The 57,671-nt window shown below is 50.4% G+C and carries 45 protein-coding genes, 1 pseudogene and 1 other annotated feature (1 of these 47 running past the window's edge); of the genes and pseudogenes, 21 read left to right on the top strand and 25 right to left on the bottom strand.

What is annotated here, in order from left to right; translation table 11 throughout:
* The 3 genes from ABEB26_RS15690 to ABEB26_RS15680 form a co-directional block, all read left to right on the top strand.
* Positions 1-26 carry the 3' end of a DUF3090 domain-containing protein gene (locus ABEB26_RS15690; RefSeq protein ID WP_345722984.1) on the top strand. Its footprint begins 577 nt before the window's first position, so the window shows 26 of its 603 coding nt (coding positions 578-603); its start codon lies beyond the left edge, outside the window; its stop codon occupies positions 24-26.
* Positions 27-253: 227 nt separating this feature from the next.
* Positions 254-1,009 carry an SCO1664 family protein gene (locus ABEB26_RS15685; protein WP_345722983.1) on the top strand — a complete coding sequence of 252 codons (756 nt, stop codon included), beginning with the start codon at positions 254-256 and terminating at the stop codon, positions 1,007-1,009.
* 13 nt (positions 1,010-1,022) lie between these two features.
* Complete coding sequence (locus ABEB26_RS15680; RefSeq protein ID WP_345722982.1) at positions 1,023-1,820, top strand: nitroreductase family protein; 798 nt, start codon at positions 1,023-1,025, stop codon at positions 1,818-1,820.
* On the opposite strand, the gene ABEB26_RS15675 is transcribed toward ABEB26_RS15680, so the two are convergent.
* The 7 genes from ABEB26_RS15675 to ABEB26_RS15645 form a co-directional block, all read right to left on the bottom strand.
* On the bottom strand, positions 1,817-2,902 hold the full coding sequence (locus ABEB26_RS15675; protein WP_345722981.1) for an STAS domain-containing protein: 1,086 nt from the start codon (positions 2,900-2,902) through the stop codon (positions 1,817-1,819). The two genes, ABEB26_RS15680 and ABEB26_RS15675, sit on opposite strands and share 4 nt — an antisense overlap.
* A 215-nt stretch (positions 2,903-3,117) precedes the next feature.
* Positions 3,118-4,788, bottom strand: a complete 1,671-nt coding sequence (locus ABEB26_RS15670) for an acyl-CoA dehydrogenase family protein (RefSeq protein WP_345722980.1) — start codon at positions 4,786-4,788, stop codon at positions 3,118-3,120.
* 448 nt (positions 4,789-5,236) lie between these two features.
* Positions 5,237-7,918, bottom strand: coding sequence for a DUF5682 family protein (locus ABEB26_RS15665; RefSeq protein ID WP_345722979.1), 2,682 nt, complete (start codon positions 7,916-7,918; stop codon positions 5,237-5,239).
* Positions 7,919-7,922: 4 nt separating this feature from the next.
* Positions 7,923-9,041, bottom strand: coding sequence for an AAA family ATPase (locus tag ABEB26_RS15660; RefSeq protein ID WP_345722977.1), 1,119 nt, complete (start codon positions 9,039-9,041; stop codon positions 7,923-7,925).
* Positions 9,042-9,057: 16 nt separating this feature from the next.
* A complete protein-coding gene (locus ABEB26_RS15655; RefSeq protein WP_345722976.1) occupies positions 9,058-10,440 on the bottom strand; it encodes a VWA domain-containing protein in 1,383 nt (460 codons plus the stop codon).
* A complete protein-coding gene (locus ABEB26_RS15650) occupies positions 10,437-11,774 on the bottom strand; it encodes a hypothetical protein (RefSeq protein ID WP_345722975.1) in 1,338 nt (445 codons plus the stop codon). Before ABEB26_RS15650 ends, ABEB26_RS15655 begins: the two co-directional genes overlap by 4 nt.
* Positions 11,774-12,253 (bottom strand): hypothetical protein, encoded by a 480-nt coding sequence (locus tag ABEB26_RS15645; protein ID WP_345722974.1) that lies wholly within the window; start codon positions 12,251-12,253, stop codon positions 11,774-11,776. Before ABEB26_RS15645 ends, ABEB26_RS15650 begins: the two co-directional genes overlap by 1 nt.
* 228 nt (positions 12,254-12,481) lie before the next feature.
* Here ABEB26_RS15645 and ABEB26_RS15640 point away from each other — a divergent pair, with 228 nt between their 5' ends.
* Positions 12,482-15,124 carry a sigma factor-like helix-turn-helix DNA-binding protein gene (locus ABEB26_RS15640; protein ID WP_345722973.1) on the top strand — a complete coding sequence of 881 codons (2,643 nt, stop codon included), beginning with the start codon at positions 12,482-12,484 and terminating at the stop codon, positions 15,122-15,124.
* 54 nt (positions 15,125-15,178) lie between these two features.
* Here ABEB26_RS15640 and ABEB26_RS15635 read toward each other — a convergent pair whose 3' ends face one another.
* The 4 genes from ABEB26_RS15635 to ABEB26_RS15620 all read right to left on the bottom strand — a co-directional run bounded on the left by ABEB26_RS15635 (position 15,179) and on the right by ABEB26_RS15620 (position 19,701).
* A complete protein-coding gene (locus ABEB26_RS15635; protein WP_345722972.1) occupies positions 15,179-16,135 on the bottom strand; it encodes a transglutaminase family protein in 957 nt (318 codons plus the stop codon).
* Between the two features lie 27 nt (positions 16,136-16,162).
* Positions 16,163-17,083, bottom strand: a complete 921-nt coding sequence (locus ABEB26_RS15630; protein ID WP_345722971.1) for an ADP-ribosylglycohydrolase family protein — start codon at positions 17,081-17,083, stop codon at positions 16,163-16,165.
* Positions 17,084-17,091: 8 nt separating this feature from the next.
* Complete coding sequence (locus tag ABEB26_RS15625; protein WP_345722970.1) at positions 17,092-18,036, bottom strand: alpha-E domain-containing protein; 945 nt, start codon at positions 18,034-18,036, stop codon at positions 17,092-17,094.
* Positions 18,037-18,258: 222 nt separating this feature from the next.
* Complete coding sequence (locus ABEB26_RS15620) at positions 18,259-19,701, bottom strand: circularly permuted type 2 ATP-grasp protein (protein ID WP_345722969.1); 1,443 nt, start codon at positions 19,699-19,701, stop codon at positions 18,259-18,261.
* 255 nt (positions 19,702-19,956) lie between these two features.
* On the opposite strand from ABEB26_RS15620, the gene cdaA reads away from it, so the two are divergent.
* The 8 genes from cdaA to ABEB26_RS15580 all read left to right on the top strand — a co-directional run bounded on the left by cdaA (position 19,957) and on the right by ABEB26_RS15580 (position 27,574).
* On the top strand, positions 19,957-20,760 hold the full coding sequence (gene cdaA / locus ABEB26_RS15615; RefSeq protein WP_345722968.1) for a diadenylate cyclase CdaA: 804 nt from the start codon (positions 19,957-19,959) through the stop codon (positions 20,758-20,760).
* Positions 20,757-22,136 (top strand): CdaR family protein, encoded by a 1,380-nt coding sequence (locus ABEB26_RS15610; RefSeq protein WP_345722967.1) that lies wholly within the window; start codon positions 20,757-20,759, stop codon positions 22,134-22,136. Before cdaA ends, ABEB26_RS15610 begins: the two co-directional genes overlap by 4 nt.
* Positions 22,137-22,341: 205 nt before the next feature.
* The gene (gene rplS / locus ABEB26_RS15605; RefSeq protein WP_012187786.1) at positions 22,342-22,698 is read left to right on the top strand and encodes a 50S ribosomal protein L19; all 357 of its coding nucleotides are present in this window, start codon (positions 22,342-22,344) and stop codon (positions 22,696-22,698) included.
* 80 nt (positions 22,699-22,778) lie between these two features.
* Positions 22,779-23,429 (top strand): class I SAM-dependent methyltransferase, encoded by a 651-nt coding sequence (locus ABEB26_RS15600; protein WP_345722966.1) that lies wholly within the window; start codon positions 22,779-22,781, stop codon positions 23,427-23,429.
* A gap of 68 nt (positions 23,430-23,497) precedes the next feature.
* Positions 23,498-24,121 carry a ribonuclease HII gene (locus tag ABEB26_RS15595; protein WP_345722965.1) on the top strand — a complete coding sequence of 208 codons (624 nt, stop codon included), beginning with the start codon at positions 23,498-23,500 and terminating at the stop codon, positions 24,119-24,121.
* A 55-nt stretch (positions 24,122-24,176) separates the two neighbouring features.
* Positions 24,177-24,719 carry an SH3 domain-containing protein gene (locus tag ABEB26_RS15590; RefSeq protein ID WP_345722964.1) on the top strand — a complete coding sequence of 181 codons (543 nt, stop codon included), beginning with the start codon at positions 24,177-24,179 and terminating at the stop codon, positions 24,717-24,719.
* Between the two features lie 10 nt (positions 24,720-24,729).
* On the top strand, positions 24,730-25,929 hold the full coding sequence (trpB, locus tag ABEB26_RS15585; protein WP_345722963.1) for a tryptophan synthase subunit beta: 1,200 nt from the start codon (positions 24,730-24,732) through the stop codon (positions 25,927-25,929).
* A gap of 40 nt (positions 25,930-25,969) precedes the next feature.
* Positions 25,970-27,574 (top strand): hypothetical protein, encoded by a 1,605-nt coding sequence (locus tag ABEB26_RS15580; protein WP_345722962.1) that lies wholly within the window; start codon positions 25,970-25,972, stop codon positions 27,572-27,574.
* Positions 27,575-27,859: 285 nt separating this feature from the next.
* Here the strand turns inward: ABEB26_RS15580 and trpS are convergent, their stop codons facing one another.
* Positions 27,860-28,846 carry a tryptophan--tRNA ligase gene (gene trpS / locus ABEB26_RS15575; protein ID WP_345722961.1) on the bottom strand — a complete coding sequence of 329 codons (987 nt, stop codon included), beginning with the start codon at positions 28,844-28,846 and terminating at the stop codon, positions 27,860-27,862.
* Between the two features lie 47 nt (positions 28,847-28,893).
* Positions 28,894-29,137 (bottom strand) — a binding site (T-box leader).
* A gap of 349 nt (positions 29,138-29,486) precedes the next feature.
* On the opposite strand from trpS, the gene ABEB26_RS15570 reads away from it, so the two are divergent.
* From ABEB26_RS15570 to ABEB26_RS15560, 3 genes are all read left to right on the top strand, one after another.
* Positions 29,487-31,235, top strand: coding sequence for an ABC transporter ATP-binding protein (locus ABEB26_RS15570; RefSeq protein ID WP_345722960.1), 1,749 nt, complete (start codon positions 29,487-29,489; stop codon positions 31,233-31,235).
* A gap of 81 nt (positions 31,236-31,316) precedes the next feature.
* Entirely contained in the window at positions 31,317-33,128 is a 1,812-nt protein-coding gene (locus ABEB26_RS15565; protein WP_345722959.1) for an ABC transporter ATP-binding protein, read from the top strand.
* A gap of 74 nt (positions 33,129-33,202) precedes the next feature.
* Positions 33,203-34,276, top strand: a complete 1,074-nt coding sequence (locus tag ABEB26_RS15560) for an adenylate/guanylate cyclase domain-containing protein (RefSeq protein WP_345722958.1) — start codon at positions 33,203-33,205, stop codon at positions 34,274-34,276.
* A gap of 58 nt (positions 34,277-34,334) precedes the next feature.
* Here the strand turns inward: ABEB26_RS15560 and ABEB26_RS15555 are convergent, their stop codons facing one another.
* The 6 genes from ABEB26_RS15555 to ABEB26_RS15530 all read right to left on the bottom strand — a co-directional run bounded on the left by ABEB26_RS15555 (position 34,335) and on the right by ABEB26_RS15530 (position 39,642).
* Entirely contained in the window at positions 34,335-34,814 is a 480-nt protein-coding gene (locus tag ABEB26_RS15555) for a hypothetical protein (protein ID WP_345722957.1), read from the bottom strand.
* A 9-nt stretch (positions 34,815-34,823) separates the two neighbouring features.
* Positions 34,824-35,432 (bottom strand): hypothetical protein, encoded by a 609-nt coding sequence (locus ABEB26_RS15550; protein WP_345722956.1) that lies wholly within the window; start codon positions 35,430-35,432, stop codon positions 34,824-34,826.
* Between the two features lie 45 nt (positions 35,433-35,477).
* Positions 35,478-36,650, bottom strand: coding sequence for a DNA double-strand break repair nuclease NurA (locus tag ABEB26_RS15545; RefSeq protein ID WP_345722954.1), 1,173 nt, complete (start codon positions 36,648-36,650; stop codon positions 35,478-35,480).
* Between the two features lie 217 nt (positions 36,651-36,867).
* A complete protein-coding gene (locus tag ABEB26_RS15540) occupies positions 36,868-38,187 on the bottom strand; it encodes a gluconeogenesis factor YvcK family protein (RefSeq protein ID WP_345722953.1) in 1,320 nt (439 codons plus the stop codon).
* A gap of 29 nt (positions 38,188-38,216) precedes the next feature.
* The gene (locus tag ABEB26_RS15535; RefSeq protein ID WP_345722952.1) at positions 38,217-38,885 is read right to left on the bottom strand and encodes a hypothetical protein; all 669 of its coding nucleotides are present in this window, start codon (positions 38,883-38,885) and stop codon (positions 38,217-38,219) included.
* A gap of 10 nt (positions 38,886-38,895) precedes the next feature.
* Positions 38,896-39,642 carry a class F sortase gene (locus tag ABEB26_RS15530; RefSeq protein WP_345722950.1) on the bottom strand — a complete coding sequence of 249 codons (747 nt, stop codon included), beginning with the start codon at positions 39,640-39,642 and terminating at the stop codon, positions 38,896-38,898.
* Between the two features lie 137 nt (positions 39,643-39,779).
* On the opposite strand from ABEB26_RS15530, the gene ABEB26_RS15525 reads away from it, so the two are divergent.
* From ABEB26_RS15525 to ABEB26_RS15500, 6 genes are all read left to right on the top strand, one after another.
* Positions 39,780-41,033: a DUF3095 domain-containing protein gene (locus ABEB26_RS15525; protein WP_345722949.1), complete on the top strand. Its 1,254-nt coding sequence runs from the start codon at positions 39,780-39,782 to the stop codon at positions 41,031-41,033.
* Between the two features lie 34 nt (positions 41,034-41,067).
* Positions 41,068-41,439, top strand: coding sequence for a response regulator transcription factor (locus tag ABEB26_RS15520; protein ID WP_345722947.1), 372 nt, complete (start codon positions 41,068-41,070; stop codon positions 41,437-41,439).
* 153 nt (positions 41,440-41,592) lie between these two features.
* Entirely contained in the window at positions 41,593-42,915 is a 1,323-nt protein-coding gene (locus ABEB26_RS15515; protein ID WP_345722946.1) for an RtcB family protein, read from the top strand.
* A 505-nt stretch (positions 42,916-43,420) separates the two neighbouring features.
* Complete coding sequence (locus ABEB26_RS15510) at positions 43,421-43,897, top strand: hypothetical protein (protein WP_345722945.1); 477 nt, start codon at positions 43,421-43,423, stop codon at positions 43,895-43,897.
* A 77-nt stretch (positions 43,898-43,974) separates the two neighbouring features.
* Positions 43,975-44,136: a hypothetical protein gene (locus ABEB26_RS15505; RefSeq protein WP_345722944.1), complete on the top strand. Its 162-nt coding sequence runs from the start codon at positions 43,975-43,977 to the stop codon at positions 44,134-44,136.
* Positions 44,137-44,261: 125 nt separating this feature from the next.
* Positions 44,262-44,765, top strand: a complete 504-nt coding sequence (locus ABEB26_RS15500) for a DinB family protein (protein ID WP_345722943.1) — start codon at positions 44,262-44,264, stop codon at positions 44,763-44,765.
* 132 nt (positions 44,766-44,897) lie between these two features.
* Here the strand turns inward: ABEB26_RS15500 and ABEB26_RS15495 are convergent, their stop codons facing one another.
* From ABEB26_RS15495 to ABEB26_RS15465, 7 genes and pseudogenes are all read right to left on the bottom strand, one after another.
* Positions 44,898-46,313: an oligosaccharide flippase family protein gene (locus ABEB26_RS15495; RefSeq protein WP_345722942.1), complete on the bottom strand. Its 1,416-nt coding sequence runs from the start codon at positions 46,311-46,313 to the stop codon at positions 44,898-44,900.
* Positions 46,310-49,141 carry a DUF4012 domain-containing protein gene (locus tag ABEB26_RS15490; RefSeq protein WP_345722941.1) on the bottom strand — a complete coding sequence of 944 codons (2,832 nt, stop codon included), beginning with the start codon at positions 49,139-49,141 and terminating at the stop codon, positions 46,310-46,312. Before ABEB26_RS15490 ends, ABEB26_RS15495 begins: the two co-directional genes overlap by 4 nt.
* Positions 49,125-50,852 (bottom strand): tyrosine-protein kinase domain-containing protein, encoded by a 1,728-nt coding sequence (locus ABEB26_RS15485; protein ID WP_345722940.1) that lies wholly within the window; start codon positions 50,850-50,852, stop codon positions 49,125-49,127. Before ABEB26_RS15485 ends, ABEB26_RS15490 begins: the two co-directional genes overlap by 17 nt.
* Before the next feature lie 3 nt (positions 50,853-50,855).
* Complete coding sequence (locus ABEB26_RS15480) at positions 50,856-51,899, bottom strand: DUF11 domain-containing protein (protein WP_345722939.1); 1,044 nt, start codon at positions 51,897-51,899, stop codon at positions 50,856-50,858.
* A 257-nt stretch (positions 51,900-52,156) separates the two neighbouring features.
* A complete protein-coding gene (locus ABEB26_RS15475) occupies positions 52,157-54,334 on the bottom strand; it encodes a glutamate mutase L (RefSeq protein WP_345722938.1) in 2,178 nt (725 codons plus the stop codon).
* A 19-nt stretch (positions 54,335-54,353) separates the two neighbouring features.
* Entirely contained in the window at positions 54,354-55,019 is a 666-nt protein-coding gene (locus ABEB26_RS15470; RefSeq protein ID WP_345722936.1) for a hypothetical protein, read from the bottom strand.
* Positions 55,019-57,671, bottom strand: a pseudogene (locus ABEB26_RS15465) (hypothetical protein); the annotation flags it as partial. The pseudogene ABEB26_RS15465 and the gene ABEB26_RS15470, both read right to left, overlap by 1 nt.

Below are 57,671 nucleotides of genomic sequence, written 5' to 3'. Positions count from 1 at the left end.
GCAATAAAAAAGCCTCGGAAATGTAACAGTAGGGGTCGGGGCTAGGGAACAGGGGTCAGGTTTAAGCAAAGGGAGCAGGGGTCAGACGGATTTGGGTTAGGGGTAGGCCATGGAGGATCAGGGATCATCCTGCCCTCTGACCCCCAACCCCTCGCATTGATTTGGGTTAGGAGCAGACCATGGGGATTAGGCAACTTCCCGATCCCCGACCCCTGCCCTCCGACCCCTCATTTGCCCAACACTGAGGTAGCCCATGAGCGATCACGAATCAGAGCAACCCCAAGCGCTCGAATTGACAACGATCTTGCAAGTGCTGCGCGATGGCCGGATGGAATTGCAGGGATTATTGCCATGGAGCAGTAACTATACGTTTTTGGTTGAAGTGCATGCCGACGATCAGAGTGAGCTGGTGCTTGGGGCAGTCTATAAACCACAGCGTGGCGAAAACCCGCTCTGGGATTTTCCTCAGGGCACATTATACAAACGCGAGGCCGCCGCATTTTTGATTAGCCATGCCTTGGGTTGGCATTTAGTGCCACCAACCGTCACCCGCGAAGGCCCACACGGCGTTGGCTCAGTCCAATTGCTAATTCATGCCGATTACGAACAGCATTTTTTTACCTTGAAAGAAGGCCATGAACGCGAGTTTCAGCGCATGGCCCTGTTCGATATTGTGATCAACAATGCTGATCGCAAGGGGGGCCATGTGCTGGTTGACGATGACCAACGGATTTGGGCAATTGATCATGGCATCTGCTTTCACGATGAATATAAGTTGCGCACCGTCATTTGGGATTGGGTTGGTCAGGCGATAGATGAAGCCGATTTGGCCGATCTCAAGCAACTCGATCAAGATTTAGCGTCAGAAACCAGTCTGACCAACGCACTCAACAACATGCTCTACCCACGTGAAATCAAGGCGATGCGTCAACGAATCAACCGCCTGATCAGTAGCGCCAAATTTCCCGCCTCGTATGGGCAGCGCTCAATTCCATGGCCGCCCGTTTAGACAAGGAAGCCGCATGGATTTACTTGATGCAATTCGTTCGCGCCGCACCACCAACGGCCCATTTGAAGATCGCCCGCTCGACCCGGCCCATGTCCAAACTATTTTGGAGATGGCGGCTTGTGCTCCCTCGCACTTCAATTCGCAGCCCTGGCGTTTCGTTGTGATTCAAGATCAAACGACGCGCATGCAATTAGCCGAAATTGCAGGCGAATCGATGCAAAAATTAATGGCTGGGGGCCGCTTCTGGCAGCGCTATCGCAAATATTTTCGTTTCTCCAAGCAAGAAGTTGATCAACGAGGCGATGGGATTTTGATCGACAATATGCCAGCAATTTTAAAACCATTTGCCAAATATATTTTTACTGAGCGTGGCGGCGAGTTGATGGCCAAATTTCAAGTGCCCAAAGTGCTCGGCAAAGATGCGCGTAAATTGGTCGCTGGCTCGCCTTTGATTTTGGGGATTACGCTTGATAAAAGCGAATACAAACCTGATGATTTATCAGGCATGTACTCGCTACTTTCCTTGGGTGCGGTGATGCAAACAATTTGGCTGACTGCCACATCGTTGGGCATTGGTATGCAGTTTATCTCGACCCCAATGGAAGTTGAGGGGCAATGGGAGAAAATCACCAAACTGTTGCAAATACCCGATGAGCATAGCTTGATGGTGCTGTATCGCTTGGGCTATATTCCGCAGGCCGCCGACCGCCCAACGATCGATTGGACTTCATCGCAGCGCAAACGCACAGCGGCTTTAGCCTATGCCAATCGTTGGGACCAACCGTTTGAGCCAGCAGCCAAGCCCGATTAATTGTAGTTGGGGATACGTTGTAAGCCTTCTTGCAAGGTTGCCGAGGTGCTAATTGAATCCAATTCAAGCCCCAATGAAACCATGGCCTGAGCAACTTCAGGCCGAATCCCGACCAACATGGTTTCAGCACCAAGCAAACGTACTGAGCGCACCACGCTAATAAAGCCTTGGGCAACTTGGCTATCAACCACCACAACCCCGGTAATATCTAGCACCAAATGCTTGATCGACTGACGCTGCACCGCTTGTAAGGCATTCTCTTGCAGGCGGGTCAGGCGTTCGCTATCGAGCGCCCCGATCAATGGCATTACCAAGACTTTGGAAGCGACTGGCAAAACTGGCACGCTCATCTCGCGAATCACTTCACGCTGCTGCTCAATCTCATCAAGCAAGCGCTCTTGGGTGCTAGCCCGATCTTGCAATTTCATGAGAGCGTTTTCAAGGTCGGCAGTACGTTCATGGACTTGGGCTTCCAGCGAGGAGTTTAATTCGACTAATTGTTTGGCATTTTGCTCGATCGTGCGCTGGCCCTCGGAAACCGCATGAAAAGCCCCAACCGTAATTCGGCTATTCACAAAACTAATAATCGAACCAATCATGGTAATCAAGATCGCATGGGTAACCACCCCACCAGTTGTTGCCACTTGATCGGTTGTGGGATAGACAAACGCCAATGTGCCAATAATCACCCAAGCCCCAACGAGAACCGATAAAATTTGCCATGGCCGCAGCACAACCCCGGCAATCAGTACAGGAACCAGTAAATAGGCTAGGGTATAGCTGGTTTCGCCGCGCAACATCATCGGAATCGAGACAATCACGGCGGTCGTGATCACCACAATCCAGCCAGCAAACGTTACTTTGCCACGCCGCGCCAACGGAATGACCACCACCGCCAAGATGAAACCTAAACCTAAGGCAGAAGCTGATGTTAGTGGCCGAGGATTGAACAGCAAGGAAGGAATGGCAATCACAACAATAACGAGGAGCGCACACATCACGCTGATAATAATTTGGCCACGTCGCCGCACATCCTCAAGCGGATGATCAACCTGAGCTAACCACGCAAGTAGTGCTTTCATGAAAAAACCCTTTTTGGCTTAATGGGCTAAAACAACCAGTATTTGCATCGCCGCACATTGGGAGGAATAACAAGTTGCCCTACTATACCCTAGCCTGTGATTGCACGCAAACAGCCAACGGTACTAGGGCTAGCCTACTTTTTCATAGTACTATCGCCTTTTACCAAAATACGGTTGTTGTAGATTGTTAGGAATTATGCTTATAGCCATCGCCCTTAACTGAGCAAGATTTGGTTATCGTTGGCATCAATTGTGGCAATTAAATTAACTGCGCTACAACTAAACCGGCGTGCCGCTGCCGCTAACCAGCGATCATTTGCGTCAATCAAAGCTGCCTGAGCATGTTCGATTAACAACGCCAATTCAAGCGCTCGGCCAAGGGTTAATGCCCAACGCCGCGCCCCCATTTCAGCCAAACTGCGATCAAGGCTGCTTTCAGCAAACCATTGTTCACATCGATCAAGTGCGGTTTGGGCCACCACAATCGCTTGGCTCAGGCTTGGATCATGGGCGTTGCTCAGCCACAGATTAACTTGCTCTCTCAATACGGGCCAAATGCTGGGGTCTTCGCTGATCGCCCGTAGGCTGTCGAGCGCTAAAACATTGGTTGTACCTTCCCAAATCGAAAGCACTTGGGCATCACGCAGCAGGCTCGGCAAGCCGGTATCCTCAACGTAGCCCGCCCCACCAAAACTCTCAATAATCTCGCTGGTATGACTCACCGATTGGCGAGCAGTGGTCAATTTGGTAATAGATGTTAATAATCTTAATAATTGTCGCTGTTGAGGCGTGCTTTGGCCAACTTCATCGAAGCCCAATAATTCGATTAAATAGAAGGTCAGCAGGAATGCGCCAGCATACTCGGCCTGCAAGCCAGCCAAGCTATCGACATGCAGTGGTTTTTGATTGAGCAACGAACCAAAAGCCCAGCGTTTTTGGGCATAATCTTGGGCGAGAGCCATCCCACGCCGCATAAAGCCTACCGCCGAAACGCTGTTCCAGGTGCGGGTAATTTGCAACATCGGCACAATCGAGCGCACGCCATCACCCAAGCCTTGCACCGGAATTGCTGGCGTACCAAGCAGATTCAGTTCAGCCGTTGGCACTTTGCGTGTACCCAATTTATCTTTGAGTCGGTTGACTTCGATCTGATTGAGCCGCCCATGTTGATTGCGGGTTTCGACGTAGAACAAAGCCAAACCACGCCCGCCAGATGGATTGCCCTCAGGTCGCGCTAAGGTCAAGGCCATTTGCGAAGTTGTGGCCGAGCTAAACCACTTGCAACCATATAAACGCCAGCTACCATCCTCGGCTTGGCGGGCGATCGTTTCCGAGCGGCCAACATCTGAGCCACCAGTCGATTCGGTCATCCACTGGCCGCTCGTCCAAAATTGGCTGGGGTCACGGCTGGTTAAATGCGGAATGGCGCGTTCGATCAAGGCCTGATTACCCGCTTGGAGCAAAGTTCGGGCAGCACCGTCGGTCATCGCCAAGGGACAGCTATACACATCGCTCGATGGATGGAAAAGATAGGCTAAGGCAAATTGGCAGGTGCGCGAATATTCATGGAAGGTTTGCTCGTAGGCTGTGGCAATCAGGCCATAGCTGGCGGCGATCTGCTGGGCACGTTGCCAGAGCGGGGTTAGCACAATCTGATCAATCCGTTCGCCCCAGGCATCCCATTGAGTTAATTGCGGCTCGTTCAAACGGTCAGCCAATTGCGACTGATACAATTCGTTACCAGCTAAATCGCCCATTGCCTGCAATGCTGGTTCGATTTGGGCTAGGACATCTGCGGGTAAACGGCGGCGGAGATACAGTTGGAGCAGGCGATCACTGCTATATTGATTGCCAAGCTGTGGGGCTGGTTGATTAAAGGGTGGCATCGTTGCAACTCCCAAATATTAATAAAACCAACGAATGCCTGTATTATAGCGCTCAAAGTAGCCTTCACGAAGGGGCTAGGGATCAGGGATCAGGAGTTAGGGGTTAGTTTGGAACGATGAAAATTTGTTTTTAGCCCCAGATTTAGTTGATTAGAATCCTATGTCCATTACCTGATCCCTAGCGCCTGAACCCTCACTTACAAGGGTAGGTTTTAACGTTCCCTCACCCCCAACCCCTCTCCCACTACGGCGGGAGAGGGGTGTTCCAAGGCTCATGATGAACGGTTCCCCCTCGCCTCGCGGGCGGGCTAGGGGGCTAGGGAACGTTAATCGACGGTGAGTCACATCCAAATCATTATTAAAAACCTACCCTTGTAGGTTGAACCCTAACCCCTCACCTCTGCGTTAAATCCCAATCCCCGACCGCCAATGACTGATCCCCTAAAGCTTACCCAAGCTTCAATAGCGCTGCCAAGGCCTGCATTCCAGCTGGGTGCGCTAAAAGCAAATTATGGGCCAATTGATCATCGGGGCTTAGTTCTGCATCGATCGTCATTTCGCCCTCAGGCAAACGTTGTTGATCGTGCATCCAATTGGGTTGCCATGCGCCAAGGCCTGCCAAATCGCTTGGAAAAACTAGGGCGGCCTCTTTGATCAATGGCTCCAGAATTGTGGCGTTACGGCGTAATTGCAAAATAAAGCCTGGCAACCATGGAATTAATACTGAGTCGGGCACAATTCGGAAGATATGGCTCAAAAGTTCAACCACGAACAACGCAATCCGTGGGGCAAATTTCAAGGCCAAGATAAAGCCATTCAGGTAGGCGGGCAATCCTTGCAAACTCAGTGAATCTTCGGTGAGATGTTCGAAAAATTCGCGCATTGACTGAATACTACGCCGATTGAGCAGCCACTCGGCAACCCACAACAAGCCCAGTTTATCGGGGGCAACTTCGCCCTTGCCAGCCAGTTCAACGCTAATTAGCAATTCGCTGCGCTGACAGCCAACCGATAAGGCCAAACTCTCCAGCGAGAAGATAAAGCCCAACATGCCCGCCACCGCTTCGGGCGTAGTGCCGCGATCGGCGATGGCCTGCGGCAGCAACGAGGCATAATGGCTATAACCAGTTGCTACAAACGATTCGAGCCAAACCGCCAAGCCTTGAGGCGTGGTGCGATAATATTGCACCAAATGGCGAGCACGGTCGAAAATATCTGGCGCATCCTGCACGCCCGTTTCTTGAATTAACAAGGCGCGGCTGTGAAAACCAAGTTCCTCGGTAAAGCGTGGGCTATGCAAATACATCAAGCTGGCTTCGGCGGTATGCAGCGCTTTGGCCGCTGTTGCATCATCGCCAAAGGCCCGTTGACGCATGCGCTGCTCTAGCACTTGCTCCAGCGTAATGCCTTCGTAGCCTAGTTGAATCACATCGCGTTGGTATTTGCCAATCCGAATTTCCCACGATTCTTGCAATGGTTTGCTGCCAAGTTTGCGCTCACCAATGATTGGCTGCACCACATAATTACCCAGCAAATAATTCAAGCGCCAAAGTAACTCTGAACTGTCGAGTAAATCGGGACGTTGGCTAAAATCCATCAAAGCCCGTTGGTTGGTTTTGGCATACAGGTTGACATTCAACGGCGCTAATCGATCATAGATATTTTTAGCCAATGGCGGCAGCGATTCATAGCCGACCGTGCCAACCCGATCGCCGCCCAACAAGACCCGACACAATTGGCTGATATTGCGTTTGCGTGGCGTGCGATCTTTTTCCAAGCAGGTGATCGCCGCATCTTGAAAATCGTAGGGCGAGGGCTGGCGGCGATTACGAATATTAGCCAAAAGATACGATGTTTCATAAATTGCAATTGAATCGGCGGTGCTGGACAAATAGCCATTTTCCCGCGCCAAACCCACAATTCGCGCACACCAATCGATCAATTGCTCGTGATCGGCCTCGGCCACTTCGGGCGGCATGCCCAGAAAATTAGCCAAAGCCTGAGGATTGTTTGATTGTTGGCTGGCAACGGCTGGAGCTTTATTGCGACTGGCTTTGGCTGGTTTTTGCTCCTTGCCAAGCTGAAACGGCTTAATATCAACAGCTTTAAGGCTTTTGCGCCAGGTCGATTCAGCCAAAGCAATTGTGCCAGGTGGATGATTGAACTGCTGTTCAATTGCCACAAAACTCGATGGAATCAGCCCAAACAGCCATTGAGTATTGCTTTTAGCAGGCATTTCAGCCCATTGCTCGGCAGTATTAGTGCCAAATTCAGCTACATCGCTGGCCAAGTGCGCCGCCCCACAAATATACAAGGCCTCAGTTGGATCAATCGCATGCTCGGCTAAATGTTGCTTGATCCGCGTCCACATATAGCGTTCACGCAGACGATCAGTGATTACATCTTGGGGTTTGCGACCAAGTTGGTGAATTAAGCTGCCAACCAAGGTCATTACTTGGCGATAGATGGCATAATCGGCGTGCAAAATCACCCGCTCGACATATTGCTCCCACCATTCGGTAAAATGGCGCGAGTTGGAGTTTTGCAGCAAATAATGCAGAAAATCGTCAAACGTCGGTTCTAACGAGCCAATCGTCACGCCAATCGATTTGCCATGGAGTTGGGCGGCCTCATCATCATCGTCGGCTGCATCCTCGTCGATTGTTGGCAAGGGTTGCCATTGAAACACATAATCAACTGGACGATCAACAAAAACCAATTGGGTTTCAGGGTGGGTCAGGGCATAGGCAATCGCTTGATATTCGGCTGACGATTCGGTCAAGGGCGCAACCACGCTAATTGGCAGCGCCTCTGGCGGAACCAACTCGCTATCGGCAGCAAATGCCTGAAACGCCACTGGCAATTTACAATCGCGCAAATGTCCCACCAACTCGAGCATATCCTCGCACAATTCGATGTAAATGACTTTTGGCTGCTTTTGGTGCAAGCGGCGCACCAGTTGCAAGGCCGAAGCAGGTGAATGATGCGCCACCGGAAACAGATCAAGCGGCTCGTGTTCAGCTCGCTCAACATCATGGGCCATGCGTTGGAGCAAGCGTTGCAGTGCCTCAGCATCTTCGCTGAAGGCTGCCGCTGTGACCTTTAATTGTTGGGTTAGTGAATCAAGCATGGGTTTATCCCTCGATGACCTTCATTGCATCCTGACCGCCAGCCATAAAATCGCGCCATTCGCCTTGATGTTTTTCGCTGTGTTTGGCCACCACGCTATGCCAGAATTTGTTCATTACGGCAATATCTTCGGGGCGACGACGAACCAGCGTGCCAACCAACGAGCGCCCAAGAATTTCGGGCGTGAGGCGTTGCTCGCCAAAGTAGGTCGAATAGAGCACGGCATCTTCCAACACGCCAATTTGTTCAGCGGTCGAGAGCGCTGATTCGAGCTTGGCATCGTCGGAGCTAGCACTAGCGCTAGCTTCGCGTAAATCAGCGAAGGTTTGCAGCAAGACATCGAGCAAGGTTGGGGCAACGTCGATTCGCACTTGTTGGCGCTCCAACAGCTCGGTCGTGCGAAACAGAATAATTTCGCGTTCTTGCTTTTTGTTGGTGACCACTGGAATATGCACAAAATTGAAACGCCGTTTGAGCGCCGACGAAAGATCGTTAACCCCACGGTCGCGGCTGTTGGCGGTAGCAATAATGTTGAAGCCCTGCTTAGCAAATACCACATTATCGTTGCGCAATTCAGGAATCGAAATGTATTTTTCACTCAAAATCGAAATCAGCGCATCTTGGACATCGCTGGTACAACGGGTTAATTCTTCAAACCGACCCATTGCACCAAGCTGCATGCTGGTCATAATGGGCGAAGGAATCATCGAATCACGCGATTGGCCAGCGGCAATTACCATGGCAATATTCCACGAATATTTAATTTGGTCTTCGGTTGTGCCTGCCGTGCCTTGCACCACATAGGTCGAATCGCCACAAATCGCTGCCGCCAGCAACTCGGCCATCCAGCTTTTGCCCGTGCCAGGATCGCCAATCAGCAACAAACCGCGATCTGAGGCCAAGGTGACAATCGCCCGCTCGGCAATACTGGGGTCGCCATACCATTTTTGGGCAATCTCGCGATCGAGCTTTTGAGCAGGCGTGCTACCAAGCACGAAGGTGCGCACCATCTGGGGCGAAAGTTGCCAGCGAGCAGGCCGTTGACCGCTATCACGTTCGGCCAAATAGCGCAATTCATCGGCATATTTGAGTTCGGCGGGCAAGCGCAAAACGGTATCAGACATTTTGACAACTCCTTCATTACAAGGTAATAAATTGCTTAATTTGTTCGATCAGCTTGCGAGGGCTGCCAGCAAAAATTGGCCGACCCATTTCTTTGAGCTTGGTGCGGAACCAATCGTTGACGCTGAAATAGCCTGAGCTAGTAACCGCCCCGACCGGAATAAAATGCACACCCGATTCGATCATGGCTTTGATTGTATCGAGCAGCACCTGCTGCGGGCCGCCTTCATAAAAATCGGTGATCAGTACCACGGCGGTTTTGCGTGGCTCTTGAATTTTTTCGCTAGCAAAGAGCAAGGCTTCGTTGATGCTTGTACCGCCGCCAAGCTGAGTGCGCAGCAACACCTCAAACGGGTCGTGTACCCACGGCGTGAGATCAAGCATGCGTGTGTCGAACGCGATCAAATGCATATCAACATGGGGCAAGCCGGCGAAAATCGAAGCCAGAATTGTGCATTGCACCATGGCATCAACCATCGAGCCAGATTGATCAACAACCACAATCATGCGCATTGGTGTGCGTTTTTTGGCAGTTTGGCGATAATACAAGCGATCAACATACAAGCGACCTTCATTGGAATTCCAATTGGTCAGATTGCGCCAAATTGTGCGTTTCAAATCAAGGTTGCGAAACACCCGCTTGGGCGGCACTGAACGGTCAATTTTGGCCGAAACCGCCTGCATCACCTGCAAACGCAACACATCGGCCAATTCATCGACATATTGTTTGATTAAACGTTTGGCGTTGATCAAAGCATTGCCCGAAAGATGGCTTTTATCGCGCAGCAATTGCTCAACCACCGCCATCGAAGGCGTAAGTTGGGCGGCGAGCCGATTATCTTGCAACACTTCGCGCAAGGCCATACGCTTAATCAAATCTTTTTCCAGCCCTTGGATGACTTGGCGCAACTCTTCTTCAGAGAGATTGAAGCCTGAGCCAATGCCCTGCCCACCTTGCAAACCACCAGGTTGGCTGGCTTGGCCTTGACCAGGTTGGCTTTGGCGCAACGCTCCAGGCTGAAAACCCAAACAACGTTCAAGATGGGCTACATCTTTGAGCCATTGGGCATACTCAGCAGCGCTGATCGAGCGTTTTTGGGTTTGGGGGCCAAAAACATTTAGCAACAACTTCGAGATAATCAATGAACGGCGCAAGATTGTAGGATCTTGACGATCGTCAAGCTCGGTCAGGTTGAACTCTGGTTCAAGCTCAGGATAACGCTGAAACAATTGATCCAGCGAGAGTGTTGGATGCAAAATCGACTCAGGCAACGCCAAATCTTGGGCAATTTCATGGCTCATATTGTCAAAGTTTTCGCCCTGCTGGTCGTAGCCAAACATGGTGCTGAGCATGCGCCAATAGAGCACTTGGCGACGATTTAATAGCTCGGATTGGTTCATGATTTCTCCCTGAGCAAGCGGCTAGCACGCTCTTTGAGAATGCCAACAGCATTATTTTTGGGCGCTTTTTTGAAAACTTTGCCATTCTCAAGCCCAATAAATAGCGGCTTGCCTTTTTTCAAGCTGGTTGACAAAGGCCGCAGCAGCCACTCGCCAGCATCGTAGCGCACCATGCCAAACAAACGATGAGCCGATTCAAGCACCGCCAAATCGATTTCAGTGCCGTTGATAAAGCCAAGATCGAGCTTGAAACTATGTTCAGCAGTAGTTATTGTGCAAGCTTCGGTACTTTGAGTAAGTTGATAGTTGCTCAAGACAACTGGCTCGGCCACATGGACTGGGTGGCGTTGTTCGGGGGCAAGTTGGGCTTGAGCAAGCGGTTGTTTGGGGTTTAGGCCAAAATGGCGCTCAGCAATATCTAATAATTCATATTTAGCGCCCAAGCTGGTGGTCTGCACATCCCACAGCAATTGACCAGTTGGCAAAACAGGCGCATCACGCAAAATCAAGGCTTTGGCGCTGCTCAGGCTATCAAAGAGCAGGCTCAACTCAGGAAACAACAACCACAATTGATCTTGCTGAATTGCCGCAACTTTATAGGCCGATTGGGTGATTGTGACCAAGCTAGCTTTGGAATCGGCCTCAAGCACAGCATAGACCACCAAACTAACCAATGTGGAATGTTGTCGCCATTCGATGCCCAAGGGGTACAGCGTGCCACTGACCGGTTGGGTTGGCGGGGTTGAACTAATGCTGAGGGTTGAAAGCATGGCTCGCATCCACAAATCACCCCATCGAAACAACGGCAATTGTTCGGGCTGAAGTTGCAATTCCTGCAGCCAGCCCGAAAGAATTGCTGAAGTACGCAGATAATCGGGGTTAGTTTGCAGTTGGGCGAGGGTTGGCGTAAAGGCGTTGATCATCGCTGGCTCCAGCCGCGAAAAGCCCATTACTGCCAAATCGGTCAGCCAATGCTGCAGGCTGCCCAACAAGGGCGGAGTTGCTGCAAGCGCCATGGCAGTCGATTTTGGTTGATCATTGATTGGGCGACCTAGTTGCAACCGAATTTGCGCTGAAAGTTGATCATGCTGGGCGGCTTGTAGCGCTGCCCGAGCTACTGCCAGCAACACAAACGCGGCTGGTTGAAACACCCCATTGCTTAAATCAGTTACTGTGCTGAGCATTGCAGCCTCAAACGGTGTACCCTGATAGACCTGCGTCAATCGTTGCAGGGTCGTTTGATGACTATGATTGAGATTAGTAAAGCCCGCCAACAAGAGTTGATCGATTGCTTGGATGAGGTCGTTGCTTGCACTAAATTCCGTTGATAGCATCACATGCCCCCTGCAAACCAATCCATCTCGGGCAGTGGCATTGGGCTAAGCGGAATTTCGAGCAACTGGAGTGCGCCAAGAAATCGGCTAAAAATTGCACCATGGGCTTGGTTGGTATTATGACCAACGATCCGCAAAAAATCACCTAAATGTTTAATTTGGGTTGGATCGTGAGCTGATTGCAGATATTTCAAAATGCCTTCAATGCCAAATTGCTTAATGCCTTCGCCCAGCAAATTGGTCAGATGTTTGCAAGGGCTGCCGCGCAAACCACCACAAGGCCGATTATTGTTGGTGCTACAGTAAAAATTGAGGCTCCGCGCCTCGAAATATGCCACATACACCCGCTGAATATCCGAGCCACTCGAAACCACGCCTTGCAACCGTCCATCGGCAAGCTCCACAAATGGCACTTCTTGGACATTGCGTTTATCGGTTTGGCGGAAGATTTGGGGCGGATTTAGTGATGAGGGAATCATCAAACCTCCTTTGCGCTATGCAACACTCGATTAATTCTGTATCAACTCTTGATTCCAGCGCAAACCTAGCATACCAAGCACATGAGACATTAGCAGTCACAGGATTTATGAGCCATCAATTTTTTCATTGGTTAAATGCTGAAGATCGATTATCATGAGGATGCAGCTAGCTAAAACCGAAAAAGAGATGTAAACTTATTCGATCAGAGTTATTAGAGGAAAGATTATATGCTGATAACAATCCCTGACCATCTCCACTCTATTACGATTCAACAATTACAGCTACCAAATAGAATTAGAAATATATTGTTAAGAGCAAATATCTGGAATCTTGGCGAATTAATTCCTTACTTAAATAATCTTTCAATAGTTCACGGACTTGGCGTATCAACAGTTCCTATTATCACTAGTTCTGTTGAAAATTTATGTAACTCTATAGATGAGAACCATAATATTGATTGGAATCGCTATTGGGTATTACAAAAAATAGATCCTGAAAATGTACAAGAAAGTAATCCTTTTTCAAGGGAGAGTAATATTCTCTCAAGAAAAATTACTATTAGTGAAAACTTCATACACATAACAATAGATGAATTACATTTACCAGAAATCATTTATAACAAACTTAATGATATGAATATCATCACATTACTCGATCTTTATAATGCTCAGGAGAATGGAACTCTTCGTGAAAATAAATTAGATAATAGATATATCAAGAAAATAAATGGAGTAATCGAAAATATCAAAAATTCAATTGATAAAGATAATAAAATTGATTGGAACAAGTATTTCAATAAACAAGGTCTTATCATAATACCTCAGCAATACAATCCAGTTAATACTAGTTTAAATATTTTCTACTTTCTTGAAGAAACTATCAAGTTTATCTTAAATATCTCTAATGATGAACGACATTGGGAAATTATTCAGCATAGATTTGGATTAAAAAAAACAAACAAATTTACACTTGAAGAATTAGGGTCATTTTTTGGGATTACACGCGAAAGAGTTCGACAAATTGAATTTAAGTGTTTAAAAAAATTACGTTTGGTATTAACAGAAAAAGAACATATTGAATATCCTTACATCATCCATCCAAACATCCTTTTTATGATAAGATCTATATTAAAGATTTTTAATAAAAGGGAAAATATGATTATAACAGAAAATGATCTGTTTAAAAAAATAGAATTTATTCTATCTTGTAGTAATGCAAATAATCCTATTATTCATCTATTACTTAAATTAGCAGAAATGAATCCTATTCATTTAATTAATACTGATTTAATTCCAGTATGGCAACACAGTTCATTAGCTAATCAAGATTTAACTCAAACTATTATTACTAATCTAGATATACTTTTAACACAAGATATAATAATTCCTATGGAAGACTTCGAGATCCTTTTAAAAATCAACCAAAAGTTACCTAAAAATCAAAAAATCAGTTTAGTAGAACTCCATCAATATATAAAGTTATGTAGCACTATTGAACAACGGGATGATGGCCTGTTTTGGGGGAAATTCGAATATTTAAAAAGCAGAGGAGATCAAGCCTACCGGATTTTAACCGAGGCAGGGAAACCCTTATCAATTGGATCAATGACGAGAACAATCAATAGTACACTGATACCACATGGACATCAAAAGCTCCAAGAACAAAATTTTGCTAATCAACTTATTAGCGATGCTCGATTTATACCAATTGGTCGAACAGGTCAGTGGGCTTTGAAGGCATGGAATCACATTGATACTAGTAGTATTTTAGAATTAATGGAAAAATTTTTACATATCCATAATAAACCAGCTACTGATCAAGAAATCTTTGATTATGTTCAGCAGCGAAGGCCTGTTGGTCGAGGATCAATTAATATCTACCTTACCAGTAATCCCAAAATCTTCCGTAAAACAAGCCGTAGCCATTGGGGTTTGGCAACATGGAAGGAGACAGAAAATGCCCATATTTGGAATCGCGAACAAATTGCAGATTTTATTGCAAACATTTTCAAGCAACATAAAACTCAAAAATTAGAGCTACGGATTATTCGTGAAGCCCTTATGCACGCTGCTAGAGTAACTTCACGCCAAGCAATTGGTATGGTTGCAAGGAATCCTGCCTTACGTATTTATCACGACCCAAACACTACTATACGATTTGCAACGTTTCAACCAAACTATAAAGCGGAAATAAACACAAAACAGTCGATAACTCGTAAGAAACAGACTATTCGTGATAGTATTCAGCAGGCAGTTCATTTGTTACTTGAACAGTCGCCCAATAAGCAGATGCCGTTATTTCAACTTATCAAGCAGTTAACTTCGGCTCCATATAACTTCCATGATAAGACTATGTATGCCTATATTCGTCAAATGTCATCAGTTGAAACAATAATTATCCCAGAAACAGGTACTAAAATGTGCCGATTAAAAGGTACAGATTCTATTACCTTTCCTCAAGTAAATCGGATTCAGGATTCACAATTAAGGGATAATATCAATCATGCATTAACGAATTTAAATGAAACTAATATTGATATAGCTTTATTTCAATTAGGACGTGAATTTGAGGCCACAATCAAAAATTGTTTAATTTCAGGAATCATCAGTGGAAGAATAAACGCAAGCCAAAGTTTGGGTAAAGACCCTAAAAAATGGAAATTGGTTGACATGGTAGATTATGCCAAAAACCAAAATCTTATTATAGATCTTGGGGCTGTAAATTTACTGTGCCAAGAAAGAAATAATCCCGCCCAAGGATTACGGCCTACATTGAGTGAGCGGCAAGCATTAATGAATAGTGCTCCATATCTTGCAGGCTTATACATTGATTATATTATTCATTTTTCTGAGCTTATGGATACATTTTAATAAAATTCAATAAAGCATGGGCAAGTAATTACCCATGCTTTGTTAGATTAAAGTTTATTGCTGTTGCTGCATTTGTTGTAACACCGCCGCCACATCGCCGCCCTCAACCACCGACCAGCCTTCTAGTTGCGATGGTTGATCGGCTTGTAACGGTTCGTCGGCGAGGCATACTTGCACCGCTACTTCGAGCGTGCTTTGGGTTTCGCCCTTGAAAATGCCATGAGTCGGCGGTACATCAGCGTAATCGCGGCCAAGCGCTACTCGAATATGCCGATCACTCACGGTCACATTGTTGGTTGGATCAAAGCCTACCCAGCCAAGGCTTGGCAACCACGCCTCAACCCATGCATGCGAGGCATCAGCCGCTGAACGCACAGTGTCGTCGGTACGATGAAACAGATAGCCACTTACATACCGCGCCGGAATTTGCAACCAGCGCAATAAACTGAGCATAATATGGGTGTAATCTTGGCAAACGCCCCGTCGGGTGGCCAAAGCTTCATCGATTGGCGAATCAGCGCGTGTACTCTGTGGAACATACTCAAATTTATCGTAGATTGCTTGATTAATCTGGCGAATCAACGAAAGTGGGTCGAGCTGTTTGCTCAGGCCAATTTCGGTAGCGAAGGCTTGCAGCAAATCGGTTGAGTGCACAAACTGGCTAGGGTTGAGATAATCCCAATCGTTGCCGTTGAGTGCATGATCTTCCAAAATTTGCCATGTGCTGAGATCAAGCATGAGATCATCGGCTGGAGCTTGAATCCGATTTTCGACATAGGCTTGGGTGATAATTTCAAGCTGAGTATGCGCCCGTGGAATCCCAAAATGATGCACCGTATTGCCCTGAGGATCATAATATACCAAGACTTTCGATTTTGGCTTGGTGGTTATGTCAAACGACAAACAGCGTTGATCGCCCTCGGTGCGCGGTTGTTTGCGAACTTCCATCATGCTTTCGCTAATTGGGTTGCTATAGCGAAAGCGAGTTACGTGGCGAATGGTGTAGTACATAGCACCTGCCAAACTTCAAGCGTGAAATCAAATGCTTTCGAGGCCAAGGCTGGCCAAAAACCAGCTTGGCAAGGGTTCGCGGGCGTTCAGCCATGGCGGTGGAATACAATCGCGGCCCAGTGTGCCCACCAACAATCCCCCAACAATTGCAGCCATTGAGGTAAAGTTGCCGCCAGCAGCACACACCTGCTCAATCGCGGCAGCATAATCATCGCGATAATGCACAGCACACCACAAGCACCACGGCACGGTAGCTTGGGCGCTATGCTGATAGCCATTGCTCAATCGTAAGGCAATGTGATGCCACATTTGGCGATCATTCATTGCGGAAGCCAAGACCAAACGATGTTCAAGGCTGCTGCTCGGCACATAGTGGCTAATTTCATCCAAGATTGCCGAGGGCTGGCGCAGCGGTTGATCACGTTCACGCCAGAGAATTGCGCCTGCTACCGCCACTGCCACTGCTCCCGCCACCGCCTCAGAATGGGTATGGGTGGTAAGCGCCGAAAGTTGGGCTTGTTGAGCAACTTCGTTCAGCGGAGCCTCAGCCAAAAATAAGCCTAACGGAGCCACACGCATGGCCGCGCCAACCCCAAACGAGCCTTGCCCATCGAATAAGTTTTGAGCATCGCTCATCACGGCTGCGCCATCACGCGGCTTAGCCAATAATTGATGCATCGACGTGCCATAATCACGGACTGGGGTGTAGCGCAAAGCCAAATCGGCAGCCAAAGCCGCACTATGCACCGCGCCATAATGCCATAATTGATCAACCAACGAACATGCCATCAAGGTTGCGTCTGTCCACAGCCATGGTGCTGGCAAAAGGCTGGGCTGGTCGGCAATTGCAAGCCCGGTTTGAACTTGCTGCCAAAGCTGTTGACCATAGGCCTCGCCCACCGATAAGCCCGTTAAGGCCGCCAACATGCGCTGTTGTGCTGCTGTCATGATCATCCTTATACCAATGCTGTCTCCACCGGATAACTAATAAAGGTCTGATAGACGTTGGTATGAATTTGTTGGCATTGCTGTTGAATCGTCGCTAAATAGCCGCTCAAGCCATCGGCCATAATCTCATCAACTTGACCATAATCTAGACTTGCTTGTAATCGTCCAGCCAAGCGTTTGACCCGATCGCCGCGTCGCCCAAGGGTATTCGAGGCGATCGCTTGAATCGAGGCCGCAACTTGGTCGGCGGCAAAGCGCACCGAACGCGGCGATTCAGCGTTCAACAACAAAAATTCAGCAATTCGTTCTGGCCGAATATCAGCAGTATATACATTACAATAGGCCTCGAACGATGTACAGGACTTTAGCAACCCAACCCAATCTAAATAATTGGTTTGATCATCGGGTGTGCTGCCAGTTTCGGCAAAATGCACATCGAGCAAAATCGCCGTGGCCATAGCTCGCTCCATAAATTGGCCTAAACGCAGCCAGTGCCAGCATTCACCATGGCTCAATGTGGCAGTTGTAATGCCTTGAAAGAGATGAATGCCCTCTTTCAACACATTATGCAGAAATTCATGCGGCTCGTGCCACATTTGATCCATCGTTGTGCGCTTGACCTGCAAATAGACCCGATTGAGTTGTTCCCACATTTCCGAGCTGATTTGTTCGCGCACTTGGCGGGCATTCTCACGAGCAGCGCCAATGCAACTTACCAACGAGCTGGCATTGCTCACATCAAAGGTCAAGGCTTGCACCAAAGCATAGGTTTGGGGCACACCCTCGTAATTCCATGCCAGGAATGTTTGCATGCGCTCCCAACGGCGCTCGGCAGCAGCAGGCGTTTGGTCAAGCATCAAGGCTAAATTCACGTCAAGCAAACGGGCAGTATGCTCGGTTCGCTCAAGGTAGCGGCCAATCCAATATAAACTATCAGCAACCCGCGATAACATCAGCAGCCCCCGATTTTTAATGATGATCCATGGATGCCCTCACCCCCAGCCCCTCTCCCACTGTGGCGGGCGAGGGGAGCACTGCTAGAGCGGTTCCCCTTCGCCTCGCGTGCGGGCGAGGGGGCAAGGGGGTGAGGGCATCGTGATCCCCGATCTCCAACTCCCCAACTCCTATGTTCTATGCTCTTACTCTCCTAGCCCCTGATCCCTAATCCCTAGCCCCTAATAAAGAACCCACGTATCTTTACTGCCACCGCCTTGCGATGAATTGACTACCAACGAGCCACGCCGCAAGGCTACCCGCGTCAGGCCGCCAGGCACAATGCTAATTTGATCGCCAAATAAAATGTAGGGCCGCAAATCGACGTGGCGCGATTCGAGTTTGCCATCAATAAAACAGGGAGCTTTGGAAAGCGCAAGCGTTGGTTGGGCGATGTAGTTGCGTGGGTTGGCAATAATGCGGTCGCGAAACTGGGCGCGTTGCTCCAGCGTGCTATGCGGGCCAATCAGCATATCGTAGCCGCCCGATTCGCCAACCGCCTTTACCACCAACGAATCCAAATTATTCAACACATGCTGGCGTTGACGATCATCGCTGAGCAAAAAGGTTTCAACATTGGGCAAAATCGGGTCTTCATCAAGATAAAACTTGATCATCGCTGGCACATAGGCATAAATCGCTTTATCATCGGCTACGCCTGTGCCCAAGGCATTGGCCAAAGCCACATTGCCAGCGCGATAGGCATTCAACAAGCCTGCCACGCCCAACACCGAATCAGGCCGAAATGCCAAAGGATCGATAAATTCATCATCGACTCGCCGATAAATCACATCAACGCGGCGCAAACCAGCAGTCGTGCGCATATACACCACATTATCGTGAACAATTAAATCGCGGCCTTCGACCAGTTCAACCCCCATCTGGCGAGCCAAAAAGGTGTGTTCGTAGTAGGCCGAATTAAACACCCCAGGCGTAAGCAGCACAATCGTTGGGTCGCTGCGACCTTGTGGAGCCAACGAGCGCAAGGTTGCTAACAAGGCTTGGCCATAATGATCGATCGAGCGCACCCCATAGCTCGAAAACAACTGCGGGAACACCCGTTTCATCACCAACCGATTGGCCAGCATATACGACACGCCGCTAGGAACCCGCAAATTATCTTCCAACACCGCAAATTGGCCACTTGGCAACCGGATCAAATCGGTGCCAACGATCGAAACATAGCGATCGCGTGGCACGCTAACCCCCCGCATTTGGCGCGAAAAATGGCGACAGCTATAGACCAATTCACGCGGCACAACCCCCGCCCTTAAAATTGTTTCCTCGTGATAAATATCGCGCAAAAACAAATTTAATGCAGTAACCCGCTGCGCCAATCCACGCTCAATCGTATCCCACTCTTTGGCGGTCAATAGTCGTGGCAGCAAATCATAGGGAAAAATGCGCTCAGTACCTTCATCGCGACCATAGACTGTAAAGGTGATTCCTTGATTGAGAAAAGCCAAATCAGCAGCTTGCTGGCGACGAGCCAACTCATCAGGTGGCAACTCGCGCAGCCGTTCCGAGAGCAGCCGATAATGTGGACGAGGCGTGTTTGGGCCAAGAAACAACTCATCGTAAGCGGTTTCGAGTTGATACTGACGAAAAGGGGCTACATCGGGCATAGCGTGCTCCTTGCAGTCTGTTCAGCATTGAAGGGATTTGAGGCAACATCGCCGCGTTGGGGGGAAAGAAGATGGCCTATAGTACCGATCTCCACAGATTTCGTCAAGCACCTAGCTACGTACTAGGCTCGTTGAGTGGCTTGGCTAGCCCAAAATCGCTCAGATTAAAACTTGCATAGATAGCCTGATCAGTGTAAGGTACAGGCGCGATGTCCAGCACAGGTGGGTTGGCTGGCGGTGTCGAGGGTTTGAATTGTGCCAAGCTTCCAGCAGATTTGGGAACGAGTTTCTTTCTTAGCAGCCCTAGATATTCTGCTTGTTGCTGCCTTGATTTTTTGGCTGCTCGGGGTCATTCGGGGCACTCGCGCAGTTCAATTATTACGCGGGGTCGGCATTTTAGTGGTTGTGGCGCTGCTAGCTGGCTCAACCTTGCCACTCACCACGTTGCGCTGGATCATTCGCGAAGCCCTTAGCCCAGCCCTATTTGTCGCAATTCCAATTCTCTTCCAGCCTGAATTACGCCGTGCGCTCGAATCGTTGGGCCGTACTGGCGAATGGTTTAATCGCTTTGGCAGCACCAATCGCTCCGATGTTGAAGAGATGATCAACACCATTTCGCGGGCAGCTAAACAATTATCACAACAAGGTATCGGCGCATTGATGGTGATCGAGCGCGACACTGGCTTGCAAGAATACGCCGACCGTGGCGTAATCGTCGATTCGCGCATCTCCGTGCCCTTGTTGGTTAATATTTTTTTCCCCAACGCGCCACTCCACGATATGGCGGTGATTTTTCGGCGCAACCGCATTTTGGCCGCCAACTGTGTGCTACCACTGAGTGAAAATGTGGTTGGCAGTACACGCTATGGCACACGCCACCGCGCCGCCTTGGGCATCAGCGAACAATCCGATGCGATTTCGGTGATCGTTTCCGAGGAAACTGGCAGTATTTCGATTACCCACGATGGCCGCATGGTGCGCCATTTAACCGAAGGTCGTTTACGCAAACTGCTGGCTGGCTTATTGCGCGTCGAACTAAGCGAAGAGGAAGAAGCATGAATAAGCTTGCAGGTAGCCCGTTACGCGCCTTTGTTGCCGCAGTGTTGGCGAGCATCATTTGGGTGTTTGTTAGTTTCACCGAAAATCCGCAGCAAGTTACGCCATTTACCAATTTGCCAATTCGTGCCGAAGGGCTAAGTAGCAATTTAACCTTAGTTGATAGCGAAGGTCGGCCAATTCCCGTTCCCGATGCGGTTGTTAACTTAAATGTTTCTGGCCCTCAAGATACAATCACCCGCATTACCAAGCAAAATGTCCAACCATTTATTAATATCGCAGGGCTAGAGCCTGGCTCACATGAAGTTGCGGTGCAAGCTCGCAGCATTCCCAGTCGCTCTGATCTCGATTTTCAGAGCTTTCAGCCCGCTACAGTTTTGGTGCAGATCGAGCAAATTATTACCGCCTCGCTGCCATTAACCATCACCACGGTTGGCCAGCCACCAACTAGTTATGAAGCCAGTTTGCCGATCGCCAGCGTCAATGGCGAGATGATTAAGCAGGTGACAATAACTGGGCCAGCTAGCCAAGTTAATAAGGTAGTTGGTGGCGAAATTACACTCGATCTTTCATCGCAAACCAGTAATTTGCGTACCCGCCGCAATATTATCGCAGTCGATATTGCTGGGCGCGATGTTGAAGGCGTGACGGTCAGCCCTGAATTGGCCGATATCGAAGTGCGAATTTTATCCAGCAGCGGCATTAAGCGCGTGCCAATTATCTACACCACTCTCAACAGTCCGCCAGCGGGCTATCGAGCTGAGGTGGTGCTTGAGCCAGCCTTTGTTACCTTAATTGGTAGTGCTCAGCGCTTAACCGAAGTTGAATTTGTTGAAACCCAACCGCTCAATCTGCCAAATAGCACCCAAAGTTACACCGCAACGATTAAATTACGTTTTCCGATTGGGGTGACTCCGCGTGATGCCCAAGCCGCCGATAGCACGATCGCCACGATTCGTTTTGTGCCAATTAGCACCGAAATTGTGCTCAACCTGCCGTTAGTACCACGTAATTTGCCTGCTGGCCTAGAATTGAGCTACCAGCCCAAACAGCTTGAAGTAAGCTTGCGCGGTAACGCTCAAAATTTGCAAAATCTCAATAATTTGGCCTTGGTGTTGGATCTAGCTGGACGCAATGCAGGCAGTTATAGCATTCAGCCCAGCCTTAATCTGCCAACCGGCATCACGTTGGCCAAGCCATTAGCTGCGGTTCAAGTAAATCTTAGTGCAATTATCATCCCGACAGCTGAGCCAACCAGCCCGATTGAACCAACCGAGCCAACAACCACGCCGATTGCCACCCCAACTGCGACTGAGCCAATTAGCCCAACCGAGCCAATTAGCCCGACCGAACCAATCTCGCCAACATTAACGCCCTAGCGGGTTAAGCGATGATCATAGTTGCCATAAGGGTTCAGCTATGCTATAATCGCGCGGTCAATTGATTGGCACGAAAAGAAACGGCGTGTGAAATTCACACGCTTGTTGTTTGTCCAGCGACCGTATCCGCTGTATGCCAATGAACTTTAGCGATTAACCAGCGCCGAGAGATACGGCTCTACGCACTAGAAATAAAGGCAGAGCAATGCAACAGGCTCCCGTTATTCACGAAATTGAAAACGAATATCTGCGCAAAGATGTGCCAGAATTCCGCGTTGGCGACACGGTTCGCGTTAGCGTCAAAGTTGTTGAAGGTACTCGCGAACGGATTCAAGACTTTGAAGGTGTCGTGATTCGCCGCCGCCGCATGGGTGTCAACGAAAACTTCACCGTGCGTCGGATTGCCTCACACGGTATTGGTGTTGAGCGGACGTTCTTGCTGCACTCACCCCGGATCGACGGCGTAAAATTGGTACGGACTGGTAAAGTTCGCCAAGCCAACCTGTACTACTTGCGCGGTCGCACTGGTAAGGCCGCTCGGATCAAAGAACGCCGCGGTTAATCGTTTCGTTATAGCTGCAAAACCCTGCGCGGGTGTGGGCCAAGCCTGCACTCGCGTTTGTATTTTTGGGAGCATTGGCGATGCTGCAACGAATGCAAGCGTTGGTTATTTGGGCCTTTGAGTGTTTTTATCACGAAGCGGCCTTTACCTACGATTTGGTCGCTTGGCTCATGTCGCAAGGCTATTGGAGCCAATGGGTACTGGCAGCCTTGCCTGAAATCGCCGATCAAGCATTGCTTGAGCTTGGCTGTGGCACGGGCTATGTCCAACAAGCTCGCCAAGATCAACCAAGCCTCACAATTGGCCTTGATGAATCGCGCCAAATGTTGAGTTTAAGCCGTCGTCGAGCGCCGCAAGCCACGCTGGTTCGGGCGGTTGCCCAAGCCTTGCCTTACGCTGATGCCAGTTGGTCGGCGGTGCTTTCGACCTTTCCAGCGCCCTATTTATTCGATCGGCGCACTTTGGCCGAATTGCAACGGGTGCTCACCAACGATGGCAAATTGTATATCGTCGATGGCGGCAGCATTCCCAATGGCTTGTATGCACTGATCATCGGGTTAATCTATCGGCTGGTGTTTGGGCGACATAGCAACCCTGAAGCGCCAACCAGCCAACTTGACCCACGCATCCAGCGTTTGCACGAAGCGGGCTTTCGCGTCAGCAACCAAATCAAACAGGTTGGCAAGTCGCAAGTCCAAATCTTCATCGCCGAAAAAGCCAACCAGCCTTAATTGATAGTAGCTTGGATTAGGGTCTGACTCAACCCAGCCCCCGATCCCCAGCCCCCAACAACCAACCTATGACAATTGGAATTCACGAAGAACAACAACTTTGGCGCAAGGGAGCGCAAATCGTCGCCGGAGTCGATGAAGTTGGCCGAGGCTGCTGGGCTGGCCCAGTTGTCGCCGCTGCCGTCTGCTTCCCAACCCATTTGCTCAACGATCCTCTGGCCTTGGCAGGCATCAACGACTCAAAAACCTTGAGTGCCGAAGCCCGTCAGGCAATGGCCCAACAGATTCGCCAATTGGCCAGCGGGATTGGCCTCGGCGTGGTTTCGGCCCATCTGATCGATTTATTTGGAATTGCCGAAACCACCAAATGGGCCATGATGCACGCCGTTTTGAGCTTGCCAAATTTGCCCGATGGTTTGGTGATCGATTGGGTCAAATTGCCCGAACTGCCATTATTGCAACGCTCGCTGCCCAAAGGCGATGCGATCAGCATTTCGGTGGCAGCGGCCTCGATTATTGCCAAAGTCTATCGCGACAACCTGATGCACGAGTATGATCAACGTGACCCGCGTTATGGCTGGGCTGCCCATAAAGGCTATGGCACGGCCCAACATCAACGGGCCTTGGCAGCCCACGGCCCATCAGGCTTGCATCGACGCTCGTTCAAGCCACTAGCCGCCTTCGTTGATTGACAAAATCGCCAGAGAATGATACTAAGGTCAAACATGGCTTTTATGGAGTGTTGATATGCCTTCGCCATATTATGATCAGGGGCGGCGTGATGCGGAAAATGGCACGCTGAATCAATTGTTTTATCACACCTACCACGATTATAAACGTGGCTATGATGAAATTGTGAATGGCCCACCCAAACCAAAGCCAAATTTCCTCTTTTTCTTGATTCCGGCGCTATTGCTGGTGGGGCTAGCTGGGGGTTGGTTTCTGCGCGATCGCGGCGTTTTGAGTACCCCCCCAACTCCCGTAGTTGTCATGGTGACGGTAACCCCCGTGACTGCTTCGCCGACCTTTCCGCCCTTTGCGATTGCCACTCCCGCCCCGCCAACTCCAACTCAACTGGTGATTGAAATTGGCGGTGAGGCAATCACCCTCGAACAAGTGCGCATTCGGCCTGATCCCAGCATTCAAGGTGAGCCGATTGGGGCGCTTGATCCAGGCGAAATTATCACGATCGTCGATGGGCCACGCCAAGGCGACGATTATACGTGGTGGCTGATCGAATCGGCAATTGGCCAAGGTTGGGTTGCTGAAGATTTTATTCAAGCACGCTAAAGGAACAATTATGACCGATCACGCTGTTCTTGATGAATTAAATGGCCGCTATGGAGATTTCGGTGGGCGCTATGTGCCTGAAACCTTGATGGCCGCGATCGAAGAATTAACCGAAGCCTTTTTTCGGATTCGCACTGACCCTGAGTTTCAGGCCGAACTCCAACATTTGCACCGCACCTACACAGGCCGGCCAACCGCATTAACCTATGCTCGTCGCTTGACCGAGGAGCTTGGCGGAGCACAAATTTGGCTCAAACGCGAAGATCTGACCCACACTGGTGCACATAAAATCAATAATGCCTTGGGTCAAGGCCTATTAGCCAAACGCATGGGCAAACAGCGAATCATCGCCGAAACTGGCGCAGGCCAGCATGGCGTTGCCACCGCCGCCGTTTGTGCCCTGCTTGGGCTACAATGTGTGGTCTATATGGGCACTGAAGATATGGAGCGCCAAAAGCCCAATGTTTTTCGCATGCGCCTGTTGGGAGCCGATGTACATGGAGTCAGCACTGGCTCGAAAACCCTCAAAGATGCAGTCAACGAAGCCATGCGCGATTGGGTCAGCAACCCTGATTCATATTATTTGCTTGGCTCGGCGCTTGGGCCACACCCCTACCCGCTGATGGTACGCGAATTTCAAAGCATTATTGGAATCGAAGCCCGCGAGCAAATTTTAGCGGCAACTGGCAAATTGCCCAACACGATTATTGCCTGTGTTGGCGGCGGCTCAAACGCCATCGGCATGTTCCACGCCTTTATCAACGATGAACATGTTGATCTGCGGGGGGTTGAAGCAGGTGGCCATGGGATTGAGCTTGGTCGCCATGCGGCACGGTTTGCAGGTGGGCGTTTGGGCGTTTTCCAAGGCACCCGTTCGTATGTGCTGCAAAATAGCGATGGTCAAATTGCCAATACCCATAGCATTTCTGCTGGCCTCGATTATGCTGCTGTAGGCCCAGAGCATGCGTGGCTTCACGATGAAGAACGGGCTTTCTATACCTATGCAACCGACGAAGAAGCTTTGAATGGCTTTCAGCTGCTCTGTCGAACCGAAGGCATTATCCCAGCCTTGGAATCGTCGCATGCGATTGCCGAAGCTGTGCGTTTAGCCCCCACCATGAGCAAAGAAAGCATTATTTTGGTCAATCTGTCGGGGCGGGGCGATAAAGATATTTTCACCGTTGCAGATGTATTGGGAGTGCAAATGTAGCGGAGCGGCTTCGAGCGAAGCCAATGTGTAAGGAGTAGTTATGGCTCAATCGTGTGTAGTTTGTCGAGCCGCGCTTGCCGATGGCTCGGTCTATTGTTCTGAATGTGGCTCGCGGCAGCCTGCCGCAGGTCAATCAACCCAAGTGCTAGGCAGCGGGGTTTTTGGTTCGCAGCCCTTGCCAAGTGGCAGCGATCATGATGATTCGCCGTATGCGCCACGGCGGAGCGGCACGCAACCACTGAATGATCCACCAACCCAAGTTGTTAACAACTACCAAAGCCCTACTAGCTCAACCAGTTATGGGCAGGGGCCATCAACCCAGCCCAATTTTCCGCTGCCTCAATATACTCCGCCTGCACAACCCAACTATGCCCAACCTTCGGCAAAATCGAATAACCTTGGGCGTTGGTTAATTGGCGGTGGCTTGGCCTTGCTGTTGGTTGGGGGCGGTGCTGGGGCGTATTATTTCCTCGGCAACAATGATTCAAACAACGGCGAAAGTGGCAATGTTGCGACTGGCCCAACCTGGACACCGATTCCAACTAAAATCGCCGAACCAACCGAACAAGTCGCTGGCGATCCACTGGTCGAACCAACCAATGAGCCAACTGTCGAGCCAACCCAAGGCCAAAGTGATCCAGTCGATCAGCCAACGCCAACCAATGAATCCAATGATTTGCCAACTCAAGCGGCTGGTGGTAGCGCCCCAACTGATCTCTCTGGCGAGCTGATTTATCTTGATGATAGCTTTGAATTGGTGCGCCAAACCATGAGCACTGGCTCAGTCAGCCCGCTTGATCTTGGCGGACAGGCCTATTACAACGATTTATTGAGTTGGTCGCCTGATGGCCAAAGCATGGCCTTTTTTGTACGCGACGGCGCAAAAACTAGCATTTATTTAGCTGATGGTGATGGCACGAATATCCGTAGCGTGATTGAATTGCAGGATCTCGCACCCCAAAGCTTGAGCTGGTCGCCTGATAGCAGCAAGTTTGCCTTTGTTACCAGTGACATCGATTTTGAAACCAAGGAAGATCAAAATCTGTATGTTTTTGATCTGGCCAGCAATAGCGAAAAACAACTGACAACCACTGGCTTGATTGATTTCGATCCCTTGAGTTGGTCGCCTGATAATCAAACAATTTTGTTTGCTGCAGGCCAGGATGGCATCGAATTCAATGTGATTAATGCTGATGGCAGTAATCAGACCAAACTCGCCGATGTGTTTACTTCTGATGCGTGGTGGACCAAAGATAGCAAAATTATCTATGACGATTTTTGCGATCGTTCAAACTTTGATCGTGGGGTTTGTTTGCTCGACCCAGCCACGGGCGAGGTTGAAACCCTGCAAAAAATTGGCGATTTTTACCTGAGCGGAATTTCGCCCGATGCCAATTGGTATATGCTCGATAATTATAACGATGGCTCGTTGCTGCTGATCAATGCCGACACTGGCGATAAGGAGTTGGTAGCTCCACCCAGCAGCGGCGGCTCGTATGAAATTCGGGTTTGGGGCAAGTGGTCACCCGATCGCCGTTATGTCACCTACGAAACGATTGGCCAAGGCACATTTATCTATGAAATTGGCTCGGGCCAAGCCGCCGCGCCTTTCGTCAATGGCTCAATCATTGAATGGCTGCCGTAATTTGATCCACGAAGAGCACGAAGGACACGAAGTAAGGCTGGAGGCTATCGGAACATTTTGAGACATTGCAATGATGACAATCCCTCACCCCTAGCCCCCTCTCCCGCACGCGAGGCGAGGGGGAATTGCTCTCGGAGTGCTCCCCTCGCCCGCCGCAGTGGGAGAGGGGCTGGGGGTGAGGGCATGCTGATCGCTCTTAATGATATAAATCATTCTAAAAGCCTATAGCCCACCCGCTTTGTGCTCTTCGTGTCCTTCGTGGATCAAAAACTAAACCCTTAAAAATTAGCGCAGCCCAAGTTGTTGATAGGCCCGCAACAAGGTAGCATTGGCAACTTCGGCAGCCCGTTCAGCGCCGCGTTTGAGAATCCCATCGAGTTCAGCTGGATCAGCGGTGAGCTGGTTGTAGCGTTGTTGCAATGGCTCCAAGGTTGCAATCACCACATCGGCAACCGCACCCTTGAGCTTACCATAACCTTGGCCTTCAAATTCAGCCTCAATCGTGGCTTTATCCTTACCAGTCAAGGCTTGGTAAATCCCCAAAAGATTGTTGACCCCAGGTCGGGTTTCGTCGAATTTGATCTCGCTGCCCGAATCGGTGACCGCCCGCATAATTGCTTTACGGGTTGCCTTCAAATCGCTCAACAAAGGAATCGAATGATTGGCTGCTTTATTGCTCTTGCTCATCTTTTGGGTTGGGTCATCCAAGCCCATCACCCGCGCCGCCACAGGCCGAATCAAGGCCTCGGGAATCACAAAGGTTTCGCCATAGAGATGATTAAAGCGCTCGGCAATATCGCGGGTTAGCTCAATATGCTGCCGTTGATCATCGCCAACGGGCACAACTTGGGTATCGTAGAGCAAAATATCGGCAGCCATCAAGGTAGGATAATTCATCAAGCCAGCCGCTACGGTTTCTTGCTTTTGCGATTTATCCTTAAATTGGGTCATACGATTCAACCAGCCCAAGGGTGTTTGGCAATTTAAAATCCAACCTAACTCAACATGAGCTGGCACATGCGATTGAACAAAAATTGTGGCATGCTCAAGGCTAATGCCTGCCGCCAAATACAACGCCGCTAAATCGCGCACATTTTTGCGCAACTCGGCTGGATCTTGCGGAACGGTGATCGCATGGAGATCGACGATACAGAAGAAATTATCGTATTGATTTTGCTCTTGCACCCAGGTATGAATCGCCCCCAAATAGTTGCCAAGGTGTAAGTTGCCTGATGGTTGAATGCCCGAAAAAACTCGTGGTAACGAACTCATAATGCTGTACTCCGTCTAACTAAAACAAGGCCGTCTCTCGAATCCACATACGGGACGAGAGACGGCTTGATTCTCGCGGTACCACCCGAATTCGCAACCATCATAATAGTTACGCGCTCGTAGCCCGCTAACGGAGGCAATCACGGCTCAGCCTACTACCAGGTAGCAACCCAGATTTGGTGAGCAACTCAGCGGGCCATTCAGCAAAGACAGCTTGATTATCCTCGCAGCCAAGGGATAACTCTCTGGACAAGTGCGCTTTTGCTTACTCTTCCGCGTCAACGTCGTTTTCAATTGTTGGCTATTCTATTCAGCCTGTGCTTGCTTGTCAATCCGCCGAAATACCGATCCACGAAGGACACGAAGAGCACGAAGGTTAATTTTTTTGCCACAGATTGCCACAGCTTTGTTTGATTATGCTGCTATGCTCAACACCTGATCCCTAAACCGACCCTAGTAGCAGTTCCTCAATCCCTATGTTCTATGCTCTTTGATCTATCGTACCAGCCCCTGACAACTAAACCCTAACCCCTCGTCCAAAATTTATCATCTTATGTGCAATCAGTCATAAGTAGGGCAGTAGCAACAGTGTTTCAATGGTAAAATATCCAGCAGACGCTTCCAACTGGAAAGGGATTTCATGGCGCTTTCGAATAGTGAATTTGTGGTTGAACGATCGTGGAAGATCAATCGTTCAACGCCGTTGCGCTGGGTTTGGTCGCACGCGCGGCGCAATCTTTGGTGGATAATCGGGCTATTTATTGGGGCATTTGGCAATGCATTATTCGCCGCCCAAGTGCCAGTCGTCACGGGCCAAGCCTTCGAGGCAGTTAAAGCTGGCGATAAAAATGGCTTGTGGTGGGCAGCTCTGCTAATTGTTGGCGGGCAATTTTTGCGAGCATTTGTGCAGTTATTGCGCAATTTCTCCTCAGAAGTGATCGGCCAACGGCTCGAACGCGATGTGCGCGATGAACTCTACACCAGTTTATTGGGCAAAAGTATGGCCTTCCACGATAGCCAACCAACTGGCGATGTGATGGCCCGCGCCACCAACGATGTGCGCGAAATGAACTTGATGCTCAATCCTGGGGTCAACTTGGTGGTCGGCTCGGCAATGTTTTTAATTATGCCGCTGATTGCCTCGCCCCACCCGCAACTGCTGGTTGTGCCAATTCTCTATTTGGTGTTTTATGGGCTGTTGGTTTGGCATTATTTACGTCAACTCAAGCCTGTCACCACGGCAGTGCGCCAAAGTTTTGGTGAACTCAACGCCACCTTGGCCGAAGCAATCGATGGCGTAGAAACGGTCAAAGCTACCGCCCAAGAAGAGCGTGAGCGTAATCGTTTTCGGGCTGCCGTGACCAAATGGCGTAATGCCTTTGTGGCTCAAGGCAATGTGGAAGCGGTCTTTTTGCCAGTCTTATTGCTTGGTTTAGGCCAAGGCTTGGGCTTTATTCATAGCCTAATTCTTTTTCGCAATGGCCTGATTAATGTTGGCGATGTGGTTTCATTCAATGGCCTGTTGCTGTTGTTTGGCTTCCCAACTTTTACCGCCCAATTTGCCTACTCGCAGCTTTCGAGCGGCCTCGCAGGTGGGCGACGGATTTTGGAATTAATTACCACCGAAACCGAGCTTGATGAAAATGCCCAAGGCTATGCCGAGCCAATGCGCGGCGAAATTGTCTTTGAAAATGTGGCGTTTGGCTATCATAGCGAGGTTGATGCGGTACAAAAAGTCAGTTTTCGAATTGCACCTGGTCAAACTGTAGCCTTAGTCGGCCAAACTGGCGCAGGCAAAACCACGCTCACCAAATTGCTCAACCGCACCTACGATACCCGCGAAGGCCGCATTTTGATCGATGGCGTTGATGTGCGCGATTGGAATTTAGCAGCTTTGCGTCGCCAAATCTCGATCATCGAGCAAGATATTTTCTTGTTTTCGCGCTCAATTGCCGATAATATTGGTTTTGGTGTGCCTAATGCCACCCGCGCGCAAATTATCGAAGCCGCCAAAGCGGCGCAAGCCCACGATTTTATCGGGCGGCTCGCCGATGGCTACGATACGATCATCGGTGAACGCGGCGTAACGCTCTCTGGGGGGCAACGCCAACGCTTGGCTTTGGCGCGGGCTTTCTTGACCGATCCCACAATCTTGGTGCTTGATGATTCGACCAGCGCGATCGACAGCGCAACTGAAGATCGGATTCAACAAGCGATTGAACAAGCCTCGCAAGATCGCACCACAATTTTGATTACCCATCGGCTTTCGCAAATTCGCTGGGCCGACCTGATCATCGTGATTCGCAAAGGTACAATCAGCGCCGTTGGCACGCACGAAGATCTCATGCAGCAATCCGAAGCCTATCGGGCAATCTTTGCCAAATTATGAATTATGAAGGTGAATTATGAAGAAAGGGTTTGATTTTTCATCCCTCATCCCTCATCCTTCATCCTTTCCAAAAAGGTGCTTATGTTTGCAGGATTAGATACCGAAAATTATGATCGTCAGTATGGCGACCGCGAATTAATGGGGCGCATGTTGAGCTATTTTCGTGCTCATCGGCGCACCGCATTTTGGACCATCACCCTAATTTGTGGCTTGGGCTTGCTCAATACCATCCCGCCATTTTTGGTAGCCCAAGCCGTTCAGCGGATTGGCGAAGCCAACCCTGATTGGAATTTTATCTGGTTGCTCGCCAGTGGTGGGGTGGTTTTTGGGGTGCTGCAATGGGCCATGGGCTGGTTGCGCCAACGCATGACCGCTCAAATTGTGGCCGATGTGATTAGCGCTTTACGCAATGATGCCTTTAACGCGGCCATTAGCCATGATTTATCGTTTTTTGATGAACTGCGTTCAGGCCGAATCATCAGCCGCATCACCTCGGATACCCAAGAATTTGCCCAAGTTTCACGCTTGATCATCGAAATCGTCAGCCAGGTGCTCACCGTAATTGCCTTGTTGATCTATTTGCTCAGCGTTTCAGTGCCGCTCAGCTTGGGCATTATTGGCTTCACCCCGATTGTGATTGGCTTGGCTTTGGGCTTTCGGCGGTTAGCGCGTTTTGTCACCCGCAAAGGCTTTCAGGTGCTGGGTGAGGTCAATAGCTCAATTCAAGAAGCTGTGACTGGGATTAGCATCGCCAAGAATTTTCGCCAAGAAGCCCGCATTTATGGCGAATTCAGCGAGATCAACCAACAATCGTATGGGGTCAATTTGCGGCGCGGCTTTGTGCTCTCAAATGTGTTTCCGACGCTGAACATTGTTTCTGGCTTTGGCACAGCGGCCTTAATTTATTGGGGCGGCTTGTCGGTGATCGATCTCACAATTAGCTTGGCGGCTTGGTATGTCTTTGTGCGCTCGGTTGATCTCTTTTGGTTTCCTTTGCTGAACATCTCGGCTTTTTGGAGCCAATTTCAGGCTGGCTTGGCGGCAGCTGAGCGAATTTTTGCCTTGATTGATGCTGAACATAGCGTCAAACAACACGATCAGCAAACTACCAAACGCTTGCGTGGCGAAATTGTGTTCGATCATGTTGAGTTCCGCTATGGGCGCAAAGAGCCTGTACTGAACGATTTTAGCCTGACGATTGCGCCAGGCGAGAGCATTGCCTTGGTCGGGCATACAGGTGCTGGCAAATCGAGTATCGCCAAATTGATCACCCGTTTCTACGAGTTTCAATCAGGCAAGATTACCGTTGATGGCCATGATATTCGCAGCTTGGATTTGCGCAGCTATCGCCAGCAATTGGGAATTGTGACCCAAACCCCGTTTTTGTTTGATGGCACAGTTGCCGATAACATTCGCTATGCAGCGCCCCAACTGAGCGATGCTGAGCTTGAAGCAGTTGCCAACCAAATTGGTGGCGGCGAATGGCTGGAAACCTTGCCCCAAGGCTTGCAATCGCACGTTGGCGAGCGCGGCAATAAACTCTCGCTTGGTCAACGCCAGTTGGTGGCCTTGACACGGGTCTTGGCGGCCCAACCAGCGATCTTTATTCTCGATGAAGCAACTGCCAGCATCGACCCATTTACTGAAACCCAAATTCAGCAAGCCATGGATTTGATTCTTTCGCGCTCGACAGCGATTTTGATTGCCCACCGCCTTTCAACCGTGCGCTCAGCCGATCGAATTATTGTGCTGAATCAAGGCCAAATTATCGAAGAAGGCAACCATGATCAGCTGATGCAGCAAGGCGGGCATTATGCCGATTTGTATGATACCTACTTCCGCCATCAATCGCTGAGCTACATCGAATCGCGTGGGGCAGCTCGCAGCGTTTAGCAACTATTTCGATTTGGGCTGCCCATTGCGACCAGACAGTGCTACAATTTTATAGGTATCTAGGAGGCTATGGTATGGCTTTGAACGAAGAACAACATTCAACATCAAGTAGCACGTTGGTCGCAGAATTGGCTAACTATGGCGTAGCTGCAACAGTTCGCACTGCTCTCACCAGCATAGTGGATACAGCACCAGGTGCAATGCTCTATCGCTTTAATCCAGCATATTTGGCCGAAGCGTTAGGGCTTTCGCGGCGGACGGGCCTACAATTGATGGCCGCAGCAGTGCGCGTTGGCTTATTTGACCTAAATTGGGAAGCCCGTTGCATTTATTGCGGCTATCAAGCTCATGCTTTTGATAAATTGACTCAAGCGCATTCACAACAATATTGTGCCATGTGCCGCGATAATTTCCCCGCCAAGCTCGATGAAGGCATTCATGTCACCTTCACAGTGGCGGCGCAGGTGCGCAGTTTGCCAGCAGGCATCGAGAATGCTCCATGGCGCGAAGAAGTTGATCAACGCTTGGGCGTAACAACCTCGCACGAATTATTGACCGTACAAGCCTTCCGCGATTTGTTTATCGACGAACCATTGCCCGATGGCGAAAGCTTCCAAATCAAATGGGCCGCCTTGATGTTCACCGATCTTGGTGGCTCAACCGCCTTATATGCGCGTAAAGGCGATCCACGGGCCTATAGCTTGGTGCGCGAACACTTCAACATCTTGTTTAATGTGGTCGATCAAGCAGGTGGCGCGGTGGTCAAAACCATTGGCGATGCAATTATGGCAGTGTTCGTTGATGGCGCGGCAGCGGTCAAGGCTGGCCAAAATGCCTTAGCAGCAATTGAGCAATTTAATATCGACCGTGAACTAGGCGATGATGAGCGTTTGACGCTCAAAGTTGGCGTGCATGCTGGGCCAACCCTCGCCGTAACATTAAACGATCGGCTGGATTACTTTGGCACAACGGTCAATGCGGCAGCACGAGTGCAATCGAGCGCCAATTATGCCGAGTTGGTGGTGACTCAGCAAGTGCTCGAAGCGCCAGGCGTGGCCGAAATTCTGCCTAGCGATTTGGTCAACGAAACCCTGATTTTGCGCGGCCTTGATGATTTGCCCTTCAACGTCGTGCGCTTCCACAACTAAATTAAGTTGATTCAACAACCATTCTCAGCAACTGAGGATGGTTGTTTGCTTAACATTGCTACAGCAACAAAAGCCAAATCAATAAAGCGGCTCCAATCACCACCCCGCCAACCACTAAACCAAGCATAAAGCCATTGTTTTGTTGGGGTTGGTTCCAAGGCAAGGGCGAACCACCAAGCGGATCGGCGGTTGGGGCAGCGGTTTTCCAAGTAGTCGAACTATTGGTGGTTTGAGGATTACCAAAATTGCTTTGAGGGTTGCCGAAATTGGTTTGGCCTTCAAGGATATCAGGAATACCATTGCCATCACGATCAACAAACACTTGCTTAAGTTGATCGTTGGCTCCATTTGTCAGATTGATCTGCTGTTGATTGAGATTGACTGCTTGAACCTTGCCAGGTTGATTGAAAATATCGGGCACGCCATCGCCATCGTGATCGCCCAACAAGCCCATGGTTTGTTGATAGAGTTGGCGATCCTCGGTGGACATTTCATCAACACTGCGATACTCACGACCATTGACAATCAAATTTGGCATAATCGGCTCCTAACTAGTCAACATTCGCACCAACACGCGCAAGCGATCATAGTCATCGCGCAACAACCGCGCTAATTCACGGCCTGCATACAATTCATATTCACGCCGATTGTCTTGTAGCGCTGCCGCATGGCGAATTGCCGTGCCCAGCAATTCATCAGCAATCGGCAAATTGGCATGCAACACCATGCGAAAGAAATCGCAATGCTGGGTAAAACGCTGCACTGTGTCATCATCGCATAAATGCACGCTGTAGTGCACAGTTGGCGGTTGCGGCGGCAGATAGTGAATAATCCGGCCTGCTCGCTCATAGCCAATCACCAAAGCACTCCACTCGGTTTGTAGCACCGCCGCTAGATCAGGATGTTCGCTATAAATTTGGCCATCGTAGAACTCGCTGCCATCGTAGCGCCGCCCACCACGCACCATGGCCTTGCCGCCAAGATCACGGCTGCCTGTGCGAATATCATAGACTAAGCCATAAATGCATAAATCGTTGTCATAGCAACCAGCCTTGATCAACGAGCCAAATGGCGGCGCATTCAATAATTCATAGGCTCCGGTTGTCCATTGGGTCGAGCTTGCTTCGATCACTTCACCAATTCGTTGTTCTGTCATATGCGTTGGGTATAGGCTATCGAGGATAGGCTATAGCTAAAAGAGTTAAACCCGCACTTGGGCTTTGGCATCTTGTTTTAATGATGAGCCATTGTTCAAACGGGCATGCCACAGCGCTTGCTCGATCATCTGGCGAAACACCCGGCGATCGCTTTCGCGCACCACGGCTTGCTCATGCGCTCGTGCTAAAGCCACCGGATAGCCACCACCACGATGCGCTTGATCATACGCTACTGCGTGAATCAAATCAACCCATTCGGGGCGTTGCGCCACCCATTCGGGCATCTCGATCCGTGCTAATTCAGCGCCAACATTTAAATAGAAGAAATAAATCGCGTGTTCGCCATATTCTTCAACATTAATTTTGGAGAGGCTTTTAAAAATCGCACTGCGTTGGCCGCTTTTCAGTCGTCCATAGCCAAACAACTTACTATCATTCAAACCAGGGTAAGGATCAACCGGATTTTCAGGCGGGCTAGGAGTTCCTTTACAGGCAATCAGTCGTGCTAAACCTGTTACATCGGGGGCTTTGGGGTTACTAATATACGAGCAGGTTGGCACATCGGCGGCTCGTAACGCCGCCAAGCCCTCAGCCAGATAGCGCTGCAAAAAATGCGAACGAACCCATGGATCAAGCCCACCCAGCGACCAACGAATCAGCGTTCCATCTTGCATTGCTACTAACGGCGCAACACTATTTTCAAGAATTTCTTGCGCTAATAGGGCTAAGGCAATCCCTTCACGAGTATCACGTTCGGCATGCACCAAGGCTCCGGCCATTTTATAACTACGGCCATCCTTGTCGTGCAAAAAGAGTTCATGATCATGATAATGTAAGGCTGGCACTGAGTAGAGTTTGGAAGCTGGCTGTTGACCATATTGAATCGTCACATAGCCCATATTAATCAAAAAACATTCAACCATCCAATGGCGATCAACATCAATCTGTGAGCCATCGACGGCTCCAATACAATAGCTTGTCGGGCAGCTTGGCAAATTGTAGAATTGATCCATGGGTTCAGTTGGGGCTGCCAGCAACCAAGGCCCACGCAAATAATTTTCATGGGTAAACCGTTGCCAGTGCTCCCAGCGATGGCTTTCTTCTTCCAAGCCACGCCAAGCAGCGCTGACTAGATGTTGCTGTTGATCGTTATTCTGGCGTAAATCGCCGCCCATTTGCTTAATTTGTTGGCCAACTTGATTAAAATCGAGTGGCATGCGGTGCTCCTCTGGTAGTTGGCTTGATCAAATATATACCTTCCCTCACCCCCGCCCCCTCTCCCACTGCGGCGGGAGAGGGGCTATCCAATGATCATGATGGGCTGGTTCCCCCTCGCCTCGCTGGGCGGGAGAGGGGGCTAGGGGGTGAGGGCATACAATTCCCCAGCCACTGACCCCTAACCCCGACCCTAGCACAACAATGTGTCAATATCTGTCACAAGCGGCCCATTTGGCGTTCTTTTTCGAGCACCCGCATCAACTCCCGTGCCAAGCGCACCGGATCATGGCGCAGTGGGTTGGCCGGATTGATCACGTTGGCGGTGCGAACACGAATTGGCAAATCTTGGGTTTGATCGAGTGGCACAATCGTGGTGCGGCCTTGCCATTCGGGCGCAAAACGATGGTTTTGGCGATCGTCGCTATTGGCCAAGGCCACGTCGAATACGTCGGGGCCAACATGCTCAACAAGGGCTTGTAAGTGGTCGCGCACCCCAAAATGGTCGGTTTCGCCTGGCTCGGTCGCCACATTGCAAACATACACTCGCACTGCCTGCACCGCCTCACGCATCGCTTGGTTGATTTCGCTGATCATCAAACTCGAAAGCAGGCTAGTGTACAAACTGCCCGGGCCGACGATAATCAAATCGGCCTCTTCGATCGCTTTGATCGCAGCGCGTACCGCCAACGCCCCATGTGGTTGGAGATAGACTCGTTTGATCCGCTGGCCACTTTTGGCGATGCGCGATTCACCGCTGATATGTTCGCCATTTTCCAATTCGGCCCATAACACCACATCATCAAGTGTGGCTGGCACAATTTGGCCACGCACCGCCAAGACTCGATTGGCCTCGCGCACGCCTTCGCCAAACGAGCCAGTCACCTCAGCCAAGGCAGTGATAAACAAATTGCCAAAGGTATGGCCTTCGAGGCTGCCAGCCTGAAAACGATGCTCAAACAAACGGGTCATCAATGGTTCAGCCTCGGCCAAGGCAGCCAAACAACGCCGAATATCGCCTGGTGGTAGAATGCCAAATTCTTGGCGAATGCGGCCTGAAGAGCCACCATCATCGGCAACCGCCACAATCGCCGTAATATTATCGGTATATTGTTTGAGGCCACTGAGCAAGGTCGAAAGCCCGTGACCGCCACCGATTGCCACGACTTTGGGGCCATGACGGGTGCGGCTACGGCCAATCAAGGTTTCAGCCAAATCGATCGGGGCGGTATTGCGCGGCAAGGCGGCGCTGAGCAATACCCGATTAAGATGGCGAAAAGCAAAGCCAGTGGCTGAAATCCCCACCAAACACAAAATGATCATGCGAATGGTGCGCGGCCAAAATTGCAGGGTCAAATAATAGAAAATCGCTGGTAACTCAACTGTGGTATACAGTTCACGCAAGCCAAAAGCCAGGCCCAAGGCCGAGAACATTAGGCCAAACAGCATTAATGCCAACCAACGCTTGACCCCAATTCCAACTTTGAGCCAACGACTATCCAATAATTTACGGGCAGATGCAGGTACAGATTGTTTCATAGTTTTCCAATTATAGGCCCAAATGGCGGCTAGAAGGGCACGATTTGGCGACGTAAATAATAGCTAAACCACATGCTCAGAACAAGTGGGTAACCCGCCATGAGGCTAACGCCGAAAAAAACAATTGAGCCATCAAAATCATAACGTATCAAAAGATAGCTGAGGTTGGTAATCAAAAATCCCATCGCCAATTGACTGAGCAGCCAAACCCAGGCCCAACGGGTTGGCCGCATTACCAAGGCAATCGGTCCAGCCACACAGCCAATTGGTGTGAGCATCGCCATCACCATATGCCGATAGTAGGTGGGATGCGGAATATTGGTAATTAGGCGTTGGCTGGGCGGCCAATTAAACACAATATAGGCCGACCAATAGCCGATCAACGCCGCCAAAACGACTGAACGCAACCGACAAACCGCAACTTTGCGTAACATCCAGCCCATGAGCCAGCCTAAGCCAGCAAAGAGCAAACATGCCAAAGCGATGCTGTCGAAACTCAAACGTTGTGAACCAAGTTGCCAAAGCACGGGCAGGTTTGATTGTTCAGTCAATTTGTCAATCAGAAAGATTGCCATCATGGCCCAAAAATCGCCCACAAACACCACTACGAACATATACCACCATAAACGCAGTTTGCCATAGCGCTCACCTAGCGTTTGAATTGATGGCACATGCAGATTTGGCAGGCTCTCAGACATAGACACAACCTCAGCGAATTGGCTCGGCAATCGTAATCAAGCGATGGCTCATTTCTAAATTACCTTCAACAATCACTTGATCGCCAATGCATGAAACTAGGGTCAGACGCTCTGAGCCAACGGGCAAAATATATTGCACTTGATCAGGCGTGACCCACACTTGCTCAGTCACCCGATAGCGATATTGACTGCCATCAGCACTATAAACCGTGATTGTCTCACCGATTGCCACATCCTTAACGCGGGCAAAGGGGGCTGGCACATTCGGCGCGTCCTTCCAGCGCAGCACATGGCCCCAAAACACTACATTTTCGCCTTGGCCCGGCTGAGCACTCAGGTTATACCAGCCTGCATCGTGCTTGGGTACAATCGGCACATTACGTTGATCCAAGCCCACCGAAACTGGCGCAAGATCTAGTCCAATCGCGTCGATCACCATACGTACAGGTTGGCTGGGAGCACTGCTGGCATCGGCGGTTGGCTGCGGCGCGGCGGTTGGCGGCGCATTTTGGTCGTTCAAGGTGGGCGTATCCAGCTCAACTGGCTTGCTGGTAACTTCGGGAGCAACGGTTTGGGTGGGCAAACGAGTCGGCGTAGCAGCAGGTGTTGCTACAATTGGATTCGTTGGCACAACACTTGCCACCACCGCTTGAGTAGTTGGCTCAAGGCTAGCAACCGCCGTTGCACTGGGATTGTTGGTCGTGCCACCACAGGCAACTAAACTACAACCGACGAAAACTAATAACATCCAACGCATGCCAGAAAACTCCTTGCTCAACAATCCATCCAATTGGCTTAGATTGCGTAAACTCTATTGTAATGTTTATTATGTAATATATTGCTTTAGCGAACGGCCAAATCCAGTTGCAAACCCTTTCATAATCGAGGTTATCGATGGCGCACAACTTCTATGCAACCTTACCCATTATCACCGATTTTGTCCAAATTACCGATGCCAATTGCTACCATCGCGTTCCTGACGATTGGGTTATTGTGGTGAGCGATATTGAGCAATCGACCAAGGCAATTGGCGAGGGGCGCTACAAAGATGTGAATTTTATTGGCGCTAGCACGATTGTGGCCTTGCTCAATTTGCAACCCAATCTCGATATCCCGTTTGTGTTCGGCGGCGATGGCGCAACCGTCTTATTGCCGCCATGGTTAGTTGAGCAAGCCAAACCAGCGCTACAAGCAGTGCAGCATTTGAGCGAATCGGCCTACAATTTGCATTTGCGGGTGGGCATTATGCCAGTCAGCGAAGTTTATGCCCATCGCTATCAGCTCGAAATTGCCAAATTCGCCGCCTCGGATAATTATGCCCAAGCGATGATCAACGGTGATGGGTTGACCTTCGTCGAACAAACGATCAAAGATCCCGTGGCAGGCGCAAAATATTTGTTAGATGCCAACCCAAGCGATCAGTCAGGGTTGCTCGATGGACTCGAATGTCGCTGGCAAGCAATTCCCAGCCGTTATGGCGAAACAGTTTCGCTCTTAGTTCGGGCCGAAGCCAACACCAGCGACCAGCGCAATGCGATCAATCGCCAAGTTATCGAGCAGATTGAGGCCATCTACGGCACTGGCGATTCGCATCACCCCGTCGATGTGCAACAACTAAGTTTAACCTTGCGGCTGAAAGATTTATGGGGCGAAGCTCGTTTGCGCGGCGGCTCCAGCAAACTGCAACAATTGCGCTATCTCAATAATATTTGGTGGCTGAATCTGCTCGGCAAATTGCTGTTGGCAACTGGAGCCAAAACCGAATTAACCGACTGGGCCGAATATCCCCAGATTTTGCAAGCTAGCACCGATTATCGCAAATACGATGCAATGCTGCGCATGGTGATTGCCGGAACGCCTGAACAACGCCAGCAACTTGAGCAATTTCTGAATGCTGAACGGGCGGCTGGACGACTTAACTATGGCCTGCATGTTTCCGATAGTGCCTTGATGACCTGTATCGTGTTTGAGCGCATGGGTCGCCAAGTGCATTTTATTGATGGCAACAACGGCGGCTATGCCAAAGCTGCTGATCAACTCAAACAGCAAAGCCATTATCTCGAACCACCTGTTACAACCAAAACTGTGTCACAGCCAAAAACAGGACTTTTGGGGGATACTTCATCACCATCGTGGGGGACATGCTGAGTATAATGGCTCCATTGCACTTTTTGGAGGCCGTATGCACATTTTATTGGTTGATGATAACCAAGATATTATTCGTTTGGTTCAACAGGTGTTGGCGCTCGAAGGCCATCGGGTTTCGATTGCCCGTGACGGGTTGGAAGCATTACAAAAAGTCGTTAGCCAACGCCCCGATGCAGTGATTCTTGATGTGAATATGCCGATGCTCGAAGGCACAGAAGTTTGCCGCCGCATCAAAATGAGCTATAGCATTCCGGTGATGATGCTGACCGTGCGCTCCGAACAGGTTGATTTTCAACGTGGAGCCGATGCAGGCGCAGATGCCTACCTCTCCAAACCCTTTGACATCCCCGTTTTCATCGAATACCTCAACACGATGCTACGACTACGCTATGGTAAAACTCACTAACAAGTCTAGCGGCTGGTAGGTTCTCGGGATTTAGACTGAGCCTATGTCAACATTCTGCCTGATGCTTGAGCATGCAGCGTTTCAGTATAGTGGTTGGAGATTGAATAACCGCCGGTAGCTCAACGCTCTGGCCTAGAATTGAGCCTCAAATTTATGAAACTCAACGTTTTACTCAAGCCATGGCGTGGCGATAAACGCTTCACGGCCATTGCTAAGTATGCCGCCGCCCTCAAAAAAAGCGGCTCCAAGGATTTGCAAATTGTAGCCCAAGTCGAGGCTGAATTTGGCAAGCCCACCGAATTAGCTCGGATCAATGAGCAGCCACAGCCCTACAAGGCCTATGGCCAAATTGGAGTTGATATTGAAGCCGCTGCTTTGGAGCAATTGCTGTTGGCCTTGCGCCTGCCAATTGCCGCCCAAGGAGCCTTGATGCCCGACGCTCATCCGGGCTTTGCTTTGCCGATTGGCGGGGTTTTTGCCGCTCACAATGCTGTCTCGCCCATGATGGTTGGGGTTGATATTGGCTGCCGCATGCATCTCACGATTTTTGCTGAAGCACCCATGGAAATCCAACGCCAGCATGAGCAATTATTTCGTGATTTGGCTGACGTGACGGTGTTTGGCTCAGGTGCGACCCGCAAACGTGGGCCAGATCATCCAATTTTAGGCATCAAACATTGGAATATCACCGCTCAAACCCGGAGCTTGCGCGAAAAAGCCATCGCCCAACTTGGCACGAGCGGCAGCGGCAACCACTTTGCCAATATCGTGGTTGGCGAACGAATTGGCGAAAACGATTTGCCCCGCCAATTTGTGGGCTTGCTGACCCATAGCGGCTCGCGTGGGGTTGGCTATGCTATTGCCAAGCACTATAGCAACATCGCCGTGCAAGAAACTGCGCGGCAAGCCAACGTGCCCAAAATGTACGAATGGCTCGATTTGGATAGCGAGGCCGGCCAAGAATATTGGGCCGCTATGGAATTAGCCGGAGCTTTTGCCCAAGCTAATCATGAAGTGATCCACCGCTTGTTTGCCCAACGCACCAAACTCCAACCAATTGCTACCATTCAAAATCACCATAATTTTGCTTGGCGCGAAGGCGATTTGATTGTGCATCGCAAGGGCGCAACGCCTGCTGGAGTCGGCGTGCGCGGGGTGATTCCAGGCAGCATGGCTTCGGCTTCGTATGTGGTTGAAGGCTTGGGCAACCCTGAAGCCTTGCATAGCGCCTCGCATGGAGCAGGCCGTTTGTTCAGCCGCTCCAAAGCTCGTGCCACGATCAGCCCAAGCGAAGCCAAAAAAGTCATCAAAGCACATGGTGTGCATGTCGAAGGCTGGAGCGTCGATGAATCGCCGTTGGCCTACAAAGACATCGAACGAGTGATGGAATTGCAACTTGAAGCCGATTTGATCAAACCCCTTGCCCGTATGAAACCAATCGCCGTGATTATGGCAGGCGAAGCAGGCCAAAACTAAGCAAGAGTTGTCCCAACCGTTTCCTCACCCTCAAACCCTCGCTCGCCGTAGTGGGCGAGGGGAGCCACAATCTTCTAAGGTTTACTTCTTACACTTCGAACCATGCCGACCTCACTTCATCAGCGAACGCCTCACCAGTTGCCATTTAGGGGATGCAGGGGATAAAAACACCCTGCATTCCCCGCCTTGAGGTGGAGCGGAGGAGTGGTGAACGAGGGGTCAGTGATCAGCAATTAGGGGTCAGGACGTAAGCACAACAATATTCTCAATTTCATCAGCAAACGTCTGAACATCACCAATTGCCATTTAGGGGGTGCAGGGGGATAAAAACACCCTGCGTTCCCCGCCTTGAGGCGGGGCGGAGGGGTGGTGAAAAAGAGACGATAAATCACCAACCTCCAGTTTAAGCCAATTTACCCAAGCCGTTTCCAACTACGACAATAAATAGTTTACAATACACCATCATGCAAGGATCGTAATCATAGAGCTAGAATAGGAACGTGGAATGCAAGCAAAACATGTGCTAGACCGCTTTAACTTGTGGCTAGAACAATCGGATAAAGTGCTTGAATACCTTGCCATTGACGATGCGATCAACCTTATGCTTGGATTCTATCGCGAAATTCGGATTGACGATTGTGATCTGGCTAACGATGGTGATATGTTGCTGTTTCAATGGGGGCTTGAACCAAACGGTTTGAACCCAAGCTTTCGCTATAATTTGACCCGCCATTTGGTGGTTGAGAAAACCTATGTCGATGATGACGGCGAATGGATCGACGATTCGGTTAAGCAGCTTTCGCTGACCTTTCGCTATATTTCAAATTTGAAATTAACTAGTTTGAATCACGGCAATCAGTGGTGTTTGCATCCCGAAGAGCTTGAGCAGTTTGAAAACTTGTTGCGCAGCCACCCCGCCACGCTGGCCGTCAAACATCTGCATGCCCAATCGATCGACCTCAGTTTTAAACATATCGAGTAATTTGACAAGCAGATCAGCCATCGGCTATACTTGATTCTACAGTTTATTCCGACTAAATTGTTTTAATTGAGGCAGCGATGGTTGATCTGATTTTTGGGTGTTTGCAACTCGTGCTTGGTGGTGGCCTGCTGATCGGCAGTTTTAAGCTGACGCGCCAAATCAAGCCTCGTTCAACCACCAGCCTCAAGCAAGACATCGTGCGCCAGCAACTCCTCGCCCAACGCGCCAAACTTCAATAATCTCACTCCGCTCATCTCCACAGCTCACGCTTCCAAATTCAACCATGCTCAAGCATTAGCGTTGACACCTGCCGCTATTTGCAGTACATTCGTGCTAATCGATCGTTTAAATCAGAGGAGATCAAATGCACGGAGTTCTGTTCGATTCGTTTCAGCACAATCGCTGGGCAACCGCATTGTTATTGCAAACATGTAGCCAGCTTTCCGAGGAGCAACTTGCCACAACCGTGGTGGGCAGCTACGGGAATATTATCGCCACCTTCAATCATATCATCCGCGCTGATGCCCGCTATCTGCAACATCTTTCAGGCAAAGCCCCTGATTGGCTGATCAACCGCGAAGAGACCAGCGATTTTGCACGGCTACAGGCCTGGGCTGAACAGGCTGCCACCAATTGGGCCGAATTTCTGGCTATGCCATTCGATGCTGAGCAAATGGTGACCCTCGTAACAGGCGATTATGAAATTCATGGCGGAGCCTTGATCGCTCAAGCGCTGCACCATAGCAACATCCACCGTGAACAAATTTGTGCAATTCTCACATCGTTGGGAATCGAGCCGCCCGATCTTCAGCCATGGGCCTATGCTCATGAAACTGGCCGAGGCCATAACCGCGAGATCAACGCATAAGTTTAGAATATATGATTAGCAATGGAGTAGTGCCCTCACCCCCTAGCCCCCTCTCCCGCACGCGAGCGAGGGGGAATCGATGCAGCAGTGCTCCTCTCTCCCACCGCTAAGGGGTCGGGGGTGAGGGAATATCTACCTTCTCAGCAAATTCAGTAGCATTTTGGGCTGGCCCCAACGCCACAAACAACCCAACCATAGGCCAACAATCGCCAGTTTCAACCCAATCAATGGCCAACTCAAACTCAAGGGTAGCCAACTAGCCAAGGCAACACAAGCCATCGTCAAGCCCAGCCAACCCAGCACCGCCTTAACATCAAAATCAATCGGATAGCGTTTTTGAGCCGCGCGATACACCAACCACGCCGCGATCAGTTGATCGCCTGCTGCTGCGATTGCCGCCCCAACCAAGCCCAACCATGGCACGAGCACAATCGCCAAACCAACATTCAAAAGCGCAGTCAATAAGCTGGTTTGGCCTAAAACAGTGGTCGTTTTAGTGATTGTCAGGCCGGTTGCCGCCACCGTCAACAAGCCGATCGCCATTAAATTTAGCGCATACCAGCCAACCGCTGGCGCTGCTGGCAGATAATCGCCTGTGGTCAAAAGCCGCAGCAATTCGGGGGCGAATAAGCCTAAGCCAGTTGTGGCAGCGCCCATCAACATCGTATAGCTCGTTAAATATTGACGATAATTGGCGTTCGCGTTAGGGGTGTTGGCAATCGACAGGCTATAGGGCAACCAAGCCTGATTGGCGGCGCTAATCACAATCCACACGATAAAACTAATTTTGGTCGCCGCTGCATACTGGCCAATTTGCTCCAACGAGCCAAAATGCAGCAAAATCTGGCGATTGATCAAGGTCATCGCCACAAAATAGATCGAGCGTGGCAAGAATCCCAAGCCTTTGCCCAACAAAGTTCGCAGCAAACGCCAATCGGGCCAGCCCAGTTGCCCACGCATTTGGAGGGTCAAGCCGAGCGCCAGCAAACTATCAACCACCAGCATCGCCCCAAAATAAGCACTCAAACGTTGGCTACTTTGCAACATCCAGCCAATTGTCAATAACGCGGTCACGGCTACTCGCAGCACCGTCAGACCAAATAAACGTAGCGCTTTGCTCTCTTGGCGCAGGGTTGTGAACCACAAACTGATGATGCCGTTGGCAAGCTGTCCCCATAAACCAAGCCGCAAGGCCAAAATCGTTTGGGCATCGCTACGTTGCAGCAATTGCAGCGCCAAATAGGGCGCAAGCAAATGGCCAATCCATGCGATGAACAAGCCCAAAAGTAGCCGTGCTACCCAGAGCGAGCCAACTAAGCGCCGCCGCTCAATCGTGGCTTCATGAAAATACAGGGCTAAGGCAAAATCGCTGCCGAGCGTCACCAACTCTATCGCAAACAAACCGACAAGGCTAATCAAATCGACGCTGCCATACAATTCAGGGCTGAGCAAGCGCGTGATCAAAGGCAGCAGCAATGCCCCAATCATTTTGGTTGCCACCCCAGTTAGGGCATACAGCGCCGTATCTTTGAGCAAGCGACGACTCACGGGCTATGTTCCAACAAACGCCAGCGTTCAGCCAAACCAGGATGCTCAGGCTCAAGTTTAGCCGCATTGGCATAGACTTCACGGGCAGCATCAAATAATTGCAATTCGCGCAGGGTATCGCCCAGCACTAAATAATAATCAGCCTGTGGATCAAGCGTAATCAACATTTCAAGCGACGATTGTGCAGCCGACCAATCGCCAAGCGCCCGTTGTTGCAAGCCCAAATAATACCAAGCCAAACTATTGGTCGGCGAAATTGTGGTAACTTGCTGCCAATCGGCAATCGCCTGTTGCGGCAAATTTTGGCGCTCGTAGCTCTCGGCGCGACGGCTGAGCCACTGAGCATCATCGGGAAAGATGGCAATTGCCTGATTCGCCAGTTGTTCGACTGCCTGCCAATCAGGCTGATCGTTGGCATAACGCCGCAGCCAATAACGCTCTTCCCAAATTTCGCGATCACGCGGGTCGAGGGTCAACAGCAGCTGATAATAACCCTCAGCCTGCGCCAAATCACCAGCCATACGTCGATCAAACGCCAAGCGCTGCAAGGCCAAACGCGGATTTTCAAGCTGTTGCAACGTGGTTTGAGCGGCCTGAGCATCGCCAAGCTGGAGTTGCAGCAAAGCCAAGGCCAAACGCGCCGCTTGGCTGGTTGGCTCATGCTCTAAGGCTGCTTGATAGGCTTGTAGGGCTGTGGGCTGATCATCATTCCACTCTGCCAACCAGCCCGCCAAAAAGGCCGCCCGACCAGAATTAGGCAACAATGGCCGTAGTTGGCTCAATAATTGGTTGGCAGTTGCTGGATCGGCGGTCCAACGCAAACCAACCACATAATCCAAAGCCCGATCAAGCGTGTTGCTGGTTTGCCAGCGGTCGAGCGCGGCACTGTTCTGGCCTTGTTGCCACAATTGCCAAGCCTGCTCGGCGGATTCTTGTGGCTCAATGGCAGGCAAATCGCTGGCTGGCGCTTGAATCGTGCCAGCCTCAAACCGAAACTGGCGATCTTGGCGCAACGAGCCATGCCATTGAGCTTGCTGATTGGCTTGATTGATGATTACGCTGATCGGCTGGCCCAAGGTTCCAGCTTGCTTGAACCAAGTTAATTGATAAGGCTGGCTTTGAATATTTGGCAAATAGCGCAAGCGAATCGTGCGGGTTTGGCCGGGGTAGAGCAACATATACCAACCAACGCTGGTAAATTGGCCTTCCTGCGTGAGATCCGGCGGCGTATCTGCTCCCTCTAATTGCAGCGGAATTGCATTAATCGGCAAATAAGCCCGAGCATAATCACCATAACAGCCTGGAATGCGCTGCTGCACCGCCAACTTAACGTTGTAACAATAGCCATAAACCGCGTGTTTGCTCAAATCGGCTCGCCAATCGTCGTAGCGGTTGGTATAGGTGATCGTGAGCGTGTTGGTTAATGGGCGGGCTTGGGCATCAAGTTGCACTTCAAGCTGCATGCGTTGTTCAATAAAATTCTGGCCGTCGCTATAGGATAGATCAGCATCAACTAAGCCCAGTACATCGTGTTCAACCACTGGCATCGCGCCCGCCCAACCATTGGTCAACATCAAGGATTGGCTTGGTTGATCGTTAAAATAGATGCTAAGATGGCGTTGTTGCAAGGCTTGCTGCAAACTTGCGCCAATCCCCAGCCATTGGCTAAAACTGGCATGTCGAGTAGTTTCCAAGGTGCTGTTGAACAAGGCCGCCAAAAATTGTTTATCGCCAGTAACGCTGCGCCCATCGTACAGCCCAAAAATTTGCTCAAGGCTCTCGGCTTGGCTGATTTGGCCGTAGCCTGCGATCTCCAACGGTGCTAAAACCTGAATCAAGCCCTGCAAGGCATAGAGATCGAGTGCGATGACTGCATCAACCTCAGGTTGTTGGTTTAATTGCCAAAATGTTTGCAAACTTTGAGCCGAGGTCGGCCAATCGGGCCACCAATTGGCATCACGCAGAGTCCAGATTGAGGCTCGTAAATAATCGTTGTAGGGCTTGGGTATGGCTGAACCAGTCGGCGCAACCGCTGCAAAATCAGCACTATTAAAGTAGGCCATGGTGCGAATTTGACCTTGCTCGATTGTGAGCGTCGCAATACTGCCAATAAAACCGCCGCTTGGCCGCAACTCCAACGGATTTTGACCAGCAATCAACAAGTGTAGCGGTTTTTGCCAGCCCCAACCAGTTTCAACCAACGGCCAAGCTTGTTCAAGCAAGCCAAGGCTGGTTTGGGCTGAGGTTAATTGTTGATCAAGCTGAGCTAATTGGATTTGATAGTTGCGCAAAAATGGTGCTGTTTGGATGTTGCTGGGCACTGTTTGCCAAGTTTGTTGCAATTGACTCAGATCAGTTTGTAACCCAAGCCAATGTGGTGGATTAGCACTCAGCCAATCGAGCAACGCCTTGGTTCGTTGGCTGGCTGGCAGATCGAGCATAGCAATTATTGGATTAAATTGTTGACAATAACCTTGGGCTAAATCTGCTGCTTGTTGGGCAGCATCACTAGCAGCGGGCAGCGCACCTAGCCAAGTATTGCTCCGGCGCAAAATGGGGTGCAACGGCAAACTCAATCGGCGAAACCACACGATATTGCTGTGAGTTGCAGCTAACTCACTGCAAAAAGCTTGGGCTTGGCTAGATTGCAACGGTCGGGTTTGCAATAGGTTGTGCAGAGTTTGGCTTTGATCAGCGATTCGATAGCTAAACCAGGCCATCAGTCCTAACCACAATCCCAATAATGCCAAGCCAAACAGGAAAAAACGCCGCAAGCGGCGCTTCCCCGAAACTTTATTAGTTGGTGGTGGCTTACTTGCTGCGCTCATGGCTGGCCATCTCATAGGCGGCTTCCGAACGATCAAGCGAAGGATCATGCAAATCCAACGGAGCTGGCTCGCTCATACTTGGCACTGGCTGATGATCATCTTTGCGATTCCAAAAGCGGCGGCCACGGTTGGAATTATGGTGCTGATCGTAGTAGTAGGTATAGTAAACACCATAGCCCTCGGAGCGCGGATCAAGCTTATTGAAGACTAAGCCAATCACTCGCCCACCGACAGTTTGCACCGCAGCCCGACACTTGACCAGCATATCGCGGCGGGTGCGCTTGGCCTCAGCCACCAAGACCACACCATCAACCCGTGGAATTAGCGCGATTGGGTCGGTCACGGTCAAAATTGGCGGTGTATCGAATAAAATCCAATCGTATTCTTGCTGCAACAGCCAAATTAGCATTTCCATGCGCTTGCTGCTGAGCAATTCCGAGGGGTTGGGTGGCAATGGCCCACTGGGGATCAGCGACAAATTTTCGGCAACTGAAAGCACTGTCCGCTCGCGAATCGTCGGATCTTCGTTGTTGGTCAGCAAATTGGTCAGGCCATACTCGCTGCTAACTTCAAACACGCGGTGCATCATTGGCTTGCGCAAATCGGCATCAATCAAGACGACTTTTTGGCCTGCTTGTGCCAAAACCCAAGCCAAATTGGCCGCCACTGTGCTTTTGCCTTCTTCAGGCTGGCTGCTGGTGACAATCAATGTGCGAGCTTTGGTATCAACATTCGAAAACTGCAAATTTGTGCGCAAGGTGCGAAAGGTTTCGGCAGTTGGTGAACGTGGATCAAGCCGCGAAACCAAGCGTTGCGAAGCCTTGGTCACCTTGGTATCTTGCTTAACAATCGCTGCCAACAACGGCGCATTGACCAAATCCACGCCTTCATCAGGGGTTTGCACGCTATCATCGAAATATTCGAGCAGTAAGGCCAAACCAAACACCAAAGCAAAGCCCAAAATTCCCGCCAGAATTGCGCTGCGAATTGGCCGTGGGGCAATTGGAGTTGGATTGACGGTCGCTGATTCGACCACACTGATCGAATTGGCGCGATTGCCCAATGCCGTGCTGTAGAGCGTGCTTAGGGTTTGGCGATTTTGATTTTGGCTCTGTTGTTTGAGTTGTAAATTGGCAATCAACGATTCAGCAGCTGGTTTTTCGGCTCCAATTTGCTCAATTTCGGCTTTGAGGCTTTTAATTTCCTCGTCGGTACGGGTAATTTCCTCGTTGAGCGTAGCAATTTGGCGATTCACTTCATCGAGCAATTTGGCCTCAGCGCTCTGTGGCCCTGCCGGACTAGTCAAAATCAGTTGGTCGGCAATCGCATTAGCAATATCGGCAGCCTGCTGCGGATCATTGGCTTCAACCGCAATATCCAAGAACTCAGTTTCTTGGACGGGGCGGGTGGTGATGATCGCCGAACTTGCCATATCGCTCAAATTTAAGCGCTGCTCAACCGCCTGCATGGTTGTACGGCTTTGAGCGATTTGGGCATAGGTTGCTACCAAGCGCTCACTCGCCACCAAACTACCATAATCGGGATTACTATTTTTGAGGGTTTGGCCAACAATCACACGGGTGCTACTAGCATAGCGCGGCGTTTGTTGGCTGCTAATGGCATAGGCCGCGCCTGCAGCGACAACTGGCCCTAGCACTAAAAGCCAGAGCCAGCGACGTAAACCAGTTATATAGCGACGGATGATATTCATCGATTATGCAACGCTACGGCGGCGACTAACCATCAACAACAAACCGCCAGTAATTGCCATGCCCAGACCAAGCCAGAAAATCCATGAAGCTTGATTTGGCGCACTGGTATCGGGCAAACCTGCTGGTGGATTACGATCAACCGCGATTGCTACAGGATTGCTGGTAGTGCTTGATGAACCACCGCTACCATCGCTGGCGACTGCTTCGGCGATGTTGATGCCTTGTTGACCGCTGACCGTGCCAGCCCGAATCTTGGTGGTAATTGCAATCGTGACGCTTTCGCCAGCCGCCAAATCGCCAACTGTAACCTTAACATCTTGGCCAGTGGTTGCAGTGCTACCCTTACTGGTTTGCACGCTGACAACTTCCAAGAAATCGAGAATGCGGTCGTTGACTACGACATTTGGCGCAGTTGAACCACCAGTGTTGCGCACCACAATTTTAAAGGTAATTAAATCGCCAACTTTGCCACTAGCTGGGCTAGCCGACTTTTCAACCACCAATCTTGAGCCTGCTGGCACTGGAGTTGGGCTAGGCGTAGGCGTACCTTCGCCACCAATCGTCACCGTAACCACATTGCTTGAGGAGCTTGAACCACTGGCCGTATTGACAAACGCCACATTTTGGCCGATTGTGCCAGGCGCTGTGCCAGCCCGTACCCGCGTGGTAATCGTCAAACTTACCGATTCACCACTGGCCAATGTACCAACATCGGCGCGAACTTCTTGGCCGCTAAAGCTAGCAGTGCCTTTGCTGCTGCTTGCTCCAACTACTTCCAAGAAATTAACCACGCTATCGGTAATCACAACATTAGTTTGGGTTTGCGGTTGATCATTCGTAACATTAATTGAAAACGTCACCGTATCGCCGGGCAAGGCATTGCTTGGGCTAACAGCTTTGGTAATCGGCAGGTCAAAATCGGGGGTTGGGGTTGGCCCTGCGGTTTGACCATAGGCACGCCATGCGCCATCAAAGCCAAATAGCGCCAAACCCAAGCCAAGTACACAGAAAATCGTTCCCAGTACCCGCGTAAGGCGTTTGTGCATGGCTTGCTCCTTCTAAGCTATATCGAGGAAAAATGGCTACAAAAAAGGTTTTGATTAAAGCGATCATAGCGCTTTAGAATGAGCTTAAAGCCCAATATCCGTTTGATCGCCAAACTCTGAACTATCGATGAGCATACCACGCGCCATCAAACGCTGTCAAACCCTTTTGTGGGAAAAGTGCCGATTCTGTGGGGGATTTTTAGCGGGATTAAGCCAATCCGACCAACCAAAATCAGGCTGGTCGGATTGGTGTTGATTTACTTGCGGCGGAAGAAGCCCCGTTTCGGCTTCTTTTGTTCTTCCAACTCATTGCGCAACGCACTAAAGTCGGCAGGAGCGATTGGCTGTGATGCTCGGCGTTCACCCAAATCAAGTACTGGATCACTGCTGACAGGCACATCCATCCCGCCTAACCAATCGGGTAAAGGTTCTTCAACCCCAAAATCGCTTGGTGGCGGCATCGTCAAATCGTTAGCATTCTCGCCTTCTTCGCGCAGCCAATCGGGAATCGCGTTGGGTTCTTCGCGTTCAGGCAGCATTTGGGCAGGCGCAGGCGCAGGGTCAGGAATTCGCGTGAGCGCAGGAGCCATTTCAAACGGCAGCGGTTGATCATCATATTGGGGCGCATAGGGATTAAGCCCATCGACCACACCCAATTGATTGAGCCATTGCCATTGTTGATTGCGGCTTGGGATATCGCTATTGCGTTGAGCCAAAGGCCGTGGGCGGGCATCAATTACCAAGCCCAATGCACTTCCAGTAATCGCCGCCAAACCGGTTTCGACGACTTCGCCTGGTAAATTTGCTCCAATTTGCACCTGTTTGGTTGGACGCAGCCGTAAGGTAGCGCGTTTGCCCAATGCCAATGGCAAGCGTCGAATCTCGCCATGGTGAATTTGCATGATGATCGGAGCACCGCTGACTGGCACAAGCTCGACTTCCGCCACCAAATCGCCTAAGCGCAACGAGCTATTGATCGCCAAATAGCTGGCTAAAGCGCCATTACGCAATACATCCTGTTCGAGCAAACAAAAACTTGCATCGGGATATTTCCAGGCAGTTGCGCCACACAAGGCTAGCAAACCATCACGATCAAGGTAAATATCGCTAATCAGCAAACTGCGATCACGATATTGTTGTAAACGCCCAAAATCCAGCCCATCCACGATGCTCAACAAAGCTTGAGCAGGATGCATGGTGTGGGTCAGTGCGCCACCAGTTGCAATAATCAAATCGCTGGCCAATTGCGGTTGTTCATCAAACAAATCTTTCGAAACAACGCGCAGGGCTTCGCGCACCAAGGCCTGCTCAATCAACAAACTTTCGCGGTCGATCGGCACAATTTGCGGGCGAATCAGCCGATTGAGCATATGTTCGCGCAAAGCTGAATCGCTCATTTCAAACGGCAGCCAACGGGTGATATTACCAACTCCAGCCCGATCGACTAAGCCTGCAATCCCATAGGCCGTACCACAATTAGTTTCGACGGTAAGATGCAATTGTGTACCGTCTGAGGCATAGCCAGCGCTGGTCATCGCACCAATATCAACAATCAAGGTATTACGGCCATGATGTTTGGCGATAAAGCGCACCAATGGCCCAAACCCATCGCTAGTACAACGAATCATATCGCTGCTCATCGCCCGCAAACGGTTGAAACTGGGCATTTTTGGCAGCACCCGATCATTATAAGAACGAATTAACTCCAAACGGGCTGGCATTAATTGCTCAATCCCAATCGCTGGACGCACATTGGCAGTTGAGGTAATTGGCGCAATCGTTGAAAGGGCATCCTCGATGCCAACGTAGGCCGCCGTATTGCCTGCAAAAATTACGTGGGCAAATTCACGCGAGTTAATTTGTTCGCGGCGCAAAACCGTAAAGCCCAACATGTGCGCCAAACGCTCAAGTGGCGCGGCATTACCACCATCGATGCCACCAGCCATCAACACCGTTGCGGCGGGCAAGCGCACCAAATTGGCCAATTGATAATCGATCCAACTTTCGCCCTCGGCCAAATCGGGGTCGCCATATTCATCAAGGGTTACCATATCAAGCACAGTCGTATAGCTTGAACGCGCTACCCGCCGCAAACTAGCGCCAGTCGTATCATTCGAGATTGCGGCTAAGACAATCGGTAACGTGCCAGCAGCGCTGGTGGTTACGACCATGCCATCAACGCCCGAACCATCGGCGCGATGCGGAGTCATCAAGCCATCGACATGGGCAATCGCCCGAAAGGTCAATTGCTCAATTTCGCGAATTGCGATCAAAATACCTTGCCATGCATCAGTAATTGGTGGCTCTAGGGTTGAGAGCGCTTGGGCACGACCCAACAAGCGATACTCGCCGGCAACCAGTTCGAGCAACGCCACATGGGTAAACAATGTGCCAATATCAACGACAAGCAGTGCAGCAGGATCAGCGGTCGTCATATCAATCCTTTCGCAACCCCTAAGAGATCACGCCTATTTGCCGCAGCAAAAACTGGATTCGATCAATCAAGGCTGATTGATAGGTGATCAGCGTAGCGGCAAAGACCGCCCCCAAACTGAGCAAGAGCCACATCCGACCAACTTTTGCCACCAAGGTGGGTTTTAAGGTTTCACTATGATCAGCAGCATCAGGCGTGGCAGCCTTACTAAAGCGAAACGACAGCAACACAAGCACAATCCCAATCACCAGAACGAGTTTGCCAATTGCTGCCCCTAAATCGCTACCATCGGTAAAACTTGTCACTGAAAAGAACGATGCTTGTAATTGTGGCAGGAGCGTGCCTAAAAGTGTGCCAGCAATTGCCACGGCGGCGGCCACCCCAAACAACAGCGCCAACGGAAGATTTGCCAACCAAGAGAATTGTTGGGTACGCAAACGGGTCAATAAGAGCACCCCAATCAACACTGGAACGATAAATAGGGCTGCACCAACGCTATCGGGGTTATCGAGCATATCACCGCTTGGCACAATAAAAACCGTCGTAACCACCACAGTTAAGGTATAGCCAAGCGCTAAACCAACAAACAAATATTGGCTGAATCGAAATAGTGGATTTTCGCCAAAAGCACGGCTGAGCACAATTAAGCTCAAGCCAAAGGCGATCCAAGGGCCAAGCGTTGTCACTAGCTATTCCTCTTTCCACGGATACGCCGTTGCAACTGAAGCGCCCCACCAACCAACACCACCACAATTGTTGTGATCATGCCCAAACTGAGGGCGGTGATCGCGCCATTGGTATTTGTGGCACTCGAACGTAAGGCCATATATTGTTGTTCGCCAACCAAACCAGCCGCCGTATAAATCGCCGCTGGCGTGCCATTGACATTCACATCAACATAAGGCTGGATTTGGGGTAAGACTTCATTGGTGGTTAAAATTGCGACTGGCAGAGCTGGCTCACGTGACCAGAATTGCTCCATCCAGCGTTGGACATCGCCTGGTTCATCAGCAACCACGATCAACAAATCGAGATCCTTGGTGGTAGTAATTCGTGGGCGATCAAGCTGATTATTCGAATTGAGCTTCGACATAATCCGCAACAGATTGACATCAGCGCCCTCACGATTTTTCAAGAGGTCGGCAATTGCACTACGCAAATTACTGCCAAGTTGGGCAATCCCAATTTCATTACCTTTGATCCAGCCAAGGTTCAAGTATTCAGCACCTTCGCCAGTGTAGCCTGTATTCAGATCAATAATGGGAAACTGAGCTGCGCGTTGGCTTGCCAGCAAACTACCTTCGGTATCAGTCGAAAGCAATAACATTGGCACCTTACGCTCAATTAGATGTTGGGAAATTGCTTGTTCCAACGGCCCTAACTCGGCGTTATGGCGCAAATCACCTTCATAGGCAATCAGCACCCGACTTTCGGGGTTGAGCGTTTCAACATAATTGTAGAGATCGCTGGTGTTACCGCCAATCGTTAAGGCTTGGGTATTGATCGCCAAGAGATTCGGCACGAGTAAGCCAACCAGCAAACTTATAATCATCAAGCTGGCCACAATCCGCTGCGTGCCGATGCGCTGCCACCATGGTGCAAGCACCACAACCGGAGCCTCGGCAGGCTCTGGCAGCGGTTTCGTCACCAATTCTTGCAACAAATGCATGGCCGAAACCCGCTCGGGCGTTCGGTTAAGCAATGCTGGCGGATCTGCATCAATCAAGCGGCGCGTGGTTGGGCTGGTTGTGGCAATCGCAGCTTCTGGTTCCCCCAACACCCGCAACCAATCGGCAGATTCAGCTACAGCCGGATCAACTTCTTGCTCAACAACTGGGCTGGGTTCCTCTAACTTAACTGTTTGGCGTAACCACGCAGGCAAATCAACGCTACCCAACAAGGTATCATCTTGAGTCGCTTGGGCTGGCTCGTCATCCAACAGCCATGAAGGCGAGCTACTTGGAATAATCGGAGCCGCAGGGGCCGTTTTTGCCGGAATTTCAATATCTAAATCATCGCGCAACCATGCCGGAATATTGGAACCTTCTGGATCATAACTTGGGGTTGCAGGAGCTACAGGTTCGGGTTTGGTTGGGGCAGGCACAATCGGCGTTACATCATCTTGAAGCCAAGCTGGTACATTACCCGCAGGGCTATCCAATTTGGTAGTCGGTAGATCTTCTTGCAACCACGAAGGAAGTCCCGCAACCTGATTATCGAGCTTAACAGTTGGCGCATCTTCATGCAACCAATTGGTTGCATCAACGGGCGCTGGGGCTGCTGGTGAAGCTGCTTCCAAATCAGCTTTGAGCCATGCCGGAACATTATCGCTAGCATCCTCAGGATCAAGCCGCACGGTCGAGCCAGCTTGAGGCAACTCACTTGCATCGGCTTGCAACCACGCTGGAATATCGCCACTCGCTGCCGGAGCCGCTGGCGGCGCTACATCCAAATCGGCTTTGAGCCATGCCGGAATATCATCACCTGCACTTGCTACTGGCGGCGTGGGTGGCGATGATTCAGCTTGCAGCCACGACGGCACATCGCCACTCGCTGCCGGAGCCGCTGGCGGCGCTACATCTAAATCGGCTTTGAGCCATGCCGGAACATTATCGCTGGCATCCTCTGGATCAAGTCGCACCGTTGGGCTTGCTTGGGGCAACTCACCCGCATCCGCTTGTAGCCATGCTGGAATATTGCCACTCGCTGCTGGAGCTGCTGGCGGCGTAACATCCAAATCACCACGCAACCACGCTGGTACATCATCGCCGGCGCTTGCTACGGGCGGTGTGGGTGGTGCTGATTCAGCTTGCATCCACGACGGCACATCACTACTCGCTGCCGGAACTGCTGGCGGTGCAGCATCCAAATCGCCGCGCAACCACGCTGGTACATCATCGCCGGCGCTTGCTACGGGCGGTGCGGGTGGTGCTGATTCAGCTTGCATCCACGACGGCACATCGCCACTTGCTGCCGGAGCTACTGGCGGCGCAGCATCTAAATCGCCGCGCAACCACGCTGGTACATCATCGCCGGCGCTTGCTACGGGCGGTGTGGATGGTGCTGATTCGGCTTGTAGCCACGCTGGAATATCACCACTCGCTGCCGGAGTTGCTGGCGGCGCAGCATCTAAATCACCACGCAACCACGCTGGCACATCATCGCCGACATTTGCGGCGGCTGGGGCTGGTGGCGATGATTCAGCTTGCATCCACGCTGGAATATCACCACTCGCTGCCGGAGTTGCTGGCGGCGCAGCATCTAAATCACCACGCAACCACGCTGGCACATCATCGCCGACATTTGCGGCGGCTGGGGCTGGTGGCGATGATTCAGCT

It is taken from the genome of Herpetosiphon gulosus, from assembly GCF_039545135.1.
Classification (GTDB): domain Bacteria; phylum Chloroflexota; class Chloroflexia; order Chloroflexales; family Herpetosiphonaceae; genus Herpetosiphon; species Herpetosiphon gulosus.
The sequence above is the reverse complement of the archived record's forward strand: the minus strand, read 5'-3'. Positions and strand labels throughout refer to the sequence as shown.

What these genes read in the sequence shown, in the direction of transcription:
- ABEB26_RS15670 (WP_345722980.1), bottom strand. Translation starts at nt 4,788, where the DNA reads ATGCCACCCTTTAATCAACCAGCCCCACAGCTTGGCAATCAATATAGC.
- ABEB26_RS15535 (WP_345722952.1), bottom strand. Translation starts at nt 38,885, where the DNA reads ATGTCTGAGAGCCTGCCAAATCTGCATGTGCCATCAATTCAAACGCTA.
- ABEB26_RS15625 (WP_345722970.1), bottom strand. Translation starts at nt 18,036, where the DNA reads ATGTTATCGCGGGTTGCTGATAGTTTATATTGGATTGGCCGCTACCTT.
- ABEB26_RS15570 (WP_345722960.1), top strand. Translation starts at nt 29,487, where the DNA reads ATGGCGCTTTCGAATAGTGAATTTGTGGTTGAACGATCGTGGAAGATC.
- trpS (WP_345722961.1), bottom strand. Translation starts at nt 28,846, where the DNA reads ATGAGTTCGTTACCACGAGTTTTTTCGGGCATTCAACCATCAGGCAAC.
- ABEB26_RS15510 (WP_345722945.1), top strand. Translation starts at nt 43,421, where the DNA reads ATGCAAGCAAAACATGTGCTAGACCGCTTTAACTTGTGGCTAGAACAA.
- ABEB26_RS15475 (WP_345722938.1), bottom strand. Translation starts at nt 54,334, where the DNA reads ATGACGACCGCTGATCCTGCTGCACTGCTTGTCGTTGATATTGGCACA.
- ABEB26_RS15635 (WP_345722972.1), bottom strand. Translation starts at nt 16,135, where the DNA reads ATGTACTACACCATTCGCCACGTAACTCGCTTTCGCTATAGCAACCCA.
- ABEB26_RS15500 (WP_345722943.1), top strand. Translation starts at nt 44,262, where the DNA reads ATGCACGGAGTTCTGTTCGATTCGTTTCAGCACAATCGCTGGGCAACC.
- ABEB26_RS15515 (WP_345722946.1), top strand. Translation starts at nt 41,593, where the DNA reads ATGAAACTCAACGTTTTACTCAAGCCATGGCGTGGCGATAAACGCTTC.
- ABEB26_RS15655 (WP_345722976.1), bottom strand. Translation starts at nt 10,440, where the DNA reads ATGAACCAATCCGAGCTATTAAATCGTCGCCAAGTGCTCTATTGGCGC.
- ABEB26_RS15540 (WP_345722953.1), bottom strand. Translation starts at nt 38,187, where the DNA reads ATGAAACAATCTGTACCTGCATCTGCCCGTAAATTATTGGATAGTCGT.
- ABEB26_RS15620 (WP_345722969.1), bottom strand. Translation starts at nt 19,701, where the DNA reads ATGCCCGATGTAGCCCCTTTTCGTCAGTATCAACTCGAAACCGCTTAC.
- ABEB26_RS15590 (WP_345722964.1), top strand. Translation starts at nt 24,177, where the DNA reads ATGCCTTCGCCATATTATGATCAGGGGCGGCGTGATGCGGAAAATGGC.
- trpB (WP_345722963.1), top strand. Translation starts at nt 24,730, where the DNA reads ATGACCGATCACGCTGTTCTTGATGAATTAAATGGCCGCTATGGAGAT.
- ABEB26_RS15525 (WP_345722949.1), top strand. Translation starts at nt 39,780, where the DNA reads ATGGCGCACAACTTCTATGCAACCTTACCCATTATCACCGATTTTGTC.
- ABEB26_RS15665 (WP_345722979.1), bottom strand. Translation starts at nt 7,918, where the DNA reads ATGCTTGATTCACTAACCCAACAATTAAAGGTCACAGCGGCAGCCTTC.
- ABEB26_RS15505 (WP_345722944.1), top strand. Translation starts at nt 43,975, where the DNA reads ATGGTTGATCTGATTTTTGGGTGTTTGCAACTCGTGCTTGGTGGTGGC.
- ABEB26_RS15545 (WP_345722954.1), bottom strand. Translation starts at nt 36,650, where the DNA reads ATGCCACTCGATTTTAATCAAGTTGGCCAACAAATTAAGCAAATGGGC.
- rplS (WP_012187786.1), top strand. Translation starts at nt 22,342, where the DNA reads ATGCAACAGGCTCCCGTTATTCACGAAATTGAAAACGAATATCTGCGC.
- ABEB26_RS15685 (WP_345722983.1), top strand. Translation starts at nt 254, where the DNA reads ATGAGCGATCACGAATCAGAGCAACCCCAAGCGCTCGAATTGACAACG.
- ABEB26_RS15660 (WP_345722977.1), bottom strand. Translation starts at nt 9,041, where the DNA reads ATGTCTGATACCGTTTTGCGCTTGCCCGCCGAACTCAAATATGCCGAT.
- ABEB26_RS15580 (WP_345722962.1), top strand. Translation starts at nt 25,970, where the DNA reads ATGGCTCAATCGTGTGTAGTTTGTCGAGCCGCGCTTGCCGATGGCTCG.
- ABEB26_RS15610 (WP_345722967.1), top strand. Translation starts at nt 20,757, where the DNA reads ATGAATAAGCTTGCAGGTAGCCCGTTACGCGCCTTTGTTGCCGCAGTG.
- ABEB26_RS15490 (WP_345722941.1), bottom strand. Translation starts at nt 49,141, where the DNA reads ATGAGCGCAGCAAGTAAGCCACCACCAACTAATAAAGTTTCGGGGAAG.
- ABEB26_RS15640 (WP_345722973.1), top strand. Translation starts at nt 12,482, where the DNA reads ATGCTGATAACAATCCCTGACCATCTCCACTCTATTACGATTCAACAA.
- ABEB26_RS15520 (WP_345722947.1), top strand. Translation starts at nt 41,068, where the DNA reads ATGCACATTTTATTGGTTGATGATAACCAAGATATTATTCGTTTGGTT.
- ABEB26_RS15680 (WP_345722982.1), top strand. Translation starts at nt 1,023, where the DNA reads ATGGATTTACTTGATGCAATTCGTTCGCGCCGCACCACCAACGGCCCA.
- ABEB26_RS15600 (WP_345722966.1), top strand. Translation starts at nt 22,779, where the DNA reads ATGCTGCAACGAATGCAAGCGTTGGTTATTTGGGCCTTTGAGTGTTTT.
- ABEB26_RS15675 (WP_345722981.1), bottom strand. Translation starts at nt 2,902, where the DNA reads ATGAAAGCACTACTTGCGTGGTTAGCTCAGGTTGATCATCCGCTTGAG.
- ABEB26_RS15530 (WP_345722950.1), bottom strand. Translation starts at nt 39,642, where the DNA reads ATGCGTTGGATGTTATTAGTTTTCGTCGGTTGTAGTTTAGTTGCCTGT.
- ABEB26_RS15480 (WP_345722939.1), bottom strand. Translation starts at nt 51,899, where the DNA reads ATGCACAAACGCCTTACGCGGGTACTGGGAACGATTTTCTGTGTACTT.
- ABEB26_RS15650 (WP_345722975.1), bottom strand. Translation starts at nt 11,774, where the DNA reads ATGCTATCAACGGAATTTAGTGCAAGCAACGACCTCATCCAAGCAATC.
- ABEB26_RS15560 (WP_345722958.1), top strand. Translation starts at nt 33,203, where the DNA reads ATGGCTTTGAACGAAGAACAACATTCAACATCAAGTAGCACGTTGGTC.
- ABEB26_RS15645 (WP_345722974.1), bottom strand. Translation starts at nt 12,253, where the DNA reads ATGATTCCCTCATCACTAAATCCGCCCCAAATCTTCCGCCAAACCGAT.
- ABEB26_RS15595 (WP_345722965.1), top strand. Translation starts at nt 23,498, where the DNA reads ATGACAATTGGAATTCACGAAGAACAACAACTTTGGCGCAAGGGAGCG.
- ABEB26_RS15565 (WP_345722959.1), top strand. Translation starts at nt 31,317, where the DNA reads ATGTTTGCAGGATTAGATACCGAAAATTATGATCGTCAGTATGGCGAC.
- ABEB26_RS15555 (WP_345722957.1), bottom strand. Translation starts at nt 34,814, where the DNA reads ATGCCAAATTTGATTGTCAATGGTCGTGAGTATCGCAGTGTTGATGAA.
- ABEB26_RS15630 (WP_345722971.1), bottom strand. Translation starts at nt 17,083, where the DNA reads ATGACAGCAGCACAACAGCGCATGTTGGCGGCCTTAACGGGCTTATCG.
- ABEB26_RS15485 (WP_345722940.1), bottom strand. Translation starts at nt 50,852, where the DNA reads ATGAATATCATCCGTCGCTATATAACTGGTTTACGTCGCTGGCTCTGG.
- ABEB26_RS15550 (WP_345722956.1), bottom strand. Translation starts at nt 35,432, where the DNA reads ATGACAGAACAACGAATTGGTGAAGTGATCGAAGCAAGCTCGACCCAA.